A 56,937-nucleotide genomic window follows, 5' to 3' on the forward strand; every position below is an offset into this window, starting at 1 on the left:
GCGGACCTGGCGCTGCTGATCGTCGCGGCGTTGGATCAGTCCGCCCTGGAGTCCCTCATCGAGCGTGCCGAGTCCATCGGGCTCACCCCGCTCGTCGAGGTGCACGACGAGGACGAGGTCGAGCGGGCGGTGGACGCCGGTGCGAAGGTGATCGGCGTCAACGCGCGCGACCTGAAGACGCTGAAGGTCGACCGCTCGACCTTCGACCGTGTCGCCCCCGAGATCCCGGCCGGCATCGTCAAGATCGCCGAGTCCGGTGTCCGCGGGCCGCACGACCTCATCGCGTACGCCAACGCCGGCGCCGACGCGGTCCTGGTGGGCGAGTCGCTCGTCACCGGGCGCGACCCGAAGACGGCCGTCTCTGACCTCGTCGCGGCCGGCGCCCATCCCGCGCTCCGCCACGGCCGGGACTGACCCGCCGGTGCCCGCCTCGCCCCCCGCCGCCGTCACCCGTCCGGGCCTGTGCCCCGACGGGGGCCTGGCATGCGCAGGGGCGGCTGCGCCGGGCTTGGGCCGCGGGGACTCGTACGCCGGGCGCCCCTGTGTGCGGTCCGCCGCGCCGCTTCCGGGCGCTTCGGCGGCCCAGGATCCCTATGCCCGCCTTGCCCGCGGCTGCCGTCCGCGCGGCTGCCGGGCGCCCGCGCGGCGTGTGCACGGGCGTCGGGTTCGGTATGTCATCGGCGATGAGCCGGGTCAGGTCAACGGCATGCGATGGCCCGAGCACGTACGCGCGCTCGCGCTCCCTTTGGCCGAGTCCACCCTGCGGGTGAGCTGAGCCGGTCCGGCACCGCCGGTCGACGCACCCTCCTGCTGAGGGTAGGCGCGGCTCCGCCGCGGGGCTCGGGCTTCGCCCGGTTCCCCGACGTGTTTCCGGCCGGTTCGGCACCGCCGATCACCGCCGCGGGGCTGCTCGCCGTCGCGGCGGGAGAAACCACCTGCCGGTGGCCCTCCAAGCGATGGGGAACACCGCGGCGCGGTGACTCTTCCCGCCGGGAGCCTCTGCTGTGTGGCGGGGGTCGTGGGCACAAGCCGTTGTCTCTGCCGTGTGGCCGGGGCTCCGGGCGCGAGCCTTCGTCCTTGCCGCGTGGCCGAGGCCATGGGCACAAGCCGTTGCCTCTGCCATGTGGCCGAGCCCTGGGCGTGAGTCCTCGCCTCTGCTGTGTGGCCGGGGCGTCGGCGCGGGCCTTGCCCCTGTCGGGTGGCCCGTGGTCGCCGGGTGGCTCTCTGCCTCCTGCCCTTGGGTGGGACATTCGTCTTCAGCGAGGGCGGATGGGTGGGGAAGTCGGTGGTGTTGCCGGCGGGGTGGCCGGCCGGTGCTGGAGGCGTGATGTGTGCGTACGTGGCTAACGTGAACCCTGTCCGACCTGTAACCGGGGCTGTCGCCCCTGCGAGGTAACCGCATGCCCAGCGAGTTCTTCATTCCCGACCCGGAGGGTCAAGTACCCAGCACCGAGGGCTACTTCGGCGCGTTCGGCGGCAAGTTCATCCCGGAGGCCCTGGTCGCCGCCGTGGACGAGGTCGCCGTCGAGTACGACAAGGCGAAGGCGGACCCCGAGTTCGCCCGCGAGCTCGACGACCTGCTCGTCCACTACACCGGGCGCCCGAGCTCACTCACCGAGGTGCCCCGGTTCGCCGAACACGCCGGTGGCGCCCGCGTCTTCCTCAAGCGGGAAGACCTCAACCACACCGGGTCCCACAAGATCAACAACGTGCTCGGCCAGGCCCTCCTCACCAAGCGGATGGGCAAGACCCGCGTCATCGCCGAGACCGGCGCGGGCCAGCACGGCGTCGCCACCGCCACCGCCTGCGCACTCTTCGGCCTCGAATGCACCATCTACATGGGTGAGATCGACACCCAGCGGCAAGCCCTCAACGTCGCCCGCATGCGCATGCTCGGCGCCGAGGTCATCGCCGTGAAGTCCGGTTCCCGCACCCTCAAGGACGCCATCAACGAGGCGTTCCGGGACTGGGTCGCCAATGTCGATCACACTCATTACCTCTTCGGGACCGTCGCGGGGCCCCATCCCTTCCCGGCCATGGTGCGTGACTTCCACCGGGTCATCGGGGTCGAGGCCCGGCGGCAGATCCTGGAGCGCGCCGGACGGCTCCCCGACGCCGCCATCGCCTGCGTCGGCGGCGGCTCGAACGCCATCGGTCTCTTCCACGCCTTCATCCCGGACACCGGCGTACGCCTCATCGGCTGTGAGCCGGCCGGGCACGGTGTCGAGACCGGGGAGCACGCCGCGACCCTGACCGCCGGTGAGCCCGGCATCCTGCACGGGTCGCGGTCGTACGTCCTCCAGGACGAGGAGGGCCAGATCACCGAGCCGTACTCGATCTCGGCCGGACTCGACTACCCCGGCATCGGACCCGAGCATTCCTACCTCAAGGACAGCGGCCGCGCCGAGTACCGCGCGGTCACCGACGACGCGGCCATGCAGGCCCTGCGCCTGCTGTCGCGTACCGAGGGCATCATCCCGGCGATCGAGAGTGCCCACGCCCTCGCCGGGGCTCTGGAGGTCGGCAAGGAGCTGGGCAAGGACGGGCTGATCATCGTCAACCTGTCCGGGCGCGGCGACAAGGACATGGACACGGCCGCCCGTTACTTCGGCCTGTACGACAACGGCGCCGACGCCGTCGTCGAGGCGGACGCCGACAGTGCCACCGCCGAGATCGAGGGGGACGTCAAGTGAGCGGCAACATCCAGCTGTTGAGTGACACCCTCGCCGGTGCGAAGGCGGAGGGACGGTCCGCCCTCATCGCGTACCTGCCGGCCGGCTTCCCGACCGTCGACGGCGGCATCGCGGCCATCAAGTCCGTCTTCGAGGGCGGCGCGGACATCGTCGAGGTCGGTCTGCCGCACAGCGACCCCGTCCTCGACGGTCCCGTCATCCAAACTGCCGACGACATCGCCCTGCGGGGCGGAGTGAAGATCGCCGACGTCATGCGGACGGTCCGCGAGGTGTTCGAGGCGACCGGCAAGCCCGTCCTCGTGATGACGTACTGGAATCCGATCGACCGCTACGGCGTCGAGCGCTTCACCGCCGAGCTGGCGGAAGCGGGCGGGGCGGGCTGCATCCTGCCCGACCTGCCGGTCCAGGAGTCGGCGCTGTGGAGGGAGCACGCCGAGAAGCACGCCCTCGCGACCGTCTTCGTCGTCGCGCCGAGCAGCAAGGACGCCCGGCTCGCCGAGATCACCGCGGCGGGCAGCGGGTTCGTGTACGCGGCCTCGCTGATGGGCGTCACCGGCACCCGTGAGTCGGTCGGGGCCCAGGCCCAGGACCTGGTACGGCGCACCAAGGCCACCACCGAGCTGCCCGTCTGCGTCGGCCTCGGCGTCTCCAACGCCGCCCAGGCCGCCGAGGTGGCCGGCTTCGCCGACGGCGTGATCGTCGGCTCGGCCTTCGTGAAGCGGATGCTGGACGCGCCGGACGAGGCGGCGGGCCTGGAAGCCGTACGGGCGCTCGCGGCCGACCTGGCGAAGGGCGTGCGCGGAACGGCGTGAACGCGGAGTCCGTGCAGGCACGTAACGGACAATCCGCTCACTCGAACGGGTGGAGCTGGGACCGGGGAGGCGCGTTGCGCCTCCCCGGTTCGTTCTGCCGGATGTGAGCGAGAAGAACCGTGACGGAAAGCGCACCGCCCGCGAGCGGCTGGCGGTCGAGCGAGAGAAGCAGAGAGCCGCGGAGAAGCGCCGACGGGCGCTGATCGTGGGGGCGTCGGTGGTCTGCGTCCTCGGCCTGGCTGCGGTGGTCGGCGTGCTGGCCGCCAACTCCGGCAAGGAAAAGAAGAGCGACACGTCGGGCCCCGTCGTGTCGCCCTCGGGAGCGACCGGCAAGGACGCCCTCGCGATCCCCGTCGGCAAGGACGGCGCCAAGTCGACCCTCACGGTGTGGGAGGACTTCCGCTGCCCGGCCTGCCAGATCTTCGAGACGAAGTACCGCCCGACGATCCACGAGCTGGTCGACGCCGGTCAACTGAAGGTCGAGTACCACCTCGTCACCCTCATCGACGGGAAAATGGGCGGCAGCGGCTCCCTCCGCGCCGCCAACGCCGCGGCCTGCGCCCAGGACGCCGGAAAGTTCACCGCGTACCACGACGTGCTGTACGAGAACCAGCCCAGCGAGACCGACGACGCCTTCGCCGAGAACAGCAAGCTCATCGAGTTGGCGGGCAAGGTCGACGGCCTGGACACCCCGGCCTTCCGGAAGTGCGTCAACGACGGCACGCACAACAGCTGGGTCGTGAAGTCGAACAGCGCCTTCCAGAGCGGCGGCCTCACCGGCACGCCGACCGTGCTGTTCGGCGGCAAGAACATCTACTCGGACCCGACGATGAGCCCCGCCAAGCTGAAGCAGATGGTGGAGGCCGAGAACAAGGGCTGAGCCCCTCATCGGCCCCGGTGTCCCCCGGCCTGTCGGCAGGCCGGGGGACACCGCACGTTATGGACCCGTTGCCGGGCTGCTTGCCGTGGGCGGTGTCCGGCACGGTAGCGTCGACCCTGCCATGGAACTTGCCTACATTCCCAGCCCGTCGCGCGGTGTGCTGCACCTCGGCCCCATTCCGCTGCGCGGCTACGCGTTCTGCATCATCATCGGCGTCTTCGTAGCCGTCTGGCTCGGCAACAAGCGCTGGATCGCCCGGGGAGGGCGGACCGGCACGGTGGCCGACATCGCTGTCTGGGCCGTCCCCTTCGGCCTCATCGGCGGTCGGCTCTACCACGTGATCACGGACTACGAGCTGTACTTCAGCGAGGGCCGTGACTGGGTGGACGCCTTCAAGATCTGGGAGGGCGGACTCGGCATCTGGGGCGCGATCGCGCTCGGCGCGCTGGGTGCGTGGATCGGGTGCCGCCGCCGTGGCATCCCGCTTCCCGCGTACGCCGACGCCGTCGCTCCCGGCATCGCCTTCGCGCAGGCGATCGGCCGCTGGGGCAACTGGTTCAACCAGGAGCTGTACGGCAAGGAGACGAGCGTTCCCTGGGCGCTGCACATCACGTCCTCCACGGACGGGCGGGTGCCGGGGTACTACCACCCGACGTTCCTGTACGAGTCCCTGTGGTGCATCGGTGTCGGTGTCCTCGTCCTCTGGGCCGACCGCCGCTTCAAGCTGGGCCATGGGCGGGCGTTCGCGCTCTACGTCGCTGCGTACTGTGTGGGCCGCGGCTGGATCGAGTACATGCGCGTCGACGACGCCCACCACATCCTGGGCCTGCGCCTCAACGACTGGACCGCGATGGCGGTCTTCCTCCTCGCGGTGCTCTACTTCGTCATCTCCTCGCGCCGCCGGCCGGGGCGGGAGGAGATCGTGGAACCGGGGGCGGATGCCTCCGGCGACGGTGACGAGGCCGCGTCCAGCGAGGTCGCTTCCAGCGAAGCCGCTTCCAGTGAGGGTGAGAGTGCGGCCGACGGCGACAGCGATGCCGTCGACCTCGACAAGCCGGCTGACGCCGAGTCTGCCGAGTCCGCCGAGTCGGCGACGGAGGACGAGGCCGAGTCGGCCAAGAAGAGCTGACGGTTTTCGGTACGTCGAAGGGGGCGCCGCGTCCTGGAACGCGGCGCCCCCTTCGCGCGCCCACGCCGCTGCCGACACCCAGGTTCTTCGCCCCCTCCGCCCCTACCCATTCCCGTCCCTTGGGGGCTCCGCCCCCAAACCCCCGCCAAGGGGCTCCGCCCCCTGGACCCCCATCGGCCTTGACGGCCTCGTCCTCAAACGCCGGACGGGCTGAAGATTTCCAGCGCCGGCCCGGGGGAAATCTTTCAGCCCGTCCGGCGTTTGAGGACGAGCGCGCAGCGCGATAGCGGGGGTCTGGGGGCGGCAGCCCCCAGGTTCGGGACGGGTAGGGGCGGAGGGGGCGAAAAACCTGGGTGTTGGCGCCGGCGGGAGGGGGCGGGGCTCAGGTCAGGCGGTGGGCCAGGGCGAGGGTGCGGTGGGCGCCGGTTACTACCGCTGCGTCGATGAAGCGGCCGTCGGGGAGGGCCTGGGCGCCGGGGTCGGTGGCGGCGGCCTTGATGACGGCTTCGGCGGAGTCGATCTCCGCGGGAGTGGGGAGGTAGGCCCGCTCGATGATGGGGAGCTGGCGGGGATGGATGGCCGCGCGGCCGAGGAAGCCGAGGGAGCGGCCGTGGGCGCAGGACGCGGCGAGGCCCTCCACGTCGCGGATGTCCGGGTAGACCGACTGGACCGGTGGGGGCAGCCCCGCCGCACGGGCGGCCACGATCACCCGCGCGCGGGACCAGTCCAGGCCCGCGTCGTCGCGTACCCCCAGGTCGGCCCGTAGATCGGCCTCCCCGATGGCGATACCGCGGAGTGCGCGGTGCGACGACGCGATGGCGAAGGCGTGTTCCACGCCGAGGGCGGTTTCCAGGAGGGCGTACAGAGGGATCGCCCCGCCCTCCGCGGGGGTGGCGCCCTCCGCGACCCGTACGACGTCGGCGGGCGAGGTCACCTTGGGGAGACGGAGACCGGACAGGCCGGGGAGCGGCGAGACGGCCTTGAGGTCGGCGTCGGCGAGGGGGCCGTCGAGGGCGTTCACGCGGACGTGGACCGGAACGGGCGGCGGCTCGGCGAGCAGGTCCGCGGTGGCCGCGCGGGCGTACTCCTTGCGGTCCGGGGCGACCGCGTCCTCCAGGTCGACGAGGACGACGTCGGCACCGGAGGCGAGGGCCTTGACCACGACCTCGGGCCGGTCCCCGGGGACGTACAGCCAGGTGAGGGGGAACTCCGCGGTCATAGCGCGCCCTCCGCTCGCAGGGCGGCGATCTCGGGCCCCGTCAGGCCGAGTTCGCCGAGCACCGTCTCCGTGTCCGCGCCGTGCGGGCGCCCTGCCCAGTGGATCGCACCGGGGGTGGCGGAGAGCCGGAAGAGGATGTTCTGCATGCGCAGCGGGCCCAGCTCGGGGTCGTCGATGGTGGTGATCGTGTCCAGGGCCGCGTACTGCGGGTCGGCCATGACGTCCCGTACGTCCTGGATGGGGGCCACCGCCGCCTCCGCCTTCTCGAAGGCCTCGACAACCTCGGCGCGGGAGCGGCGGGCGATCCACGCGCCGACCGCCTCGTCCAGGATGTCCGCGTGGCGCGCCCGGTCCGCACCCGTGGCGAACCACGGCTCCGCGATCACGTCCGGGCGCCCCACCAGCCGCATCACCCGCTCGGCGATCGACTGCGCCGACGTCGAGACCGCGACCCAGGAACCGTCCGCCGTGCGGTAGGTGTTGCGGGGCGCGTTGTTCGCGGAGCGGTTGCCGGTACGGGGCTGGACGTGGCCCAGTTGGTCGTACCAGATCGGCTGCGGGCCGAGGACGGTCAGGATCGGTTCGATGATCGCCATGTCGACCACCTGGCCCTCGCCGGTGCGGCCGCGGGCCGTCAGTGCGGTCATCACCGCGTACGCCGTCGCCAGGCCCGCGATCGAGTCGGCCAGTCCGAAGGGCGGGAGGGTCGGCGGGGCGTCCGGTTCGCCGGTGATCGCCGCGAAGCCACTCATCGCCTCGGCGAGCGTGCCGAAACCGGGGCGGTGCGCGTACGGGCCGAACTGGCCGAAGCCGGTGACGCGGGCGAGGACGAGCCGCGGGTTCGCGGCCGACAGCTCCTCCCAGCCCAGGTCCCACTTCTCCAGCGTGCCGGGGCGGAAGTTCTCGATGATCACGTCGGTGCCGGCGGCGAGCCGGAGGAGGGTCTCGCGGCCGCCGGGCTTCGACAGGTCGAGCGTGATCGTGCGCTTGTTGCGGCCGAGGAGCTTCCACCACAGGCCGACGCCGTCCTTCGACGGGCCGTGGCCCCGGGACGGGTCCGGCTTGGCCGGATGCTCGACCTTGATGACCTCCGCGCCGAAGTCGCCGAGCATGGTGGCGGCGAGCGGACCGGCGAAGAGGGTCGCGAGGTCGAGCACGCGCAGCCCGGTGAGCGGGGCGGATGCCGTGCTGCCGGACGTACCGGTGCCGGGCGTGCTGGTCCCGGACGCGCTGGTGCCGGGCGTGCTCATGAGGTGCGCTGCGACGCCTGCGCGTCGATCTCGGAGCGGTACGGCATCGAGGACGACGCCCCGGGCCGCTGCACCGACAGCGCGGCCGCCGCGGACGCCCAGACGAGCGCCTCCGACATCTCCCGGCCCTCGGCGAGCGCCACCGCGAGGGTGCCGACGAAGGTGTCGCCCGCGCCGGTCGAGTCCACGGCGGTCACCCGGGGCGCGGGCACGGTGAGGGGTGCGGCGCCCCGGGCCGCGTACAGGCTGCCCGCCGCGCCAAGCGTGACGACGACTTCCGGGACCTGGTCGAGCAGGGCGGTGGCCGCCTCGTGGGGGTCGGTGATGCCGGTGAGCGCGGCGGCCTCGTGCTCGTTGGGCACCAACAGGTCGATGGAGGAGAGGAGTTGGGGTGACAGGCGTTGGGCGGGGGAGGGGGTGAGGACCGTACGGACGCCGTGGCGGCGCGCGGCCTCGGCGCCCGCGAGGACCGCGTCCAGCGGGATCTCGAGCTGGAGCAGCAGCGCGTCGGCGGTAGCGATGAGGGCCTCGTCGCCGGGGGCGAGGTGGTCGACGGTGCCGTTTGCCCCGGGGATGACGACGATCGCGTTGCCGCCCTCGTCGTCCACGACGATGTGCGCGGTGCCGGACGGGCCTTCCGTGGTGCGCAGGTGGTCGGTGTCCACGCCCGAGTGCTCCAGCGTGGAGCGGAGCTGGCTGCCGAAGGCGTCCGCGCCCACCGCGCCGATCAGCGAGACGTCCGCGCCCGCGTGGGCCGCGGCCACCGCCTGGTTGGCGCCCTTGCCGCCGGGGATCGTACGGAACTCCCGTCCCGTCACGGTCTCGCCGCGCTGCGGGGCCTTGGCGACGTACGCGACGAGGTCCATGTTCGTGCTGCCGAGTACGGCGATGTGGGTCATGGGCGGGGTGCCTCCCGGCGGGTGAGCAGGTGGGTGAGGTGGGCGAGGGCGTCGAAGCCGATGCCGTTGAAGTCGGCGATGGAAGTGGCGAGTTGGTTCTTGAGGGGGCTTGCCCAGCGGTCGGGGAGGGCGGTGGGGTCACCCGCGAGCAGGCCCGCGATGCTGCCGGCCGTCGCGCCGTTCGAGTCGGTGTCCCAACCGCCCGACACCGCACGGCAGATGGAGCCGGTGAAGTCGCCGTCCGCGTGGGTGAGGGCGGCGGCGATCAGGGCGGTGTTGGGGATGGCGTGGACCCAGTGGTAGGTGCGGTGGGTGGTGTGCAGTGTGTCCACGACGGTGTCGAAGTCGCTCGTGGTGCGGGCCAGTTGGATGGCTTCGTGGACCGCCTTGGACAGGCGGGAGTTCGGTGGGACGACGGTGAGTCCGGCGCGTAGGCACTGGTGGACGTCGCTCGCTCCGGTGGCCGCCTCGGAGATGGTGGCCGCCGTGAACATCGCCGCGTAGACGCCGTTGGCGGTGTGGGTGAGGGTGGCGTCGCGGTGGACCTGTTCCGCGGCGGCGGCCGGGTCGCCGGGGTTCGTCCAGCCGTGGACGTCGGCGCGGATGAGGGCGCCGATCCATTCGCGGAACGGGTTGCGGTGGCGGGCCGTGCGTGGGGGTTCGATGCCGGTGAGGAGGTTGCGGTAGGCGATGCGTTCCGCGGTGAAGGTGCGGCCGGCGGGGAGTTCGTCGAGCCAGAGGCGGGCCACGTCCGTGGTGGTGAAGTCTCTGCCGTGGCGTTGCAGCAACAGGAGGTTCAGGAGGGGGTAGTTGAGGTCGTCGTCCTCGGGCATGCCGTCGATGTTCTCGGCGAGGGAGGTGGGGGCGGAGCGTTTGTTCCAGGGGTAGGTGGTTTTTACGTCGTCCGGGACGCCGCGGGCGGTGAACCAGGTGTGGAGGGGCCAGTTGCCGGTGGCTCGAGCGAGCTCCCGGATGCCTTGGAGGGGGAGCTTCTCCACCGGCTTGCCCAGGAGACAGCCGGCGGCTCTGCCCAGCCAGGCGGCTTCCAGGCGGGCCTGGGTGGGGGCTGAGGGCGGGGTGGGTGCGCCGCCCGACCCTTGCGGGGTGCCGCCTTTCTTTGGGACGGGCGCCGCCCCAGCGGCGCGCATGCCCACAGCTACGTCGGCTTGGTCCCCGGGGGCACGCATGCCCACGGCCGTCGGCCAGTTCGGGCAGTGGGCCTTGATCCGTGCCAGGTCAGTGGGTTCCGAGTCTCTCAACTTGCTGGGCAGATCGGCGAGTTCGTCGAGGAGGTCCTCTGCCAGCACGCGCAAGTACGGCGAAGCCGGAGTCGTCGACGCGCCGGCGCGGAGGGGGGCCTCCGGGCCGCCCGCTGCTCGCCAGCGGGCGGCGATGGTGGTGGGCTCGCGGCCGTCCTGGGATGCCTGGTGGAGTTCGTGGCCGAGGAGGTCCTCCGGCTGGACCCAGGTCAGTCGGAGCATGGTGTCCCCGCCAGCACGGCGTACGCCGACTCGTGGGCGCGGCGGCGCCGTACGTCCCGTTCGAAGATCTCGCGGGTCACCTCCGCGAGCGTCCTCGCCGGGGCGTTCAGGTCGAGGCGGCTGGACTCCGCCACCGTCTTGGCCCAGTCGTGCGGGACCTCGGAGCCGAGGGCGCCCGCGAGGGCGCCGGACATGGTGGCGATGGAGTCGCAGTCGCGTCCGTAGTTGACCGAGCCGAGGACCGCGTGCCGGTAGTCGCCGGCCGCGACCACCAACATGCCCAGGGCGATGGGGAGTTCCTCGATGGAGTGGAGGCGGGAGGGGCGGCGGGCGCCGAGGGACGGGGCCCGGTAGTCGGGGCCCACCGTGTCGTAAGGGGCCACCGCCTCCCGTAGTGGGGCCAGCGCCGACTCGAAGTCCGCGTGGCGGGCGGCGACTTCGCAGACCGCCTGGATGGCCGACCGTGTGCCGTCCTTGGCCAGGGCCAGGCAGGCGTCCACGACGGAGTCCGGGGTCGCATCCGGTGTGCAGGCCGCCGCGACCGCCGCCGCGAAGACGCCCGCCGCCTCGCGCCCGTACGACGACTGGTGGGCGCCCGCGATGTCGAGCGCCTCGGCGTACGCGCCCGCCGGGTTCGCCGCGTTGACGAGGCCGACCGGGGCCATGTACATCGCGGCACCGCAGTTGACGATGTTGCCGGTGCCCGCCTCCCGGGGGTCCATATGGCCGTAGTGGAGGCGGGCCACCAGCCATTTCTCCGCGAGGAAGATCCGCTGGAGGGGGAGGGCCTCGGCCTCGAGTTCGGGGATCCAGCGGGGGGTGCCCATGAGGTCGGGGACGAGGTGCTCGGCGACGGCGTACGCGTCGAGGTGGTCGCGGACGCTGGCGTACACCCGTACCAGCGCATGGGTCATCAAGGTGTCGTCGGTGACGTGCCCGTCGCCCTTGTGGTACGGGGCGATGGGGCGGGCCGTACGCCAGTCGGCGCCGTTCCAGGGGCCGACGATGCCGTGGACGCGGCCGCCGTGGCGTTCGGCGATCTGCTCGGGGGAGTACCCCTCGACGGGGCCGCCGAGCGCGTCGCCGACGGCGGCTCCGACGAGGGCTCCGGTGATCCGTTCGTCGAGAGTTCCTGTTCCTTCTCCTTTGGGCATCATGCCCGAATCATCCCTCTGGGGTGGCCAGTTCCGTCGCTTCCAGCAGATCGGCGAGTCCGATGAGGTCGGTGCCGGTGAGGCGGGGCAGCGCGCAGCCGGAGAGGGTGCGGCAGGCGTCGCGCCAGGAGGCGGGGATCGCGTCGCCGCCGCCGAGCGCGCCGGTGAGCGCGCCCGCGAGCGCGGGGGCCGAGTCGGCGACCCGGGACAGGCACGCGGCGGCGGGCACCGCTTCGGCGATGCGGCCGCGCGCGGCGGTGGCGAGGGCCAGGGCCACGGGTACGGTTTCCGCCGCGGCGATGCCGTAGCTGTAGACGTGGTCGACGATCTGGTGCTCCAGGAGGGGGACGAGGGCGAAGGTGCCCTCGCTGCCGCGGGCGAGCTTGAGCGCGTACCGGGCGTTGCGGCCGATCTCCGTCGACTCGGGCAGTTCGGCGAGGGCGGCGTTCACGCAGGCGTCGACGTCGGCCCCGGCGAGGGCGAGCGCCAGCGCCGCGGCCATGGCGCGGGCGCCGTGCACGCCGTCGCCGTCCTGGGTGTAGCGGGCGTCGAACTCGGCGAGTTCCGCGGCGAGTCGGGGGTCGCCCGGGTGGGCCACGGCGAGCGCACACGCCCGTACGCAGGCCGCGTCGTCGAAGTAGTGCGGGTTGTCGTGGCCGGTGGCGGGCGGGCGCAGGCCGGTGGCGAGGTTGCCGAGTCCGGCCCGTACGGAGATCCGGGCGCGGAGGGGGAGCAGCGCGGACTCGACCTCGGGGGCGCGCTCGGCCGCGGCCGCGACCTCGCTGGCGATGGCGTTCCACGACAGGTCGATGGACGCGCGCATGCGCCGCCCCCGGCTCAGGTCCCCGAGCGCGGCGCCCTCCCCGGCCCGTAGTACGGCCTCCGCCGCGAACGCCGCCCACTCCGCGTCGTCCGACGGGCCGAGCCGCAGCGGCTCCGGCGGCTGGTTCAGCGCGATCGGCACGGGCAGCGTCGTCGTCGCGTTCTGCTCCGCGAACGTGTCCAGCTCCCGCGTCAGCCGCCGCGTCCACTCGGGCATCCGCGCCGCCCGATGCCGAGCGGCAGGCCACCCGGCGGCGTCGCCCGCGGCCAGCCCGAGCAGCAGTCCTTCGATACGCCGGGGCCGCGTGCGGGGCGCTGCCGCGCGGAGATCCAGTGGGGCGAGCTGCTGCGTGCGGGGCGCTGCCGCGGGGGCCACCGCCGCGCCGGGCTCCGCCGTGCGGCGTGTCGCTGGCACAGGGTCCGCCATGCGGCGAGTCGCCGTGCCGGGGTCCGCTGCGTGGGGAGTCGCCGTACCGGGATCCGCTGCGTAGCGGGCCGATGTGCCGGGGTCCGCTGCGTGGGGGGCCGTCGTGTCAGGGTCCACCAGGCCGCGCTCCGCCGCGTCACGGGTTGCCGTGCCGGGAATCGCCGTACTGGGTTCCTCCCTGCGGGGCGCTGCCGAGCTGGGGCTGGGTGCAGCAGCGCCGGGCTCCGGCGAGCGGGGCGTTGCCGTGCCGAGAGCCTCCGCGAGGGGCGCCTCCATGCTGGGTGCAGCCGTGCCGGGGCGTACTGAGCCGGGTGCCTCCGTGCCAGGCACCTCCGCGCCGGGTTCCGGCACGCCGGGTGCCCCCGTGCGGGGCTCCGCTGCGCGGGGCGTCGCCGTGCCGGGTTCCGTGCGGGGCGCAGCAGCGCCGGGCTTCGCCGAGCGGGTCGTCGTCGTGTCGGGCGTATTCGTGAGGAGCCCATCCGTGCTTGGTTCCGTCGTGCCGGGCGTCTTCGTGAGGAGTTCGGACGTCGCATCCGTGAGGGGCTCTTTCGTGGCGGGCGTCGTCGTGTCAGGCGTATCCGTGAGGGGCTCCTCTGTGCCTGGTTCCGTTGTGCCGGGCCTCTTCGTGAGGAGTTCGGCCGCCGCATCCGTGAGGGGCTCTTTCGTGGCGGGCGTCGTCGTGTCAGGCGTATCCGTGAGGAGCCCGTCCGTGCCTGGTTCCGTTGTGCCGGGCCTCTCCGCGAGGAGTTCGGCCGCCGCATCCGCGAGGGGTTCCCTCGTGCCGGGCTCCGCCGTGCCGGGCGCATCCGTGAGGGGCTCCTCCGTGCCTGGCTCCGCCGTGCCGGGCGTCTTCGTGAGGAGTTCGGCCGCCGCATCCGCGAGGGGTTCCTCCGTGCCGGGCGTCGTCGTGTCAGGCGTATTCGTGAGGGGCTCCTCCGTGCCTGGTTCCGTTGTGCCGGACCTGTCCGCGAGGAGTTCCGCCACCGCATCCGTGCGGGGCTCCGCCGAGTCAGGTGTTGCCGGGGCGGCCGCCTCCACCGCAGAGGTGGCCGCCACGCCGGCTCCCTCCCCAGTCCCCTCCCCGGGCTCGTCCCCCACCAGGCCGGGCCTCACGGCCGTACCTCGTCGTCATCGGCGGCGAGCAGATACGCATCCGCGACGGGAAGCGCGTTCGCGTCCGCGTCGGGAAACGTGGACGCCTGCGCGCAGGGCAGTGCGTACGCATCCCAGTCGGGCAGCACGTACGCGTCCCGGGCCGCGTGCCCGCCCGGGACGGGCATCGCCCACTCACCCCCCGGATCTCGTACGAGCCCACCGGCACCCCGACCCGCACCGCGTACGAACCCCCCAGCCCCCCACTTCCCGTCGTCCCCCGGTGTCAGCAGCTCCGCCACGTCGAGCACGTGGTGGCCCTCCATGGAGGGGAGGCAGCTGCCGCGTGCCGGGCCGATGGCTGCCGCCCAGGCGGCTGGGATCGATGAGGCGCCGTGTGTCGCGCCCGCCAGGGCGCCCGCCACGGCGGCTGTCGTGTCCGCGTCGCGGCCCATGTTCACGGCGGTGAGCACGGACTCGGTGAAGGCGCCGTCGGCGGAGGCGTACGCGCCGAAGGCGAGGGCGACGGCCTCCGGGGCGAGGTCCGTCCAGGGGTAGCCGCCGATCACGACCGCCGAGCGGACCGCCCGCTCGCCCCGATGGGCGACGGCGACCGCCCGGCGCAGCGTGCGGGCGGTCCAGGAGTCGTCCGGGATGACGGCGAGGGCGGAGGCCACGACGGCGATCGTGGGGGCGCCCGCCATCGCCGCCGCGACGCCCGCCGCGACCGCCTGGCCGCCGTAGATGCCCTCCCCTTCATGGCTCACCGAGCCGTCGATCGCCACGAGCCGGGCCGCCTCGGCCGGGCGGCCCGCCGCGAAGACGCCGAAGGGGGCCGCGCGCATGGCGAGCCCGTCGCTCCAGGCGTGCCGGTGCTGCGCCGAGATCGGTGCCGCCAGGCCCCGGCGCAGGTTCTCCAACGTGCCGCGCTCGCTGAACCCCGCGCCCCGGAACGGCCCCTCGTCCCGGTCCGCGATCCACTGATGCCAGGCCGACTCCACGTGCGCCACGGTGAGGGCGGAGCCGTGCCGGGCCAGCAGCAGCCCCGAGAAGATCGCGTACTCCGTGTCGTCCGTCCCGGCCGGGTGCTCGGCGACGTACCCCGTGATCCGGCCCCAATTCGCACGGATCTCCGACGGCTTCATGTTCTCGGCGGGCGCGCCCAGCGCGTCCCCGACGGCGAGTCCGAGCAGCGCACCGCGCGCCCGTTCGCGGAGATCGGCGGCGTCCCCGGGCGCCGGGACCGAGGGAATGCAGGCGATGGAAGCCATACGTGCCTCTCCTCTCAGGGCTCCTGTCGGGACGCGGAGCTCAATGCGCGGAACTCGGCGCGCGGAACCCTTTGCGGATCTGTCCCACATCGGCGGTTGACAGGAGCCTGGCGCGCCCCAGCGTCACCCGGTCGACATCTGTGCGGATACATCGACGGATGAGCGCAGCCGGGTAAAAGCGCAGGTAAGCCCAGCCTTTCCTTGCTGGCGAGAGGGAAATGAAACGCGTAAATTCGGTGTTGTCGAAAAGTGGAACTTGTCCAAAGTTAGCCTTACCTTAGAACCCTGGGGGGCCGCATGGCCATCATCGAGACCGAAGCGACGCTGCACGAGGCGCATCGCGACAACCACACCCACCGGGATGTGAACGGCGGATGGCTGCGCCCAGCGGTGTTCGGAGCGATGGACGGACTCGTCTCCAACCTGGCCCTGATGACCGGTGTCGCCGGTGGGTCCGTCTCCCACCAGACGATCATCATCACGGGACTCGCGGGCCTCGCCGCCGGCGCCTTCTCGATGGCCGCCGGCGAATACACCTCCGTCGCCTCGCAGCGCGAACTCGTCGAGGCGGAACTCGACGTCGAGCGCCGGGAGTTGCGCAAGCACCCCAAGGATGAGGAGCGCGAGCTGGCCGCGCTCTACGAAGCCCGTGGCGTCGATCCCGAGCTGGCGCGCGAGGTCGCCCAGCAGCTCTCCCGCGACCCCGAGCAGGCCCTTGAGATCCACGCGCGCGAGGAGCTGGGCATAGATCCCGGCGACCTGCCCTCCCCGACCGTCGCCGCCGTGTCGAGCTTCGGCTCCTTCGCGCTCGGCGCCCTGCTCCCCGTGCTGCCGTATCTGCTGGGCGCGACCGCCCTGTGGCCCGCGCTGCTGCTCGCGCTGATCGGGCTCTTCGCGTGCGGCGCGATCGTGGCCAAGGTGACCGCGCGGTCCTGGTGGTTCAGCGGGCTGCGACAGCTCGCTCTCGGTGGTGCCGCGGCGGGTGTGACGTACGTCCTGGGCAGCTTGTTCGGTACGGCCGTAGGATGATGCGTCGAGCACCTATGCAAGGGACTGCATAAGTAGCCGTTACTCGGCGGTTTCGATTCCTTAACCACTGGGCATGAGCCGTAAGCGCCGCGGGCAATGACGCCTGCTCCGCACCACTCGTAGCGGGCGACGAAGCCTGCCGCGAATCGGGCCGACGGCCACTGATCTGTCCGCTTAGGTCCCCTTAACTCCACCGCCGTGCGCGGTACCTCACCGCGACACCGCGGTGTCCGCATGTTGGAACGCGGTATCCGGTTCCCGAGAACCGCTCCATCATGTAACCTGCGTGAAATTTTGCACCCCCAGCAGAGGGCCAACGTCGTCCCTCGGCAGATGTCATATGCCACGACGACGACGGGAGAGCCGATGCGTACGCCGCGCCAGCCGTCCCAGCACTCCACGAATGGCCAGAACTGGTCTTTCATGGATGCTCGCCCTGCTGCGCAGGGTATGTACGACCCCCGCAACGAGCACGACGCCTGTGGCGTCGGCTTCGTGGCTACCCTCACCGGCGAGGCGAGCCACGCGCTGGTCGAGCAGGCGCTCACGGTTCTGCGCAACCTGGAGCACCGCGGTGCCACCGGCTCCGAGCCCGACTCCGGCGACGGCGCCGGCATTCTCTCCCAGGTTCCCGACGCCTTCTTCCGCGAGGTGGCCGGATTTGAGCTCCCGCAGGCCGGCTCGTACGCCGTAGGCATCGCCTTCCTGCCCGAGGACGGCACCGCCGACGCCGTCTCACGGATCGAGACGATCGCCGCCGACGAGGGTCTCACCGTCCTCGGCTGGCGCGAGGTCCCGGTCGCCCCCGAACTCCTCGGCGCCACCGCCCGCTCGACGATGCCCGTCTTCCGTCAGGTCTTCGTGACCGACGGTGCCTCGGAGGGCATCGAGCTCGACCGCAAGGCCTTTGTGCTGCGCAAGCGCGCCGAGCGCGAGGTCGGTGTCTACTTCCCGTCGCTCTCCGCGCGCACCATCGTCTACAAGGGCATGCTGACCACCGGCCAGCTGGAGCCCTTCTTCCCGGACCTGTCCGACCGCCGTTTCGCCTCCGCGATCGCGCTCGTGCACTCCCGGTTCTCCACGAACACCTTCCCGAGCTGGCCGCTCGCCCACCCATACCGCTTCGTCGCGCACAACGGCGAGATCAACACGGTCAAGGGCAACCGCAACTGGATGCGCGCCCGTGAGTCCCAGCTCGTCTCGGACCTCTTCGGCGACAAGGGCCTGGAGCGGATCTTCCCGGTCTGTACGCCGGACGCCTCCGACTCGGCCTCCTTCGACGAGGTGCTCGAACTCCTGCACCTGGGCGGCCGCTCCCTCCCGCACTCCGTGCTGATGATGATCCCGGAGGCGTGGGAGAACCACGACTCCATGGACCCGGCCCGGCGCGCCTTCTACCAGTTCCACTCCACGATGATGGAGCCCTGGGACGGCCCGGCCTGTGTCACCTTCACCGACGGCACCCAGGTCGGCGCGGTCCTCGACCGCAACGGCCTGCGCCCCGGCCGCTACTGGGTCACCGATGAGGGCCTCGTCGTCCTCGGCTCCGAGGTCGGCGTCCTCGACATCGACCCCGCGAAGGTCGTCCGCAAGGGCCGCCTCCAGCCCGGCAAGATGTTCCTCGTCGACACCGTCGAGCACCGCATCATCGAGGACGACGAGATCAAGGCCGGCCTCGCCGCCGACAAGCCGTATGCCGAGTGGCTGGAAGCCGGCGAGATCGAGCTCTCCGACCTTCCCGAGCGTGAGCACATCGTGCACACCCACGCCTCGGTCACCCGTCGCCAGCAGACCTTCGGCTACACCGAGGAGGAGCTGCGCGTCATCCTCGCGCCGATGGCCAAGGCCGGTGCCGAGCCGATCGGTTCGATGGGGACGGACTCGCCGATCGCCGCGCTGTCCGAGCGCCCGCGGCTGCTCTTCGACTACTTCACCCAGCTGTTCGCGCAGGTCACCAACCCGCCGCTGGACGCGATCCGCGAGGAGCTGGTCACCTCCCTGCGCTCCTCGCTGGGCCCGCAGGGCAACCTGCTCGAGCCGACCGCCGCTTCGTGCCGCTCGGTCACCCTGCCCTTCCCGGTGATCGACAACGACGAGCTGGCCAAGCTCATCCACATCAACGCCGACGGTGACATGCCCGGCATGAAGGCCGCGACCCTGTCCGGTCTCTACCGGGTCTCCGGCGGTGGCGACTCGCTGGCCGCGCGGATCGAGGAGATCTGCGCCGAGGCCGACGCCGCCATCGAGAACGGCGCCCGGCTGATCGTCCTGTCGGACCGCCACTCGGACGCCGAGCACGCGCCGATCCCCTCGCTGCTGCTCACCGCGGCCGTCCACCACCACCTCATCCGCACCAAGCAGCGCACCCAGGTGGGCCTGCTGGTCGAGGCGGGCGACGTCCGCGAGGTCCACCACGTGGCCCTCCTGATCGGCTTCGGCGCCGCGGCGGTCAACCCGTACCTGGCGATGGAGTCCGTCGAGGACCTGGTCCGCGCGGGCACCTTCCTGCAGGGCATCGAGCCCGAGCAGGCCATCCGCAACCTGATCTACGCGCTCGGCAAGGGCGTCCTCAAGGTCATGTCCAAGATGGGCATCTCGACCGTCGCCTCCTACCGCGGCGCCCAGGTCTTCGAGGCCGTCGGCCTGGACGAGGCCTTCGTCGAGAAGTACTTCAACGGCACGGCCACGAAGATCGGCGGCGCCGGTCTCGACGTCATCGCCAAGGAGGTCGCCGCCCGGCACGCCAAGGCCTACCCGGCCTCCGGCATCGCGCCCGCGCACCGCGCCCTCGACATAGGCGGCGAGTACCAGTGGCGCCGCGAGGGCGAGCCGCACCTGTTCGACCCGGAGACGGTCTTCCGCCTCCAGCACTCGACCCGCAGCAACCGTTACGACATCTTCAAGAAGTACACGGACCGCGTGAACGAGCAGTCCGAGCGGCTGATGACGCTGCGCGGCCTGTTCGGCTTCAAGTCGGACCGTCAGCCGATCTCCATCGACGAGGTCGAGCCGGCGAGCGAGATCGTGAAGCGCTTCTCCACGGGCGCCATGTCGTACGGCTCCATCTCGAAGGAAGCCCACGAGACGCTCGCCATCGCCATGAACCAGCTGGGCGGCAAGTCCAACACCGGTGAGGGCGGCGAGGACGCGGACCGGCTGTACGACCCGGCGCGCCGTTCGTCGATCAAGCAGGTCGCCTCCGGCCGCTTCGGCGTGACCTCGGAGTACCTGGTCAACGCCGACGACATCCAGATCAAGATGGCGCAGGGTGCCAAGCCCGGCGAGGGCGGCCAGCTGCCCGGCCACAAGGTGTACCCCTGGGTCGCCAAGACCCGGCACAGCACCCCGGGCGTGGGCCTCATCTCCCCGCCGCCGCACCACGACATCTACTCCATCGAGGACCTGGCTCAGCTGATCCACGACCTCAAGAACGCCAACCCGCAGGCCCGCATCCACGTGAAGCTGGTCTCCGAGGTCGGCGTCGGCACGGTCGCCGCGGGTGTCTCCAAGGCCCACGCGGACGTCGTACTGATCTCGGGTCACGACGGTGGTACGGGCGCGTCGCCGCTGACGTCGCTCAAGCACGCCGGTGGACCTTGGGAACTGGGCCTCGCCGAGACCCAGCAGACGCTGCTGCTCAACGGCCTGCGCGACCGCATCGTCGTGCAGACCGACGGCCAGCTGAAGACCGGCCGTGACGTCGTCATCGCCGCGCTGCTCGGTGCCGAGGAGTTCGGTTTCGCGACCGCGCCGCTCGTCGTCTCCGGCTGCGTCATGATGCGCGTCTGCCACCTGGACACCTGCCCGGTCGGCATCGCCACGCAGAACCCGGTGCTGCGCGACCGGTTCGCCGGCAAGGCCGAGTACGTCGTGAACTTCTTCCGGTTCATCGCCGAGGAGGTCCGCGAGATCCTCGCCGAGCTGGGCTTCCGCTCGATCGAGGAGGCCGTCGGCCACGCCGAGCACCTCGACGTGGCGCGGGCGATCGACCACTGGAAGGCGCAGGGCCTGGACCTGTCCCCGCTGTTCCACGTGCCCGAGCTGCCCGAGGGCGCGGTGCGCCACCAGGTCATCGAGCAGGACCACGGCCTGGAGAAGGCGCTCGACAACGAGCTGATCAAGCTCGCCGCCGACGCGCTGGCCGCGGACTCCGCGACCGACGCCCAGCCGGTCCGCGCCCAGGTCGCCATCCGCAACATCAACCGCACGGTCGGCACCATGCTCGGCCACGAGGTGACGAAGAAGTTCGGTGGCGCGGGCCTGCCCGACGACACCATCGACATCACCTTCACCGGCTCGGCGGGCCAGTCGTTCGGCGCCTTCCTGCCGCGTGGTGTCACGCTGCGCCTGGAGGGCGACGCCAACGACTACGTCGGCAAGGGCCTCTCCGGCGGCCGCGTGATCGTCCGTCCCGACCGGGGCGCCGACCACCTCGCCGAGTACTCGACGATCGCGGGCAACACCATCGCGTACGGCGCGACGGGCGGCGAGCTGTTCCTGCGCGGCCGCACCGGCGAGCGCTTCTGCGTCCGCAACTCCGGCGCGACGGTGATCTCCGAGGGCGTGGGCGACCACGGCTGCGAGTACATGACCGGCGGTCACGCGGTGGTCCTCGGCGAGACGGGCCGCAACTTCGCGGCCGGTATGTCCGGCGGCATCGCGTACGTCATCGACCTCAACCGCGACAACGTGAACGTCGGCAACGTGGGCGCCGTCGAGGAGCTCGACGACACCGACAAGCAGTGGCTGCACGATGTGGTGCGCCGCCACGCGGAGGAGACCGGTTCGACGGTCGCCGAGAAGCTGCTCGCCGAGTGGTCCGTGTCCGTGGAGCGCTTCAGCAAGATCATCCCCAGCACCTACAAGGCAGTGCTCGCCGCCAAGGACGCCGCCGAGCGAGCCGGACTCCCCGAGTCCGAGATCACCGAGAAGATGATGGAGGCGGCGACCAATGGCTGATCCCAAGGGCTTTCTGAACCACGGCCGCGAGGTCGCCAGGACCCGCCCGGTCGAGGAGCGCGTCAAGGACTGGAACGAGGTCTACGTTCCGGGCTCGCTGCTCCCGATCATCTCCAAGCAGGCCTCGCGCTGCATGGACTGCGGCATCCCGTTCTGCCACAACGGCTGTCCGCTGGGGAACCTGATCCCCGAGTGGAACGACTACGCGTACCGCGAGGACTGGTCCGCCGCGTCGGAGCGCCTGCACGCCACGAACAACTTCCCGGAGTTCACGGGCCGCCTGTGCCCCGCTCCCTGTGAGTCGGCGTGCGTGCTCGGCATCAACCAGCCCGCCGTGACCATCAAGAACGTCGAGGTCTCGATCATCGACAAGGCGTGGGACACGGGCGATGTCGCCCCGCAGATCCCCGAGCGCCTGAGCGGCAAGACCGTCGCGGTGATCGGCTCGGGCCCGGCGGGTCTGGCCGCCGCCCAGCAGCTCACGCGCGCCGGTCACACGGTCGCGGTGTACGAGCGCGCCGACCGCATCGGCGGCCTGCTGCGCTACGGCATCCCCGAGTTCAAGATGGAGAAGCGGCACATCAACCGCCGTATCGAGCAGATGCGCGCGGAGGGCACCCGCTTCCGTACGGGCATCGAGATCGGCCGCGACCTCAAGGCGACGGACCTGCGCAAGCGGTACGACGCCGTGGTCATCGCTGCCGGTGCGACGACCGCCCGTGACCTCCCGGTCCCCGGCCGCGAGCTCAAGGGCATCCACCAGGCGATGGAGTACCTGCCGCTGGCCAACAAGGTCCAGGAGGGCGACTACGTGGCGCCCCCGATCACGGCCGAGGGCAAGCACGTCGTGGTCATCGGCGGCGGCGACACGGGCGCGGACTGCGTGGGCACCGCCCACCGTCAGGGCGCGGCCTCGGTCACGCAGCTGGAGATCATGCCGCGGCCGGGCGAGGAGCGGAACCCGGGCCAGCCCTGGCCGACGTTCCCGATGCTCTACAAGGTCACCTCCGCGCACGAGGAGGGCGGCGACCGCGTCTACTCGGTGTCGACCACCCACTTCGAGGGCGACGAGGACGGCAACGTCCAGTGGCTGCACCTCGCCGAGGTCGAGTTCATCGACGGCAAGCTGACCCAGAAGCCGGGCACGGAGCGCAAGATCCCCGCCCAGCTGGTCACCCTCGCCATGGGGTTCACCGGCACGGACGTCGAGAACGGCCTGGTCTCCCAGTTCGGCCTGGAGCTCGACGCGCGCGGCAACATCGCCCGCGACGCCGACTTCGCGACGAACGTCCCCGGCGTGTACGTCGCCGGTGACGCCGGCCGCGGCCAGTCCCTCATCGTCTGGGCCATCGCGGAGGGCCGCTCGGCCGCCCGTGGCGTCGACCGCTTCCTCACCGGGGCGAGCGACCTCCCGGCCCCGATCCGCCCGACGGACCGCTCGCTGATGGTCTGACGGCCCAGTGACCTGACGGTCACTCAAAAACGTCCCGTACAAAGGCGTACGGAACACCAGACGGCGCCTGCCTCACTGTCCCCGACCGGACGACCTGGCAGGCGCCGCCGCTTGTCGTCAACTCACCTTCAAGTCCTGGAACTTCACCGTGGCGTCTTCCGTGTACGCGCCCACCTTGCCCTGCGGATAAGGGCGTTCGGTGTCGGTGAAGGTCACCAAGGGGTGGCCGCCCACCGACACCTTCAGTACGGCACCGCGCTGTTCGACCACGACCTCGTACCACTTGCCCACGGGGTACTTCTCCCGCCCGGTCGCCAGGAAGCGCTGGCCGCCCGGGTAGGCCGGGTCCCGTTTGCCCAATTCCCAGCCGTTCGGTTTGAGGGTGATGTAGTAGAAGTGCTCGGGGTCGGTGTACGCCCAGACCAGCCACGGCACTTCCCAGGGGTTGGGGTTCGGGTCGCGCAGCTGCCGGACCGTCCGCATCCGGGCCTCGTAGCGAAGATCCCCGTACGACGCCGTGCTCACGATCAGCCCGGCGTGCGTGGTCCCAGGGTCCTCGGCCGCCTTGGGCGAAAGGGAAAGGGCGTTGTCATCGCCGGTGTTGGTGCCGTGGCCGTTGAACACCGAGAACCACCGGCCGTGCGTCGAGCCGTCGGCCCAGGGCTCCGTCGGCGGCGCCTCGTCCCCCTGGCACTGGCTCAGCATGATCGTGAGCACCGCGGTCAGCGCGGCGGCCAGGGCCAGGAGGGCGAGGACACGTCCCCTGCGCTCCGGCGGACTCAGCGGAATCCGCCATCGGGGGCGCGGAGGCGAAGAGGTCATGCCGTCGAGTATGGCCTCGGGGCGGCGACCGTGACGGGCACATCGGCGGCGAAGTCCTCGGCCAGTTGGGCCAGTACGCGGGCCGCGGACTGTCCGTCGCCGAACGGGTTGCCCGCGCCCGCCATCCGCCGGTACTCGGCGGGGTCGTCGAGCAGCGTGGTCGCGGCACCCTCGATCACGTCCGGATCCGTGCCGATGAGCCGCGCCGCGCCGGCCTCCACCGCCTCCGGGCGCTCGGTGGTGGTGCGCAGCACCAGTGCGGGCTTGCTGAGACTGGGGGCCTCCTCCTGGATACCGCCGGAGTCCGTGAGGACGAGATCGCACTCGGCGAGCGTCGCCGCGAAGTCCAGGTAGTCCAGCGGCTCCATCAGCGAAATGCCTGCCCGGCCTTCGAGTTCGGGCAGCAGGGACTCCCGCACGGCCGGGCTCTTGTGCAGCGGCAGCACGATCTCCACGTCCCCGCGTTCGGCGAGCCGGCCGAGCGCCCGCCCCATACCGCGCATTCGCTCGCCCTGGTTCTCCCTGCGGTGCAGGGTCACCAGGATGCGCTTGGCGCCGGTGCGGAACGCGGAGGTCCCGGAGCCCTCGGCGAGCACCCACAGCAGGTTGTCGATCACCGTGTTGCCGGTGGTGAACACCTGCTCCGCCGGTACGCCCTCGTCCATGAGGTGCCGGGCCGCGCGGGGCGTCGGGGCGAAGTGCCAGCGGGCGATCCGCCCGATGAGGCAGCGGTTGAGCTCCTCGGGGAAGGGGTTGTCGAGCACGCCGGTACGCAGTCCGGCCTCGACGTGGGCGACCGGGATCTTCTCGTAGAAGGCGGCCAGGGCTCCGGTGAGCGCGGTCGTGGTGTCCCCCTGCACCACGACCAGGTCGGGCCGCTGCTGCCGCATGACCTCGCCCAGTTCCCCGACAAGGCGGGCGGTCAGGTCGGACAGCTTCTGGCGGCTGCGCATCACGTCGAGGGCGACCCTGACGTCGACCCCCAGCAGCCCGAGCATCTGGTGGAGCATCTCGCGGTGCTGCCCGGTGGTGACGACGATCGGCTCGAACTGCGTGCTGGTGGTCATGGCGCGCGCCACCGGCGCCAGTTTGATCGCTTCGGGCCGGGTGCCGAGCACCAGCATGGCGCGTACGGGCACGGCTGACGGGTGTGTGGACATGAGCCCCCCTAGGGCATGCGCGAGCGCAGTCGCGCGAGGGTGATGAGAGAGCAGGGTTGAGCGATGAGAGAAGTACGAAGGAGGTGCAGTGCGAAGGAGGTGGTGAGTGGGCACGCGGGAACCTCGGTGCGGCCCGGACTTCCTCAGGTCCTGCCGGTGCTTGGATCCCGACGGCGCTTACGTCCTGCCGGTGCTTGCTTTCTGGCGGCGCCTACGTCCTGACGGTGCTTGCCTTCTGACGGTGCCTTACGTCCTGACGGTGCTTGCCTTCTGGCGGCACTTACGTCCTGACGGCGCTCAGGTCCTGGCGGTCTTCAGCCAGCCCCGCTTGCCGGTCAGCATCCGCCAGAACCCCCACCAGCCGGCGGCGAACCAGATGTAGCCGTAGAAGATGAAGACGTGCGCGAGGAGGACCGAGCGCACCAGGCCGAGGTCGCGCTCGCGCTTGGCGTACACGAAGCCGTAGGTGTACGCGGCGGTGAACGAGAGCAGATACGGGCCGAGCAGCCACATGGGCGAGACGAGCGGGTGTCCCACCTGGAGCGAGGCCACGGTGGTGGCGCCCAGGGCGACGAGGAAGGAGAGCGGCAGTAGCGAGGTGAGCAGGATGAGTACCGGGCTGGACAGGTGGTAGAGCAGATCCAGCGCTGCCCTGGTCGGGACCTCCCGCAGGATGAGCGGGACGAGGTTCGCCGACTGCAAGTGGCCCTGGAACCAGCGGGATCGCTGGCGGACCAGCCGTCGTAGGTCGAGTACGGCCTGCTGGGACACCGCGGCGGTGGTGCAGTGCATGTTCGTCCAGCCCTTGGCGAGCAGCCGCACCCCGAGGTCGAGGTCCTCGGTGAGGCTGTCGCTCCACGGGCCGTCGCCGTCCAGCGTGTTGAGCGCCGACAGCCTCATGAACTGTCCGTTGCCGCCCATGCCGACGCTGCCGATGAAGCGGCGCGCGCTCTGGAAGACGTCGCCGTAGACGACGAACTCCATGTCCTGCATCCGGGCGAGGAGCCCCTCGCCCCGGTTGTACATACGGACGCAGACCTGAACCGCGCCCGTACGGGGATCGTCGAAGTACGGGTCCACCGACTGGACGACGTGCGGATCGAGCCGTCCGTCGGCGTCGACGACGCAGAGGACCACGTCGTCGGGGTCGCGGCCCAGGAGCAGGCCGGACTCCCTGAGGTGGCGCACCCCGTCGTTGAGCGCGGCGCCCTTGCCCCGCCGCGCGTTCGGCAGCGTGCGCCGATGCAGTCGGACCAGGGCGGGATCGGCGGCGAGCGCGATCTCCCCGGTGCGGTCGTCCGACGCGTCGTCGATGACGAGCGCCATGAAATTCCCGGCGGGCAGAGAGGTGATGCGTGCCAGGCTTTCGGAGAGCACTTTCTCTTCATTGAGGCATGCGAGCAGGAATACGTAGAAGCGCTCTCTGCGCGGGGCGCGTGCGCGGCGTATTCTGCGCCTGGAGAGGAGAAAAAGGCTGGTGTTGTAACAGCCGGCCATCACGATCAAGGTGATGCTCGACCACAGCAGCAGTTCAACGATCATCGCTGCTCCCGGCGTTGACCTGCACTTTTGGTGCATGCCGGCGCAGCCGTATCCTGGCCAGAAGTATCAGAATGGCCGTCAGGCAGTAGAGCAGGAATCCGAGTCCGGCGGTAGCCTGCAAGGCTTTGGCCAAAGGTATCCCGGGTATCGCTTCCGGCGCGGCCATGCCTCCTGCCAAGGGCAGAAGAGCCCCCAAGGCGGGTCGTCCATACATTGTCCCCCCACTTATCACCACGCGTCCCCAACGCGTGGAAGGCGAACGTAGCAGACGTGGAAGGCCATCCAGAAGCGTAATCGGAAATTGGCGACACGGGACCCTTCGCCAGGGTCTGATAGCCCCCTAGGAATTCACCGACTGGCCCATTGACACTCTTGTGCACCGTCACAAGAATCGGGGGCTTCTCGGAAGAAGAAAGCCTTTGTCAATGATTGGCAAAGTGGGGGGAAAGATCATGAGACCAGTGTGTTACCCGTCGGGGAGACGACGGGGAATCTCCAGGATCTCCATTGCCTTGATGCTCGTCGCCGCCCTGCTGGGCGGCGCTTTCATGGCCGCGTCCGCACAGGCGGCGGGGCGCGGCAGACACCCCGGAGAGGTCCGCGGCACGTCCTCCGGGATGAACCGCGTCGACCTCAAGGGCTGGGCCAAGGCCCAGGTCAAGGCCGACGAACGGCGCCACGGCACACCCCGGACGAGGACGGCCGGCCTGTCGGCCGCCACATTGTCGGCCACGTCCACCCGCTCGTCCGCCACGGCCCTGCGACAGCAGGCGGCCCTGCTCGAGCCGGCCGCGCTGGAGCCCGCCGCGTTGAAGCCGGCCGCCGATCTGGCCGCCGAGGCCGACCCGACGACGCTCGTGCTCTACGACACGGCAGGCCCCTACGGGCAGTTGGGCGAGCTGTACGCGATGGCCACGGCCAACCTCGCGGGGCACTTCGGCACCGTGACCGCCAAGCCGGTCCAGCAGTACACGGCGGGCATGCTCGACTCGTACACGGCCGTGGTCTACATCGGCTCGACCTACTACGGCGGTGACATCCCGGACGCGATCCCGGCCGCCTTCTACCAGGACGCGCTGGCCACCACCAAACCCGTGACCTGGATCGGCGCCAACATCTGGAACATGGCGAACGCCGCGGGCGTAGCCCAGTTCACCCAGAAGTACGGCTGGGACCCGACGACGTCGTACTACGAGGACGGTGGATCCATCGGCACCGTGACGCAGGTGACGTACAAGGGCCGGACGCTCACCCGGAACATCCCCGCCGGGCAGGACGGCGGCGTGCTGCGCCCCAACGTCCTGACGGGGACGGGATATCCGGCGGTCACCCGGCTCGCGGAGGGCCTGGACACCTCGAACGGGCACACCTTCGGCTGGGCGGTCAGGTCGTCCAACCTCACGTACATCGGTGAGATCCCGTTCGCCTACGTCTCCGAGAGCGACCGCGTCATCGCCTTCGAGGACCTGCTCTTCGACGCCCTCGCGCCCACCACGGCCGAACGGCACCGGGCGATCGTTCGCCTGGAGGACATCAGCCCCGACTCGGACCCCGCCGAACTGCGGTCCATGGCCGACTACTTGTACTCCCAGCGGATCCCGTACGGCATCAACGTGATCCCCGTCTACACCGACCCGAACGGCACGTACAACAACGGCGTTCCCGAGACCATCACGCTCTCGCAGCGGCCGCAGGTGGTCAGCGCACTGAAGTACATGATCAACCGGGGCGCGGTCCTGATGGACCACGGATACACCCACCAGTACGGCACCGTCGCCAACCCCTACAACGGCGTGACCGGCGACGACTTCGAGTTCTACCGAGCCCATGTGGACGCCGCGGACAACGTCGTCTACGACGGTCCGGTCGCCGAGGACTCGACGGCCTGGGCCCAGGCCCGGGTCACCGCCGCGCTCGCCGAGTTCACCACGGCGGGCCTGGCGAAGCCGACGCTGTGGACCACCCCGCACTACGCGGGCTCGGCCGCCGACTACAAGGTGTTCAGTTCGAATTTCTCGGCCCGGCTCGAACGTTCGCTGTATTTCGCGGGAACTCTGAGCGGTGCCTCATCGGACCCGAACCGATTCATCGGACAGTTCTTCCCGTATGTCGTGCGTGATGTGTACGGGACCAAAGTGATTCCGGAGAATATCGGGAATTACGAGCCGGAGGCGTACAACAATCACCCGCCGCGACTGCCAGCCGATCTCATCGCCTCGGCCAAGGCCAACCTCGCGGTCCGGGACGGATTCGCCAGCTTCTTCTACCACCCGTACTTCCCGCTCCAGCCGCTGAAGGACACGATCGCCGGGATCAAGGCCCTCGGCTACACCTTCGTCAGTCCGGCCGCCCTGTGAGGGCACAGGCCCTGAGGAGGGCCGCTGCCACCGTGGCAGCGGCCCTCCTCGCCGTGACGGGCTGCACGCAGGTGGCGGGGTCCGGCTCCGGCTCCGGCTCCGGCTCCGGCTCCGGAGGGAAGGCCGAGAAGAGCGAGAGGACTGAGGGGACTGAGGGGACCGAGAGGACCGAGAAGGCCGGGAAGGTGTCGATCATGCGGGGCATCGCGCTGCCCTCCTGGTACCGCACCGACTACGACAGCCCCGCCGCGGCCGGGTATCTGCGGGACATCAGGGCGACCGGCGCACGCTGGGTCACCTTCACCCCGACCTGGTACCAGACGCACGTGGGCGACTCGGCCCTGCACACCACGGAGGAGACCGCGAGCGACGCGAGCCTGCGCCGGATCGTGCGCCGGGCGCACCAGGCCGGCCTGAAGGTGATGATCAAGCCGCATGTGGACCTGCCGGGTGATGTGGACCGCGCGGAGATCCGTCCCCGTGACCGGGCCGCCTGGTTCACCGCGTACCGGAAGTTCATCACCCACTACGCGGACCTCGCGGCGGACACGGACACCGAGCAGTTCGCGGTCGGCACCGAACTGGCCGGCGTCTCGGGCGATCGCGCGGCCTGGAACGAGGTCATCGAGGCGGTCCGCGACCGGTACGACGGACCGCTCACGTACGCCGCCAACTACGACGAGTACAAGAAGATCCGCTTCTGGAAGGCGCTCGACCTCATCGGGATCGATGCCTACTGGCCGCTGTCCGCGGCGCCCACGGACGACACCGACCGGCTGCGCCGCGCCTGGGAGCCGATCGTGAAGAGCCTCGCCGCGTTCTCGGCGCGGCAGGGCCGGCGGATCCTGTTCACCGAGGCGGGGTACGTGAGCCAGCGCGGCACCACGACCGCCCCCTACTCGTGGACCGTCAGCAACCGCACCGGGGACGCCGAACAGGCCGCCGCCTACCGGGCGCTGCTGGAGTCCTTCGAGGGCCGGCGGTGGTGGGCGGGGGTCTGCTGGTGGATGTGGGACGACTGGCCTGACAGCGGGGAGACGCCGGTGAAGCTCGCGTACACCCCGCACGGCAAACCGGCGGAGGAGGTGCTGAAGGAGAGGTGGGGTACCTGAGAAGCGCTGAGGAGGGGTGGGGTGCTGAGAAGCGCTGAGGAGGGGTGCCGGGAAGCGTTGAGGAGAGGTGGGCGCGCCGTGAGGCGTTACGGCACGCGGTATGTCTCCCCGTACACCTTCCACTCCAACGGCGTGTGCAGATCCAGGTTCCCGTCGTACAGGAACTGTCGTTGGGCGGTGTCGATGCGGGTCGTGTCGCGGTCCGGGTTCTTGGACTTCATGGTCTTGCGGCGGATGTCGAGGAAGACGTCGAGGTAGGACTTCTCGCTGCCGCCCTCGGAGGGGAGGTCGGCCTCGCGCACGGCGCGTTCGCGGAGGCCGTAGAAGCTGTCGGCGTTGGTGCCGGGGCCGTGCAGGACCATGGCGTCGTAGTAGATGAACTGGCCGAGGGTGCCGAGGCCGTCGAGTTTGGCGAGGCGGACGGCGGGGTCGAAGTAGACGCGGTCGCGTTCGGCGTCCTGGGCCTTGCGGAAGGCCGGGACCTGGCCCTCCTTCTTCCAGGCCGCCGGGAAGCCGTCCAGGCCCTCGTGGGAGTCCGTGCCGTCGACCTTGCGCAGGGCGGGGAGGTAGCGGGCGAGGCCGTTGGACGGGTGGTCCTTGGTGTAGCGCTCGACGAGGGTGAGCAGGTCGTGGGTGCCGGTGCAGAAGCCGATGATGCCCGCGGTGTAGCCCTGACCGTCGTCGATGTCCTCGATGTAGCCGTACGCGCTGCGCCAGTCCAGGGTGGAGTTCTCGGCGCTCGCCACGATCTGCTGGGCGAGTTCCTTCTTGGCCGGGGCGGCGAGGCCGGGCGGCAGGTCCGCGATCAGCTCGTCGTCGGCCGCCTGCTCGGCCGTGCGCTCGGCGTGCGCCTTGGCGTCCTGGCGTGCCTGTTGCGCGGCGGACGTGCTGCCCTTGGCGTCCTGTGCGTCCTTGTGCTCGGGCGTGACGAAGTAGACCGCCGCCGTCACGAGGAGCGGGGTAGCGGCGAACAGGAGGCAACCGGCGCGTTTCATGGCGCACAGCGTACGGCGGGGGTGTGCTTTCCGCCGGGGGCGGTGCGCTTTCCGCCGGTGGGTGGGGCGGGGCCGTGCCGGTACATCCGCCCCGTCGCCGGTCGCAGTGCGGGGCGCTGCCACGGCTCACCCTTGCTGGCAACCACGTAAGCGACGGGGCATGTGATGTACCGGCACGGCCCCTCCCGTGCGTGGGTGGCTGCGGGTGGGTGGGGGTGTGCGGTGGCGATGGGTGTGCGTGGGCGGCTGCGGGTGGGTGGGGCGTGCGTCTACGACCGCGGGGGGCGGGCCGTGGGGTGGGTGGGATGGGTCCGACCCGCAATCTTGGGTGGGGGGCGTCCTACGCCGTGCCGTTCTTCAGCTCCATCACCTTGGCCGCCGCCGACACCAGCAGCAGGATCAGGAGCCCCGCGCAGGCCGCCGCCTGGATCGGTGTGCGGCGGTGGTCGCGGGGCGCGTACGCGTACGCCAGTGTGACCACGCCGCCCGCCAGCAGGCCGCCGAGGTGGCCCTGCCAGGAGGTGAAGGCCGCCGAGATCAGCAGCCAGAGCAGCAGGCCTCCCATGAAACCGTTGACGCTCCGCATGTCCGCGCCGAGCCGCCGCGCCATCACGTAGTACGCGGCTCCGAGGCCGAAGATCGCGCCGGACGCGCCGACGGTGTGGTCGCCCGGAGCGATCAGCAGGACGAGGACGGAGCCGCCGAGTGCCGAGAGCAGGTAGAGGGTGAGGTAGCGGACGCGGCCGAGCTGGGCCTCCACGACGCGGCCGATGTTCCACAGCGAGACCATGTTCATCACGATGTGCAGGATCCCGAACGTGCCCTCGGTGGGCGGCAGATGGAGGAAGGCGCCGGTCAGCAGCCGGTACCACTCGCCGTCGACGACCCCCATCGGGTGGAAGTCCAAGGGGTACGGGGCCTGCCACACGTAGTGCCCGCCGTCCGGGCCCACCAGCTCGGCGCCCAGCATCTCGAACCGGTCCACCACCGACGAACGCACCAACTCGGCGAGGTAGGCCAGCACATTGAGGCCGATCAGCGTGTACGTCACTACGGGCACCGTCGAGATCCGGCCGCCGAAGGCCGTGCGGGCCTGGCGGATCGAGCGCGCGCCCTCCTTCACGCACTCCACGCACTGGTGGCCGACCGCCGCCTCGCGCATGCAGTCCGGGCAGATGTAGCGGTCGCACCGGGTGCAGCGCACATGGGACTCCACCTTGGGGTGGCGATAGCAGGTGGTGACGGCGGACTCGGTCGACTCGGCGGACTCGGGCTCCACGGCCGGCTCCTCGGAATGCAACGGGATGGGGGAACGATCAGCCGGTGGGGTCGGCGGCGAACAAAATAGCGAACATCTGTGGCGGGGTGGGACGGTAGGGGCCTGGGGTGCGTGCGGTGACGTAATCTCGGCGTTTCCGTACCCCTCGCGCGATGGGAGCCCCGCATGGCCGGAATCAGCCTCACCAAGGTGGAGGAGACGGCGCCCGCGCTGGTCAGTCTGTACAAGAGCGCGGGGGTCTCTCTCACCAAGCACGGGCTGAACGGGCAGCGGGCGGCCGTGTATCTGGTGGTCGACTACTCGGGATCGATGAAGCCGTACTACCAGGACGGCAGCGTGCAGGCGCTCGCCGACCGGGTGCTCGGGATGGCGGCCCACTTCGACGACGACGGGACGGTGCCGGTCGTCTTCTTCTCGACCGACATCGACGCCGTCACCGACATCGCGCTCGACAACCACGAGGGCCGGGTTGAGCGGATCGTGGCCGGGCTCGGGCACATGGGGAAGACCAGCTATCACCTGGCCATGGACGCCGTCATCGACCACTACCTCGACAGCGGGTCCAAGGACCCCGCCCTCGTCGTCTTCCAGACCGACGGCGGACCGATCAACAAGCTCGCCGCCGAACGGTACTTGTGCAAGGCGGCGAAGCTTCCGCTGTTCTGGCAGTTCATAGGGTTCGGGGATCCGGGGAGCCGGCAGTTCGAATTCCTGCGCAAGCTGGACGAGTTGGCGGTGCCGCAGAAGCGCGTCATCGACAACGCCGGGTTCTTCCATGCCGGTTCGGACCCGAAGAAGGTCTCCGACGGGGAGCTGTACGACCGGCTGGTGCGGGAGTTCCCGCAATGGCTGGCGGCGGCGCGGGCGAGGGGGATCGTCCAGTGAGCGTACGACCGCTGCCCGCCGCGGGGCGGGTCGCCGTGCCCTGGAAGAACGGCGGCGGGGTGACGCGTGAGATCGCCGTGTGGCCCGAAGGCGGGGACATGGGCGACTTCGAGTGGCGCGTGAGCCTGGCCGACGTCGTCGCCGACGGGCCGTTCTCGGGGTTCCCCGAGGTGGACCGGATCCTCACCATGGTCGAGGGCGAGGGGATGGACCTGACCGTCGGCGGCGTATCGCGTCGTGTCGACACGCGGTTCGTGCCCCAGTGCTTCCCCGGCGATCTGCCCACCGACTGCCGCCTGCTCGGGGGGCCGGTCGTGAACCTCAACGTCATGTGGCGCAGGGGCGGCGAGACGGCCCCGACCGTCACGGTCGCGCAGTCCCGACGGCCCATCGCCGTCCCGGCGGGCCCGGTCGTGCTGGTCGTCGCGCTCGACGGGTCCGCCGAGGTGGCCGGGGTGCACCTCGGGCAGTACGACGCCGCGCTGCTGACCGGCGAGGACGCCGTACTGCACGCGACGGGCCGCACCGCCGTCATCGCCCTCACGCCACGCGACCGAGCGCTGGGACCTCCGCCGAGAGCATGAAGATCGGCGAGCTGACGGCCTGGCCCCGGGGCCGGCTGCCGCTCGACTAGTGACGCCCCGTTGGCTTCGGGAAGGCGTCATGTCACCCTGGGGGGCCGAGGGGAGCGGCATATGGGCGCGCGTGAGATCAACTCCGGGCGGACGACGGGGACTTCGGGTGCCGCCGGGGCTTCGCCTGCGGGGAAGGCGAGTGTCGGGGCTTCGGGCGTCCGGACTTCGCCTGACGGGAAGGCGAGTGTCGGGGCGTCGAGGGCCGGGCGGGCATCCGAGGCCGGCAGGGGGGAGCGGTTCGCGGACTGGGCCGACGGGCGGCTGGGCATCTACGCGCTGGCCAAGGCCAATATGCGCAAGGTCTTTCCGGACCACTGGTCGTTCATGCTCGGCGAGGTCTGCCTCTACAGCTTCCTCGTCCTGATCCTCACCGGGATCTATCTCACGCTGTTTTTCGAGCCGAGCGGTGTCGAGGTCGTCTACCACGGCTCGTACGAGCCGCTGAACGGCATCATCATGACGCGGGCGTACGAGTCCACACTCGACATCAGTTTTGACGTGCGCGGCGGACTGCTGATCCGGCAGATCCACCACTGGGCGGCGCTCGTGTTCCTCGCCGGGATGCTCGTGCACATGATGCGGGTGTTCTTCACCGGCGCGTTCCGCAAGCCGCGCGAGGTCAACTGGCTGTTCGGCTGGACCCTGTTGATGCTCGGCCTCATCACCGGACTGACCGGCTACTCGCTCCCCGACGACCTGCTCTCCGGCACCGGCGTCCGCTTCGCGCAGGGCGCCATCCTGTCGATCCCGGTCGTGGGGACGTACCTCTCCTTCTTCCTCTTCGGAGGGGAGTTCCCAGGGCACGACATCATTCCGCGCTTCTTCCCGATCCACGTACTCCTGCTGCCCGGGATCATGCTGGGTCTGGTGGTCGCCCATCTGATCCTGGTCTTCTACCACAAGCACACGCAGTACCCCGGGCCCGGGCGGGAGGAGAAGTCCGTCATCGGCATGCCGTTCATGCCGGTCTACATGGCCAAGGCGGGCGGCTTCTTCTTCCTGGTCTTCGGGGTGCTGTCGATCATGGGCGCGATCGCGACGATCAACCCCGTGTGGGCCTTCGGGCCCTACCGCCCCGACCTGGTGACCACCGGCGCGCAACCCGACTGGTATCTGGGGTTCTCCGAGGGGCTGATCCGGGTGATGCCGGGATGGGAGATCAACGCCTGGGGCCACACCCTGCAGTTGGGCGTCTTCATCCCCTTCTCCCTCTTCCCGCTCATCATGACCGCCATCGCCGTCTACCCGTTCATCGAGGCGTGGGTCACCGGCGACAAACGTGAGCACCACATCCTGGACCGGCCGCGCAACGTGCCCACCCGCACCGGGCTCGGCGTCGCCTGGCTGACGCTGTACGCCGTCCTGCTGGTCGGCGGCGGCAACGACCTGTGGGCCACCCACTTCCATCTCTCGATCAACGCGATCACCTGGTTCGTGCGGGTCGCCGTGTTCGTCGGGCCCGCGCTCGCCTTCGTCGTCACGAAACGGATCTGCCTGGGGCTGCAACGCCGCGACCGCGACAAGGTGCTGCACGGCCGCGAGTCCGGCATCATCAAGCGCCTTCCGCACGGCGAGTTCGTCGAGGTCCACGAGCCGCTCACACAGGCGCAGCGGTTCACGCTCACCCAGCATGAGCAGGCGCCGCCGTACGAGGTGGGGCCGCTCGTCGACGCGAACGGCGTGGTCCGCCGGGTCGGCGCCTCCCGCCGGCTGCGCGCCCGGCTGGCCCGGGCCCTGTACGGCTCCGGTACGCGGATTCCGAAGCCGACCGTGGAGGAGTACCGGGAGCTCACGAGCGAGGACCACCACCACTGAGACCGGCCAGGACCGACGCCCGGCACTCGGCCGGGCTGCCCCACGCGGTGCGCAGGGCGCGGGCCTTGGTGAGCCAGAGGGAGAGGTCGTACTCGGCCGTGTAGCCGATCGCGCCGTGCAGCTGCAGCGCGGTCCGGGCGGTGGCGTACGCGGCCTCGCAGGCCGTCACCTTGGCGGCGGCCACGTCGGCCGGGGCCATCGACAGGGCGGCCCCGAAGAGGAGCGGCCGCGCGAACTCCAGCGCGATCTTCGCGTCGGCGAGCCGATGCTTGACGGCCTGGAACGAGCCTATGGGCGCCCCGAACTGGGTGCGCTGCTTGACGTAGCCGACCGTGCGATCAAGGAGCGCGAGCCCGACGCCGAGGGCCTGGGCGGCGGTGGCGAGGCGGGCCCAGGTGAGGGCTTGGCCGGCGGCTCGGGTGACTCGGGGGCCGGTGGCGAGGAGTTCCCCGCCCGGGCGGGGGCGGGTGAGCCGGCGGGCCGGGTCGAGGGACGGGCGGGGGGAGGACGCGGAGTCCGCGTGTCCCGACGCGTCTGCCCCCGTTGGGCCGCTGCCGCTGCCGCTGCCGCTGCCGCTGCCGCTGCCGCTGCCGCTGCCGCTGCCGCTGCCGCTGCCGCTGCCGCTGCCGCTGCCGCTGCCGCTGCCGCTGCCGCTGCCGCTGCCGCTGCCGCTGCCGCCATTGGTGGCATTGCCCGAGTCAGTGCCAGTGCCAGTGCCGGTGTCGCTGCTCGTCGGCGGTGTGCTCGGTGCGGATGCGTGAGCCGGTGCTTGTGTCAGCCTCAGCTCCGCCGTTTCGTCGGCGCCCCGTGCCATCAGCTGTACGTCCGCCCCGTCCCCGTCGAGTACGTACGGTCCTCCGCCCGGCAGGGCCACCGTTGCCATCGCCTCCCCCGAGGCGAACGTCGGCAGAAGCCGCTTGGCGGAGCCCGACTCGCCCAGCTCGGTGAGCAGGGCGGCTGCCGCCACCGTCTCCACCAGCGGGCCCGGCACCCCATGACGGCCCAACTCGATGAAGGCCACGGCCAGTTCGACCGGCAGGGGGCCCACCCCCTCGTACGCCTCCGGTATCGCCAGGGCGAAGACGCCCGCGTCGGCGAGGCGGGACCACAGGGCGCGGCCGGGGGTGTGATCGCCTGCGGCCCAGGCACGGACGGCCGTGGGGGTGTCCGCGGAGGTCAGCATCGCGTCGAGGGAGGCGGCGAAGGCGCGCTGTTCGGTGTCGAGGAGGAAGCGCATCAGCGGCGTCCCTTCGGGAGGCCGAGCAGGCGTTCGGCGATGATGTCGCGCTGGATCTCGTTGGTGCCCGCGTAGATGGGGCCCGCCAGGGAGAAGACATACCCCTCGGACCAGTCGGCGTCGGCCGACTCGCCCTCCGGGCCCAGCAGATCGAGCGCCGTCTCGTGCAGCGCGATGTCGTACTCGGACCAGAAGACCTTGTTCAGGCTGGACTCGGGGCCGATCGCCTCTCCCTCCAGAAAGCGGGAGGCGTTGGCGTAGGTGAAGAGCTGGTAGGCGCGGGCGCCGATCACCGCGTCGGCGACGCGGTCGCGCAGCGCCGTGTCCGAGGGGTCGGCGTGGCCGCGCCAGAGGTCGACCAGGCGGTGAGCGGCGGCGAGGAAGCGGCCCGGCGAGCGCAGCGTCAGCCCGCGTTCGTTGCCCGCCGTCGACATGGCGACCCGCCAGCCCTGGCCCGGCTCGCCGATCACGTCCTCGTCCGGGACGAACACGTCGTCCAGGAAGAGCTCCGCGAAGGCCGGTTTGCCGTCCAGGCGGCCGATCGGGCGGACCGTCACGCCCGGTGCACGCAGGTCGAACATCAGATAGGTCAGGCCCTGGTGGGGTTTCGGGGTGTCCGGCTCGCTACGGAACAGGCCGAACGCGCGGTCGGCGAACGCGGCCCGCGACGACCACGTCTTCTGCCCGCTCAGCAGCCAGCCCCCGTCCGTGCGCACCGCGCGCGACGTGAGGGAGGCCAGGTCGGAGCCCGCCCCGGGTTCGGACCAGGCCTGCGCCCAGATGACCTCGCCGGTGGCCATCGACGGCAGCACGCGCGCGCGTTGCTCCTCCGTGCCGTGGTCGAAGAGCGTCGGTGCGAGGAGGCTGATGCCGTTCTGGCCGACCCGGCCCGGCGCGCCCGCCGCGTAGTACTCCTCCTCGAAGACCAGCCACCGGACGATGTCCGCGTCCCGGCCGCCGTACGCCGCGGGCCAGGACACCACCGACCAGCGGTCCGCGGCCAGTTCGGCCTCCCACGCGCGGTGCGCGGCGAAGCCCTCCTCGGTCTCCAGCGAGGGGAGGGCAACGGCCGGGACATGGGCGTCGAGCCAGGCCCGGGCCTCGGCGCGGAACGCCTCGTCGGCGGGGGAGTGGGCGAGATCCATCGGCGGCACCTTTCGGCGGTGGTCTCTGCGGCAATGTCTTCGCGAACTTCCCTAACAAGTGTTTGGTAGGTTAGCGTGGGGCCATGACAGACGTCGAGGGTCCGGAGTACGTACCCGGCCACGGGCTGCTGAAGGGGCGTACCGCCGTGATCACCGCGGCGGCGGGTGCCGGGATCGGCGGAGCCACGGCCCGCCGCTTCCTGGAGGAGGGCGCACGCGTGCTGATCAGCGACGCGCACGCGCGCCGGCTGAAGGAGTACGAGGCGCTCTTGGCCGGGGAGTTCGGAGCCGAGCGCGTCGACGCACAGCCCTGCGACGTCACCGACGAGGCACAGGTGACAGCGCTCTTCGACGCGGTGATACGGGCGCACGGCCGACTCGACATCGTGGTCAACAACGCGGGTCTGGGCGGTACTTCGGCCCTCGTCGACATGACCGACGAGCAGTGGTCCAGGGTCTTGGACGTCACGTTGAACGGGACTTTCCGGTGCACCCGGGCGGCCCTGCGCCTGCTCAAGGAGCAGGCCCGCGGCGGAGTCGTCGTCAACAACGCCTCCGTCGTCGGCTGGCGCGCCCAGGCCGGGCAGGCCCACTACGCCGCCGCGAAGGCCGGGGTCATGGCGCTCACCCGGTGCGCCGCGATCGAGGCCGCCGCGTACGGCGTACGGGTCAACGCCGTCTCGCCGAGTCTCGCCATGCATCCGCACCTCGCCAAGGTCACCACCCCCGAGCTCCTCGAGGAGCTGACCGCGCGCGAGGCCTTCGGGCGGTACGCCGAGCCCTGGGAGGTGGCCAACGTGATCGTGTTCCTGGCCAGCGACTACTCCTCGTACATGACCGGGGAAGCCGTCTCCGTCAGCAGCCAGCGTGCGTAGGACGACAATGGACCCGTGCCTACCAAGAAGAAGCCCCAGGTGACCGCCTCGCCCGAGCGGCGCCGTGAACTGCTCGGCACCGCCGCCGAGGTCTTCGCCGAGCAGGGCTACAACGCCACCACCGTGCGCAAGATCGCGGACGAGGCCGGGATGCTCGCGGGCAGCCTCTACTACCACTTCGACTCCAAGGAATCGATGCTGGAGGAGATCCTGCGGACCTTCCTCGACGAGCTCTGGAACGGGTACGACGCCGTCCTGGACGCCGAGCTCGGTCCCCGCGAGACCTTGGAGGCCCTGGTAACCGAGTCCTTCCGGGAGATCGACCGGCACCGTGCGGCCGTCGCCATCTACCAGAAGGAGTCCAAGCACCTCGCCGCGCAGCAGCGCTTCGCGTTCCTCGCCGAGTCGCAGCGCAACTTCGAGAAGGCGTGGCTGAGCACGCTGGAGCGCGGTGTCCAGGCCGAGGTCTTCCGGGCCGACCTCGACATCCGGCTCACCTACCGGTTCGTGCGCGACACCGTGTGGGTCGCCGCGTCCTGGTACCGGCCCGGCGGACAGCACAGCCCGGAGGAGATCGCCCGGCAGTACCTGTCGATGGTCCTCGACGGGATCTCCGTACGCGAATAGCCCATGTCCGCGTCACTCATGTCTGCGAGGGAGTCGTCATGGCCGAGGCCTACATCGTCGAAGCGGTCCGCACGCCCGTCGGGCGGCGCCGGGGAGGCCTGAGTGGTGTGCACCCGGCCGACCTCGGCGCGCATGTCCTGAAGGCCCTGGTCGAGCGGTCCGGCGTGGACCCGGTCGCCGTGGAGGACGTGGTCTTCGGCTGCCTGGACACGGTCGGACCGCAGGCCGGGGACATCGCCCGCACCTGCTGGCTGGCGGCCGGGCTCCCCGAGGAGGTGCCGGGCGTCACCATCGACCGGCAGTGCGGGTCCTCCCAGCAGGCGATCCACTTCGCCGCGCAGGGCGTACTGTCTGGCACCCAGGACCTGGTCGTCGCGGGCGGCGTCCAGAACATGAGCCAGATACCCATCGCCTTCGCCTCCCGCCAGGCCGCCGAACCGCTCGGCCTCACCGAGGGCCCCTTCGCGGGCAGCGAGGGCTGGCGGGCGCGCTACGGCGACCAGCCCGTCAACCAGTTCCACGGCGCCGAGCTGATCGCCGCCAAGTGGGGCATCAGCCGCCGCGACCAGGAGGAGTTCGCGCTCCGCTCGCACCAGCGGGCGATCCGGGCCATCGACGAGGGCCGCTTCGCGCGCGAAACCGTGCCCTACGGGGAGGTCACCGTCGACGAGGGTCCGCGCCGGGACACCTCGCTGGAGAAGATGGCGGGCCTGAACCCCGTCGTCGAGGGCGGCACCATTACCGCCGCCTGCTCCTCCCAGGTCTCCGACGGCGCCGCCGCGATGCTGCTCGCCTCCGAGCGGGCGGTGCGCGAACACGGGCTGACGCCTCGGGCGCGCGTGCACCACCTCTCCGTGCGCGGCGAGGACCCCATCCGGATGCTCTCGGCGCCCATCCCGGCGACCGCGTACGCCCTGAAGAAGACCGGCATGTCGATCGGCGACATCGACCTCGTCGAGATCAACGAGGCCTTTGCCCCCGTCGTCCTTGCCTGGCTGAAGGAGACCGGTACCGACCCCGACAAGGTCAACGTCAACGGGGGCGCGATCGCCCTCGGACATCCGCTCGGCGCCACGGGTGTGAAGCTGATGACGACTCTTCTCCACGAACTGGAGCGCACCGGTGGCCGGTTCGGCCTCCAGACCATGTGCGAGGGCGGCGGTCAGGCCAATGTGACGATCATCGAGCGGCTCTGACGCCCCCGGTCCCGGGTGCGTCAGAGCCTGAGCACGCGTCAGCGGCTGAGCGAGAAGCCCAGCAGCACTCCGGCGTGGACTTCCACCATCCCCGGCGCCAGGTCGCCCTCGGAGCTGCCGCCGCCACCGCCGTGCCCGCGATGGCTGCGGTACTCCCAGGACTCGGCGTCCACGTCCTGCACATGGAGCACCGTGCCCAGCGAGACGCCCGCCGCCTCCGCGTACACCTCGGCCTTGCGGCGGGCCGCGGCCACGGCCCTGCGCCGGGCCTCGTCCCGCAGCGCGGGCTTGTCGCGCACGTCGAAGGTAACGTCGTCGACACGGTTGGCGCCGGCGTCGACCGCGTCGACGATGAGCTGCTGCAGGTCGTCGATCGTCCCGGTCTCGATGACGTACGACGCCTGGCAGCGGTAACCGAGGAACTTCCGGCCCGTTCCGTAACCGTCGTACTCGGAGTTGAGCGACAGTTTGGAGCCGGAGACCGACGCGTCCGGTATCCCGTGCCGTCGCAGCGTCTCGCGCAGCCGGGAGACCGCCGTGCCCGCCTTCTGGAACGCCTTGTCGGGCGAGGGCTCCACCACATCCACCGCCAGCTTCACGCGTACCAGCTGAGGTTCCGCTCGTACGCTTCCCGCACCGAACACGCTGAGGCCCCACGGCTCTCTGATCGACTGAGTCATTCGGGCATTGAAGCACCCGGAACGGGCAGCGTGTGGAGGGTTTCCCGGGCCTCGGACATCACCCGGTCGACCAGCTCCGCGCACGACGGCAGATCCTCGATCACCCCCGCGACCTGCCCGGACGCCATCACCCCCAGGTCCGTACGCCCGTCCACCATCGAGGACTTGAGCAGCATCGGCGTGTTGGCGGCCAGCAGGACCTGGCTCCAGGAGAGGTCCTTGCCGTGCTTCATGGCGAGTCCGTCGCGGATCATCCGCGACCAGGAGAGGCCGGACATCTTCCGGAACCCGGCCGCCCGGCGGACGGCCCGCACGAGTGCCTTCGTACGGCCGGACCTCTCCAAGGAGTCGACGAGTTCGCTGCGCAGCATGCGGTGCGGTAGCCCGTCCACGGCCGTCGTGACCGTGACGTCCTTGACCGTCGCCGCCAGGTACGTCGCCTTCACCGCGGCCGGCACGGTGGAGTCCGAGGTGAGCAGGAAACGCGTACCCATGGCGATCCCCGCCGCTCCGTACGCCAGCGCCGCCACCAGCCCCCGCCCGTCGTAGAAGCCGCCCGCCGCCACGACCGGGATGTCGACCGCGTCCACCACCTGCGGCAGCAGCACGGTCGTCGCCACCTCGCCGGTGTGTCCACCGCCCTCGCCGCCTTGCACGATCACCGCGTCGGCGCCCCACGCGGCCACCTTCTCGGCGTGCCGGCGTGCCCCGATGGACGGGACGACGACCACGCCCGCCTCCTTCAGCTCGGCGATCAGCTCGCGCGAGGGGGCGAGGGCGAACGACGCGACCCGCACGCCCTCGTCGACGATGATCCGTACCCGGTCGCCCGCGTCCCCCGCGTCCGCGCGCAGATTCACGCCGAACGGCTCGTCCGTACGGGACTTGACCTCCCGTACGGCGTCCCGCAACTGGTCGAGCGTCATCGTCGCGGAGGCCAGGATCCCCAGCGCGCCCGCGTTCGCCGTCGCGGAGACCAGGCGGGGGCCCGCCACCCAGCCCATGCCGGTCTGCACGATGGGGTGGCGGACACCGACGAGCCGGGTCAGGGCGGTCTCCATCAACAACGCCCGACCCTGCCGGTCTCGGGGACCTCACGCTCCCGCGCGCCCACGGTGCCGGAGGTCTTCGGGTCGATGACCTCGCGGTCCCGAGCGGCTCTCGGGTCGATGACCTCGCGGATCAACTCCAGTTCCTGAGGGGTCGGTTCACGGGTGTACGGCACCTCGTCCGGGACGGTCAACGCGAAGCCCGTCGCCTGCCTCACCCGCTCGACCGTGACGCCCGGGTGCAGCGAGGCGAGGCGCATCGAGTGGTCGGGCGTGGCGAAGTCGAGGACGGCGAGGTCGGTCACCACGCGCGGGATGCGGTGGAAGCGCGTGGCGCTCGGCCCCGCGGCGGCGGCACGGTCGTACCCCACCCCGCACACCATGTCGACCCGCTCGACGAAGACACGCGGTGAATGCCTGGGCACCCAGTAACTGGTCGGGTTGTTGAGGGTGTTGACCGGGGCGCCGCGCACGCCCAGCAGCTGGCGTCTGGGTTTGGCCCAGTCGCCGATGCAGGAGATGTTCTGGTTGCCGAAGCGGTCGATCTGGCTCGCGCCCATCATCACGTGCCGGCGGCCGCCGGTGACCATCGTCAGATGCTGCCGGTACGGCAGCCAGCCCTCCGGTGTGCCGTCGAGGCCGACGAGCATCGCCTCGCCGTCGGTCAGCAGCAGGTCGGGCGAGAAGGTGCGCTTGGCGAGGCGGGCACCGAGGGACGGGATCAGGCCCATGGGGCTGGCGAGCACCTCGCCGTTGTCCCGCCAGGCCTCGGCACAGGCGATCACGCAGTACTCGGCGCGGGTCGCTGTCACGCCGGTCTCCGCTCGGGGCGCGCTCACTGGTCCTGCTCCTTCTGCCAGGCCTGGATGGCGCTCTGGTAGTCGCTCTCGTCGCCGCCGAGGAAGCGCTCGGCGAAGTCGGCGTACGGCGTGGTGGCGTACAGCTTCTGGAAGGCCTCCTCGCGTCCGTAGTCGGGGACGCACGACGTGAAGTGCGCGCCGTTCGGCGCCTCGACGACCCCCGTCACACTCGATCGCTTCAGCAGCAGCGTCTGCGGGGCGGCCTCCTTGGTCAGCTCCGCCGTGTCGACGATGCGCTCGCAGGACATGTACGCCGTGTCCGCCGCCTCGCAGAACAGGTCGTCGAAGTACGGATCCGGGCCCAGATACTGGCCGTTGCCGAGGCGGTCCGCGCGGTTCAGGTGGACCAGGGCCGCGTCCAGGCGCAGGGCGGGCATGGCGACGAACTCCTCCCGGATCCCCGAGGTCGCGTCCGGGTAGGGCGAAGTGACCGTCCGCAGGCCGGGGTTGACCCGCATCACGTCCGAACCGATGCCCGCCCGCACCGGCAGGAAGGGCAGACGGTTGGCGGCGGCGCGCAGCCCCCACAGGAGCATCGCCTCGTCGACCTCCATCAGCTCGAAGGCGCCGCTCTCGCGCGCCGCGCGGTAGTGCGGTTCGAGCGGGATCGAGTCGAGGGTCACGAAGGCGGTGACGAGCTTGCGTATCCGTCCGGCGGCGGCGAGCAGGCCCACGTCCGGGCCGCCGTACGAGACCACCGTGAGATCACTGATCTCGGTACGGAGCAGCGCTCTCACCAGGGCCATCGGCTTGCGGCGCGAGCCCCAGCCGCCGATGCCGACCGTCATGCCGCTCTCCAGGCGGTCGACGGCCTCCCGCGCCGTCATGGTCTTGTCGGTCACTGGGCGGCCTCCTTTCCGAAGGTGTCGCGGACGCGGTCGGCCACCCCGCTGAGGTTCGCCTCGAAGGTGAAGCCCTGCTCGAAGCGGTAGCTGCGGCGCACGTCGGCGGGATCGATGCCGTTGATCGCGGCCTTGGCGAGCCGGATCAGCCGGCCGTCCTTGGCGGCTATCTCGCGCGCCAACTCCAGGGCCGTCGCGCGCAGTTCCTCGCGCGGCACGACCCGCCACACCGAGCCGTGCGCGTGCAGCTCGGCGGCGGTCGCGGTGCGCGAGGTGTAGTACAGGGCGCGCATCAGGTGCTGTGGGACGAGGCGGGCCAGGTGGGTGGCGGCGCCGAGCGCACCCCGGTCCAGCTCGGGCAGCCCGAAGGTGGCGTCCTCGCTCGCCACGATCGCGTCCGCGTTCCCCACGAGCCCTATCCCGCCGCCAAGACAGAAGCCGTGCACCGCCGCGACGACGGGCACCTCGCACTCGTACACCGCGGCGAAGGCCTCGAAGCAGCCGCGGTTGGCGCCTATGAGCGCGCGATGCCCCTCCGTGTCGCGCTGCATCTCCTTGATGTCGACGCCCGCGTTGAAACCGCGCCCCTCGGCCGTCAGTACGACGCAGCGGATCTCGGGGTCGCGGCCCGCCGCGCGGACGGTGTCGGCCAGGTCGAACCAGCCCCGCACCGGCAGAGCGTTCACCGGCGGGAAGTCGACCGTGACGACGGAAATCCCCTTTTCCGGGGACGAGGTGGAGACACCCATGGGCGCATCAGCTACCTTTCCACCAAACGTTTGTTAGGCACAATCTCGAAGCTAGCAGCGAATGCATCCGCGCGGGAGGCCCTGTGGACAACGTGGACACCATGGATCTCGGAGGCAGGACCGTCGTCGTCACCGGCGGCGCCCGCGGGGTCGGGGCCGGGATCACGCGGGCGTTCGCGCGGGCGGGCGCGCACGTCGTGGTCTGTGCGCGAAGGCCGCCCGACGTGCGGCTGGAGGCGGCCGACTTCGTCTCCGTCGACCTGCGCGACCCGGCCGCCGTGCACGCCTTCTTCGACGCGCTGCCCCGGCTCGACGTCCTGGTCAACAACGCGGGCGGCACCCCCTACCGGCCACTCGCCGAGGCGGACGCCGTACGGCACGCGCGCGTGATCGAACTCAACCTCACCGCACCGCTCACCGCGTCCATCGCCGCGTACGAGCACCTCAAGCGGGCCAAGGGCTCGATCGTGATGATCGGCAGTGTGAGCGGGACGCGACCGTCGCCCGGCTCGGCGGCCTACGGGGCGGCCAAGGCGGGCCTGGAGAACCTGGCCCGTTCGATGGCCGTCGAATGGGCTCCCGACATCCGGGTCAACACCCTCGTCGTCGGCATGGTCCGCACCGAGCTGGCGCACCTGCACTACGGCGGCGAGGACGGCATCGCCGCCGTCGCGCGCACCGTCCCGCTGGGCCGCCTCGCCCAGCCGTCCGACATCGGCGAGGCCGCCGTCTTCCTCGCCTCGGACGCCGCCGCGTACATCAGCGGGGCCTCGCTGCTCGTCCACGGAGGCGGGGAGCGGCCCGCCTTCCTCGATGCGGCAACCGTCAACAAGGAGAAGTGAGATGAGTGCACCGCTGCTGTGCGAGGGGCGTGTCGTGATCGTCACGGGCGCGGGCCGCGGACTCGGCCGGGCGCACGCGCGCGCGTACGCCGCCGAGGGCGCGCGGCTCGTCGTGAACGACCTCGGGGTCGGCCTCGACGGCATGCCGGGCCCTGACAGCCCCGCCCGGCAGGTCGTCGACGAGATCCGCGCGGCGGGCGGCGAAGCCGTGGCCCACGGAGGCGACATCGCGACGACCGAGGGCGCAGTGTCCCTCGTCCGCACCGCGCTGGAGACGTACGGACGCCTCGACACCCTCGTCAACAACGCCGGCTTCCTGCGCGACCGGATGCTGGTCAACCTCGACGAGGACGACTGGGACGCCGTACTGCGCGTCCATCTGAAGGGCCACTTCCTGCCGCTCAAGCACGCGGCGGCGCACTGGCGCGCCGAGGTGAAGGCGGGGCGGACGCCCCAGGCCCGGGTTATCAACACCAGCAGCGGAGCTGGGCTGTTGGGCTCCGTCGGGCAGGGCAACTACAGCGCCGCGAAGGCGGGGATCGTCGCTCTGACGCTCGTCGCCGCCGCCGAGATGGGACGTTACGGCGTCCAGGTCAACGCGATCGCTCCCGCGGCCCGCACCCGGATGACCGAGCAGACCTTCGCGGAGACCATGGCGACCCCCGGCACCGGCTTCGACGCCATGGCCCCCGAGAACGTCTCGCCGCTGGTGGTCTGGCTGGGCTCGACCGCGAGCGCGGGCGTCACCGGGCGCGTCTTCGAAGCCGAGGGCGGACGCATCACCGTGATGGAGGGCTGGCGACCGGGCCCGACCGCCGACAAGGGGGCCCGCTGGACGCCGTCGGAGGCGGGCGAGACCGCGGCGAAGCTGCTGGCGGAGGCGGAGGTTCCGGGCGCGGTGTACGGGACGCGGTAGTGCGATCGGCGTGTTCTCGGCGGTAGAACGTGAAGCCCGCGGAAGCCCGGTGGGTTCGGGGGATACCGGGGGTACGGGGGCCGGAAGGCCGTTGCGTGGCTAGTGGGAGAGACGGGCGGCGGCCTTCCGCTGCTGTTCGGACATGACGGACAGGAAGCGGATCACCGTCTCCAGCTCGTCCGTGCTGAACGCCTCGCAGGCCTCGACCACATCGCGTGCCCAGTCGTCGAAGAACACGGCCAGTTCGGCGAGCTTCTCCTGGTTCAGCTCGATGACCACCCGGCGTTTGTCGGTCGGGTGCTTGACCCTGCGGACGAAGCCCTTGCCCTCCAGACGGTCGACCAGGCCGGTGACGGACGCGGGGGCCAGGCCCGTGTGTTCGGCCAGGTCCTTCGCGGTCAGCGGGCCGAAGCGCTGGAGCAGGTCGAGGGTTTTGCTCTCGGTGGCGCTCAGGCCCTGCTTGGCCGCGACCGCCGAATGGAACATCACCGTGACGCCGCTGTGCTGGCGGCCCACCGTCATGAGCTCCTCCAGCGTCTTGGCCCGCCGGTCGTCGGCGGCTCCGTCGCTCAAGCCGCCCAGGTCACCCAGGCCGTCCCTGCCGTCCTCGTCTCCGCTGCTCATGGGTTCAGGCTACCAAATATTTCGTTCGGTCGAACTAAGGACTTGCGGTCACGGCATAGTCGATGCGAGTCTTTCGTTAGGTCGAACGAAATAAATTCGAGCAACGGGAGACGTCATGTCCACGAGCCTCACGGCACCACCCCTCTCACCCCTGGCGGAGCCGCACCCGCGCCGCTGGGCCGCCGCCGTCGTGATGATGATCGCGGCGCTGATGGACCTGCTGGACGTGACGATCGTGAACGTGGCGATCCCCTCCATAGGCCGTGACCTGCACGCCTCGCAGAGCGCCCTGCAGTGGCTGGTCTCCGCGTATCTGCTGGGCTTCGCCGCGACCCTGATCATCTCCGGGCACCTCGGGGACCGGTTCGGGCGACGCTTCCTCTTCCTCGCCGGTACGGCCGGCTTCGGGCTCGCGAGTCTCGGCTGCGGGATCGCCCAGTCGCCGGGACAGCTGATCGCCGCGCGGGCCGTGCAGGGCGTGATGGCGGCGGTGCTGATGCCGCAGGTGCTCGGCTCCTTCCGCACGCTCTTCCAGGGCAAGGAGCGCGGGGCCGCCTTCGGGATGTACGGCGCCGTCGCCGGGTTCGCCTCCGCCATCGGGCTGCTGCTCGGCGGGGTGCTCACCGACGCGGATCTGTTCGGCTGGGGGTGGCGGTCCGTGTTCCTGGTCAACGTGCCGGTCGCAGTAGGGACGTTCGTGGCGGGACTCGCCCTCGTCCCGTCGACGCGTGAGCGCTCCGCCGGGCGGCCTGACGCGCTCGGCAGCGTGCTCCTCGCCGGTGGGCTCGTCGCGATCGTGCTTCCGCTGGTGCAGGGGCGCAGCAACGGCTGGCCGCTGTGGGGATGGATCTGCCTCGCCGGCGGGGTGTTCGCGGTGGGTGGACTCGGGGTGTACGAGGCCCGGCGGCGCGGGGCGGTGACGGTGCCGCTGCTGCCCTCCCGCGCCTTCCGGCTCCCCGCGTTCTCCGTGGGCGTCCTGGTCCAACTCCTCTTCTCCGTCGGGATGCAGGGCTTCTTCCTGATCTTCGCGATCTGGCTGCAGGGGAGTGAGGGCTACACGCCGACCCAGGCCGGTGTGCTGACCGTGGCCTTCTCCGTCGGCGGCTTCCTGACGGCGCCCGCGGCGGACGGGCTGGCCGTGCGGTTCGGGCGGCTCGTGCTGGGGACCGGAGCGCTGTTGATGGCGGGGGGCTTCGGGTGGATCTGGGCGGCGGTCGCGGACTCCTCCGCCGCGCACACCGGGGCGTGGCCGTTGGTGCCGGGGCTGGTGCTTGCCGGGGCGGGGCTGGGGTTCCTGGTGGTGCCGCTGGTGAACGTGGTGCTGTCCGCGGTGCCCGGTGAGCTCGCGGGCGGGGCGTCCGGGATCTTTTCCACGGCTCAGCAGTTCGGTGGGGCGGTGGGGGCCGCGGTGATCGGGAGCGTGTTCTTCGGGCAGGCGGGGGGTGGGCTGACGGGGGCGCTGACCTCGGCGATGCCTTGGGTGATGGGTGGGTTCGTGCTCTGTGCGGGGTTGTGTGTGGCGCTGCCGCGGCGGGCGGTGGCTGAGCAGCAGGGGTGAGTGGGTGGGGCGGGCGGGGGTTTGGGGGCTCCGCCCCCAAACCCCGCTCCTCAAACGCCGGAGGGGCTGAATCTTTCAGCCCGTCCGGCGTTTGAGGACGAGCGCGTCAGCGCGATACGGGGGTCTGGGGGCGGAGCCCCCAGGGACGATGGGGGTCCCCCTGCTCGAGCGAAGCCGAGAGCTTGGGGGAGGGTAGGGGCGGCGGGGGCGAAAGAAATCCCTGGCGCCCCGCTCCCGTCAGGGGGCCGTGTCCAAGATCGCTTCCAGGAGCGTGGTTATCTCGGCGTGGCCCGTCTGCTGGTCGTTGCCGGCGAACGGGCGGCCCTCCGCGTCGAGGAGTTGGACCTCGACGGTGACGGTGATGCCGTCGGCGTCCGGGTAGCGGTGGGTGACGGAGGGATGGTCGGGCCCGTGGATGTGGGCCAGACCCGCACGGAGTTCGGCCTCCACGTCGAGGCCAAGCCAGCGGCGCGCCTCGGCGAGGGCCTCGGCCTCCGCCCGTGCCCCGCGCGCGAGGAGGGCCCGCACGCACCCCGGCGAACCCCGGCGCGCGGCCGCCACGAGCGGCGGCTCACCGCTCGGCCCGGGCCGGTTCGGATCCGCGCCGGCCGCGAGGAGCGCCTCCGCCACGGCGGTGTGACCCCGCTGCAGCGCCCAGGTCAGGGCCGTGAAGCCGCCCTCCTCCACCGTGTCCGGCCCGGCCCCGGCCGCGAGCAGCGCCCGGACGACCGCCGTGTGGCCGCCGCAGACCGCACCGCACAGCGGAGCGTCCGTGCCCTGGCTGAGCCGGTCGGGGTCGGCCCCGGCCGCGAGCAGCAGCCGTACGATGCCGGGCTGGTCGCTCACCGCCGCCAGATACAGCGCCGTCTGGCCGTCCTCGTCCACCGACTCCGGATTCGCGCCGGAGTGCAGCAGCCGTACGACCGCGTCCTCGTCACCCTCGTACACAGCGGTGAAGAGACGCACCGCGGGGTCGTTCGTGCTCATCCTTAGACCCTCGCTCGCGAAGGACGCGCGAGGCAAAGGGTTTTGGGGTGTTCTGTCTCACCTCTGACGCCGTATCACACCAGCCCCGTCCCCCTACGTGTCGCACTCCAGCACCGTCCGGCACAGCGCGCAGCGTGCCCGTACCCGGCCGCGCACCGGGACCCTGATCCGCTGCTGGCAGGTCGGGCAGGGGAAGGACACGCGCAGCGGGCCGCGGCTGTCCGGGGTGAAGGCGTAGGGGGCGCCGGGGTGGGATCCGGGGGCGTGGTGGTCCTGGGCGTAGCGGCGGTCCTTCGCGTACCGGCGGCGGCCCGCCCAGCCGGCCGCGGTCAGCGGGGGCTGCTGTTCGTCGCGGCGGGCCTGCGCCATGCCCTTGGTGTACGCGGTGTACGCCTGCGGGCTGGTGAACCAGATCGAGGGGTCCTCGCCGAAGACCAGCGCGCGTTTGGCGAGGACGTAGCCGAACTCCTCGGGGGTGAGGTAGCCGAGCTTCTGCGAAGAGGCCCCGTCCTCGCGGTACGCGTCGAGCAGGAGCCAGCCCGCGCCGAGGTACGTCGCCGCCGTGTCCGTGAGGATCTCGGTGTCGCGGGTGCCGGGGAAGGAGAGGTCGAGGCGGTGCAGATAGACGTGCATCACCTCGTGGGCGAGGGCGGCGCCGATGTCCCTGCGGTGGGCGCGGAAGCGGTCGTTGAGCTCGATGAAGTACTCGGGGCCCGCGGCGAGTTCGACGTTCGCCGCGTGGGTCATCTCGCGGAAGCCGATGATCATCCGGGCGTCCGGCAGCCGGTAGTGCCGCACCATCTCGCGGGCCACGCGCTGTGCGCCCAGGTGCAGGTCGTCGGTGTCGGCGAAGGCCACGTCGGCGGGGGCCACGCTGGTCGCGAACGTGTGGATGGTGTCGTACGAGAGCCGCTTGTACAGCGCGGTGATCGACGCCCGCACCGTGTCCAGATGCGGGTAGCCGTGCTCGACGGGTCCGCCGTTCGCCACGTCCGCACCCCCTGAAGACGCCAGCACTGGATTCCACTCTAAGCGGCGTTCCTCCCGGCGGCGGGGGGTGCGCGGGCGCGCGGAGCCGTGTCTGGCCGGAATGCGGTCCTTGCCCGGGGTGCGCGGCGCTCCCCATAATCCGCTCCAGCTTGACAGGGGCATGCCATGAAACGCCTTCATGCTCTTGCCTCGCGTTCAACCCCCCACGAAAGGAAGCGCGTTGAAGTCTCTCAAGAAGTTCAGCTTCATCAGAAGAGCGCTCGCCGTCGGTGCGGTCGCGCTCGCCGCGGTGTCTCTCCAGCCGCTGTCCGCACAGGCCGCGCCCGCGCCCGTCGTCGGCGGGACCCGCGCCACGCAGGGCGAGTTCCCGTTCATGGTGCGGCTGTCCATGGGCTGTGGCGGCGCCCTCTACACCAAGGACATCGTCCTGACCGCCGCGCACTGCGTGGACGGTTCGGGCACCAACACCTCCATCACCGCCACCGCAGGCGTCGTCGACCTGCAGAGCAGCCGCGCGATCAAGGTCAAGTCGACGAAGGTGCTCCAGGCGCCCGGCTACAACGGCAAGGGCAAGGACTGGGCCCTCATCAAGCTCGCCAAGCCGATCGAGCAGCCCACCCTGAAGATCGCCACCACCACCGCGTACAACAACGGGAACTTCACCGTCGCCGGCTGGGGCGCCACCCGCGAGGGCGGCGGCCAGCAGCGCTACCTGCGCAAGGCCACCGTCCCCTTCGTCGACGACGCCACCTGCCAGCAGGCGTACGGCAGTGATCTCGTCCCCGGTGACGAGATCTGCGCCGGATTCGTCGAGCAGGGCGGGGTCGACACCTGCCAGGGCGACTCCGGCGGGCCGATGTTCCGCAAGGACGACACCGGTGCCTACATCCAGGTCGGGATCGTCAGCTGGGGCGAGGGCTGCGCGCGGGCCGGATACCCCGGCGTGTACAGCGAGGTCTCGACGTTCGCGGCCGACATAGCCAGGGCGGCGTCCGGGCTGTAGGGCCGCGGTCGTCGCACAGGTCTCGGTGCGGGCGCCCGTGACCCCGGTTGCGGGCGCCCCGCTGGGCCGGCGCCATGGAGAGATCACGTGTCCGGATCCGTGTCCGGATCCGTGTCCGGATCCCGCTTCCGGAACCCGTGTCCGGATCCGTGTCCGGATCCGTGTCCGGATCCCGCTTCCGGAACCCGTGTCCGGATCCTGTTTCGGGATCGTGTGTCGGCTCCTCCCGGCCGGCTCTCCGAGTCTTGAGGACAGGTACATGGCGATCACGGTGGTCATCGCGGACGACCAGGAGATGGTCCGCACCGACTTCCGCGTGAACCTGGAGAGCCAGTCCGACATCGAGGACGTCGACGAGGTGGAGGAGGCGAGGCGGCGCTGTCGTCGACGACGCGGGGGACGGCGAGGCAGCGCTCGCGTCGGTCGCCGCCCACGATCCGGACGTCCTCGTCCTCGACATCAGGATGCCCGGCCTTGACGGCCTGGAAGTGGCCCGGCGCCTCGCGGCCACCGGCGCCGAGCGCCCCCGCATCGTCATCTGCACCACCTTCGACCTGGACGAATACGTCTTCGCCGCGCTGCACGGCGGGGCCAGCGGCTTCCTCCTCACGGGCGCCGGCCCGGCCGTGTTGGTCGAAGCGGTGCGGGCCGCGGCCGTCGGCGACTCCCGCGCCTCGCCCGCGATCACCGTAGGACTCCTCTCCCCGCCGACCTCGCGGCCCGCGCGAGGTGACGGAGGTGCCCGAGGTGCCGGAGAGACGACGGCCAAGGAACGGCATCCGGCGGTACAAAAACGTTCGGAGGCCGTCGCGCACGCTGACATACTCCGTGCCATGACCACCGAACAGCAGCCCAGCGACCGCGCACAACAGGCCCCCGTCACCGCGACGTTGCAGATCGCCGCCAAGGACAACGCCCTGGAGCGGCGGCTCGACGACGAGCTCACCGCGTTCAACGCGGAAGCCACCGGCGCCGGTGCGCCCGCGCCGCTCTCGGTCCGTGTGACCGACGCGGCCGGCGAGCTCGTCGGCGGACTCACCGCCTGGGTCTGGGGCAGCTGCTGTGCGGTCGACATGCTGTGGGTGCGTGCGGATCAGCGGCACGCGGGCTGGGGGAGCAAGCTGCTCACGGCGGCCGAGGAGGAAGCCGCCCGGCGCGGCTGCACCGAGATGATCGTCTCCTCGTTCACGTTCCAGGCCCCCGACTTCTACCGGGGCCACGGCTACCGCGAGACGGGCCGCACGGACGGCATCCCGGGCGGGCACCAGGACGTGCACTTCCACAAGGTGCTCAAGATCGTGGCCCGTTAGTCCAACTCCTCTCTCTCCTTTGTCCATGGGCACGTTCACCTCGTACGGCGCAGGGTGGCGGAACGGAACACCGCCTCGAGGAGGAGTGCCTTGCAGCCGTCAGACACGTTCGCCCCCAGCCGTAGAGCCGTCGTCGCGGCGGGAGCCGCAGCCGGGATCGGCGCCGCGCTCGGCCTGCCCGGCGCGGCCTCGGCGGCCCCCGGCTCCGACGAGACAGCCGCCCCAGGCGAGGACCTCGTCATCCGCTCCCGCGCCCTCGAAGTCCGCGTCGCCGCCGCCTTCCCGCGGATCGTCTCCTACACCGACCGCGCCACCGGCGCCGTCCTGTACGGCCAGGAGGACGAGGTCACCTCCGTCCTCATCGACAACGCCGAGCGCACCCCGACGGTCACCGCCACGGCGGGCGACGCCGTGGTCGCGTACCACCTCGCCTTCGACGGCGGCACCGTGATCGACGTCGAGATCGCGGTGACGGACCGTCAAGTGACCTGGCGCGTCGCGGAGATCGCGGACACCGCCACCCTCCCCGTCGGGACTCTCGGCATCCCCGGCCTCGCCCTGCTCTCCGTCCGTAGTGACCAGCCCGGCGCCCAACTCCTCGCCGCCCGGATCCAGTTGGACAAGTCCAAGAGTGGTGACACCCTGCTCACCCCGACCGCCGACAGCCCGGCCGACACCGCCACCGGATGCGCGTACGCCGTCGTCGCGCACCACGGACTCGCGGGCGCCGTGGAGACCAACACGGTCTACGACAAGCCCGACAGCGCGGCCGGTACCACCTGGGAGAACGGCCGACTCTGGCGCCAGACCGTCCGCAGAGACGGCTACGTCAAGGCGCAGCTCACCCCCGGCCAGTGGACCCATCGCGCGGCCACCGCGACCGACACCGAGCCCCTCCCGTACGCCACCGTGATCGTCACCGGCGACCGCAACGGCGACGGCGTGATCGACTGGCAGGACGCCGCGATCGCCTTCCGCGACATCATGGTCACCCCGCTCGGCGCCGACGAGACGTATCTGCGCGTCGTCCCGCACATCCCCTTCAACTTCGCCTCGCAGGCCACCCATCCATTCCTCGCCACCCTCGACAACGTCAAGCGGATCTCCCTGGCGACCGACGGACTGCGACAGTTCACCCTCCTGAAGGGCTACCAGTCCGAAGGACACGACTCCGCGCACCCCGACTACGCGGGCAACCACAACAAGCGCGCGGGCGGCCTCGACGACCTCAACACCCTGGTCGCAGAGGGAAAGAAGTGGAACAGCGACTTCGCCGTCCACGTCAACGCCACCGAGTCCTACCCGGTCGCCCACGCCTTCTCCGAGACCCTCGTCGACAAGACCAACGAGCAGTGGGACTGGCTGGACCAGTCCTACCGGATCGACCAGCGCCGCGATCTCGTCTCCGGGGACATCGTGCGGCGCTTCGCCGACCTCCGCGCCGAGACCGACCCCGCCCTCAACTCCCTCTACATCGACGTCTTCCGCGAGTCCGGCTGGATCTCCGACCGCCTCCAGCGCGCCCTGCGCGACCAGGGCTGGCACGTCACCTCCGAGTGGGGCCACGGCCTGGAGCGCTCCTCGCTGTGGTCGCACTGGGCGACCGAGACGGACTACGGACCCGACACCTCCCGCGGCATCAACTCACAGCTCATCCGCTTCATCCGCCACCACCAGAAGGACGTCTTCGCCGACAAGTGGCCCACCTTGCTGGGCATCGCCCGCATGGGCAACTTCGAGGGCTGGACCGGCAAGACCGACTGGACCTCTTTCTACGACCTGATCTGGACCCACTCGCTGCCCGCCAAGTACCTCCAGGCGTATCCGATCAGGACATGGGGCGAGCACGAGATCACCTTCTTCGGTCAGACGGGCACGTCCGTCTCCGACGCCGACGGCACCCGCCGCATCACCACCGACGGACGGCTCGTCTACGACGGCGGCACCTACCTCCTGCCCTGGGACCCGAAGAAGCCCACGAAGCTCTATCACTACAACCCTCAGGGAGGCAGCAGCATTTGGCGGCTCCCGCAGGCGTGGGAGGGCCTGTCCCGGCTCGCCCTGTACCGGCTCACCGACCAGGGCCGGGTGTTCCTGAAGTACGTCCCCGTACGCGACGGCAAGGTCACCCTCGACGCCGCGCCCAAGCAGCCGTACGTCGTCTACCGCACCCGCGTCTCCGACGCCTGCGACCCCTCCTGGGGCCAGGCCACTCCGCTCCACGATCCCGCCTTCAACTCCGGCTCCCTGAAGGGCTGGACGGTCAGCGGACCCGCCTCCGTCGAGCGCAGCGACCTCGGCGACTACGAGCTGGTGATCGCCTCCGGCGGTGCCGCCACCGTCTCCCAGCGGCTCACCCGCCTCAAGCCCGGCCCGTACGCCGCCTCCGTCCAGGTCGAGGTCGGCGAGAGCGCGGGCGACACGCGCAAGGCGTCTCTCCAGGTCCGTACCGCCGACGGTGTCACCGCCGTCAACTGGACCGAGACGTCCACCGCGGGCAACTATGTCGCCGCCGACCGCAAGCACGGCACCCGCTTCCAGCGGATGTTCACGTACTTCACCGTGCCCGAGGGCGGCGGCCCGGTCGACCTCTCCCTGCGTGCCGACGCCGGGCACGCGCGCGTGCGGTTCGACAACGTACGGGTCGTGGCGGCACGACGTACGACGAAGCAGGGCACCCTCGTCTTCGAGGACTTCGAGAACGTCCCCCAGGGCTGGGGCCCCTTCGTCAAGGGCGACGCGGGCGGCTCCACCGACCCGCGCACCCACATCGCCCAGCGGCACGCGCCGTTCACCCAGCGCGGCTGGAACGGCAAGGCGATCGACGACGTCATCGACGGCTCCGAATCGCTCAAGTCGCGCGGCGAGAACGACGGTCTGGTCTACCGGACGGTGCCGTGCACGGTCCGGTTCCGGCCGGGGCTGCGCTATCGGGTCTCCTTCCGCTACGAGAACGAGAAGGCCGGGCAGTACGCCTGGATCACCGCCGTCGACCGAGGGGCGGCGACGCGTGAGCTCGCCCGCACCGACCTCCCCGTCGCCACCGAACCGACCGAGCTGACCTATGAGTTCACCGCGCCGGGCCAGGGCGAGGCCTGGGTCGGACTGCGCAAGACCGGGGACGACGGCACGGCGGAGTTCGCGCTGGACTCCTTCGAGGTGACCGAGGTGACCGAGGTGACCGAGGTGACCGAGGTCGTCTGAGGCACCGGAGCGCCGTGGAACTCCGGGGCTTCCTGAAGCTCCAGCACCCACACGTCGTTGACGCCCGCCCGCCCGCCCGCGCCGCCCGCCACGGCAACCCCCTCCTGGAGGCCGAGACGGGCGCCGCCGTCCACGAACTCCTCGTCGCCCTGCGCCGCGCCCGCGCCGACCTCGCCCCCGACGGCGACGAGGTCCTGCAAGCCCTCGCCCGCGACGCGTTCCAGCCACTGTCCGTCGCCGAACACGCGGCCCGGCACGGCATGACCCCCGCCGAACTGCGCACCGCCGTCCGCCGCGGCGCCGGCTGCAGCCCCAAGGACCACCTCCTCGGCATCCGCCTGGGCCGCGCCAAGGAACTCCCCGTCGCCGCCGTCGCCCGCCGCGTCGGCTACGACGCCCCCGCCTACTTCTCCCGCCTGTTCACCCGCCGTGTCGGCATGGCACCCGTCCGCTTCCGCGAACAGCAGGGCCGGACCGTCCCCGGCGGCTGGAGCAACCAGATCCCGGACCCCGATGATCCACCTATGATCGAGCCGCTGCAGGCCAGATAAGGGCCGCGATCCGGCTCTCGCACGCCACGTGGGCGTCCACGATCCAGCCCTCGTACGCCACGTAGGGTGGGATGTCATGACCACCAGCAAGCCCCAGGAAGTCGATCCTGCCGTCAGCGCGGAGCTCGCCCGGCTGCGCGACAGCATCGACAACATCGACGCCGCCGTCGTTCACATGCTCGCCGAGCGCTTCAAGTGCACCCAGCAGGTCGGCCACCTCAAGGCCGCCCACCAGCTGCCGCCCGCCGACCCGTCCCGCGAGGCCCACCAGATCGCCCGGCTGCGCCGGCTCGCCGAGAGCGCCAAGCTGGATCCGGCCTTCGCCGAGAAATTGCTGAATTTCATCATTGCCGAGGTCATCCGCCACCACGAGCGCATCGCGGACGACGCGGGCAACGGTATGGACGACACGGGGGAGTGACACCGGGCGCTCGGAGCGGGCATCCTGCCTGAGCACTCTTCGCCGGGCACGCGCCGCCGGCACTTCCCGCCACAACCACGGGCGGACGTCGTGAGTCGG

General features: G+C 71.0%; 47 protein-coding genes and 2 pseudogenes (1 of these 49 cut by a window edge). 26 read left to right on the plus strand and 23 right to left on the minus strand.

The window, feature by feature from the left end; all coding sequences use genetic code 11:
* From trpC to lgt, 6 genes are all read left to right on the plus strand, one after another.
* Window positions 1–414 carry the 3' portion of an indole-3-glycerol phosphate synthase TrpC gene (trpC, locus tag ACFY0T_RS34985; protein ID WP_388879929.1) on the plus strand. Its footprint begins 396 nt before the window's first position, so the window shows 414 of its 810 coding nt (coding positions 397–810); the start codon falls outside the window, past its left edge; its stop codon occupies window positions 412–414.
* Window positions 415–544: 130 nt separating this feature from the next.
* On the plus strand, window positions 545–775 hold the full coding sequence (gene trpM / locus ACFY0T_RS34990) for a tryptophan biosynthesis modulator TrpM (RefSeq protein ID WP_388880068.1): 231 nt from the start codon (window positions 545–547) through the stop codon (window positions 773–775).
* Between the two features lie 625 nt (window positions 776–1,400).
* Entirely contained in the window at window positions 1,401–2,693 is a 1,293-nt protein-coding gene (gene trpB, locus ACFY0T_RS34995; RefSeq protein ID WP_388879932.1) for a tryptophan synthase subunit beta, read from the plus strand.
* Window positions 2,690–3,505 (plus strand): tryptophan synthase subunit alpha, encoded by an 816-nt coding sequence (gene trpA, locus ACFY0T_RS35000; RefSeq protein WP_388879935.1) that lies wholly within the window; start codon window positions 2,690–2,692, stop codon window positions 3,503–3,505. The genes trpB and trpA overlap by 4 nt, the downstream gene beginning before the upstream one ends.
* Window positions 3,506–3,608: 103 nt before the next feature.
* Window positions 3,609–4,385, plus strand: coding sequence for a DsbA family protein (locus tag ACFY0T_RS35005; protein WP_388879938.1), 777 nt, complete (start codon window positions 3,609–3,611; stop codon window positions 4,383–4,385).
* Window positions 4,386–4,506: 121 nt separating this feature from the next.
* Window positions 4,507–5,514, plus strand: coding sequence for a prolipoprotein diacylglyceryl transferase (gene lgt / locus ACFY0T_RS35010; RefSeq protein WP_388879941.1), 1,008 nt, complete (start codon window positions 4,507–4,509; stop codon window positions 5,512–5,514).
* A 382-nt stretch (window positions 5,515–5,896) separates the two neighbouring features.
* On the opposite strand, the gene ACFY0T_RS35015 is transcribed toward lgt, so the two are convergent.
* From ACFY0T_RS35015 to ACFY0T_RS35045, 7 genes are all read right to left on the minus strand, one after another.
* A complete protein-coding gene (locus ACFY0T_RS35015; protein WP_388879944.1) occupies window positions 5,897–6,733 on the minus strand; it encodes an HpcH/HpaI aldolase/citrate lyase family protein in 837 nt (278 codons plus the stop codon).
* Complete coding sequence (locus ACFY0T_RS35020; RefSeq protein ID WP_388879947.1) at window positions 6,730–7,983, minus strand: CaiB/BaiF CoA transferase family protein; 1,254 nt, start codon at window positions 7,981–7,983, stop codon at window positions 6,730–6,732. Before ACFY0T_RS35020 ends, ACFY0T_RS35015 begins: the two co-directional genes overlap by 4 nt.
* Entirely contained in the window at window positions 7,980–8,882 is a 903-nt protein-coding gene (gene rbsK / locus ACFY0T_RS35025) for a ribokinase (protein ID WP_388879950.1), read from the minus strand. Before rbsK ends, ACFY0T_RS35020 begins: the two co-directional genes overlap by 4 nt.
* Window positions 8,879–10,363, minus strand: a complete 1,485-nt coding sequence (locus tag ACFY0T_RS35030; protein ID WP_388879952.1) for an ADP-ribosylglycohydrolase family protein — start codon at window positions 10,361–10,363, stop codon at window positions 8,879–8,881. Before ACFY0T_RS35030 ends, rbsK begins: the two co-directional genes overlap by 4 nt.
* Window positions 10,351–11,520, minus strand: coding sequence for an ADP-ribosylglycohydrolase family protein (locus ACFY0T_RS35035; RefSeq protein WP_388879955.1), 1,170 nt, complete (start codon window positions 11,518–11,520; stop codon window positions 10,351–10,353). Before ACFY0T_RS35035 ends, ACFY0T_RS35030 begins: the two co-directional genes overlap by 13 nt.
* A gap of 7 nt (window positions 11,521–11,527) precedes the next feature.
* The gene (locus ACFY0T_RS35040) at window positions 11,528–12,766 is read right to left on the minus strand and encodes an ADP-ribosylglycohydrolase family protein (RefSeq protein WP_388880071.1); all 1,239 of its coding nucleotides are present in this window, start codon (window positions 12,764–12,766) and stop codon (window positions 11,528–11,530) included.
* 1,109 nt (window positions 12,767–13,875) lie between these two features.
* A complete protein-coding gene (locus ACFY0T_RS35045) occupies window positions 13,876–15,129 on the minus strand; it encodes an ADP-ribosylglycohydrolase family protein (RefSeq protein ID WP_388879958.1) in 1,254 nt (417 codons plus the stop codon).
* 297 nt (window positions 15,130–15,426) lie between these two features.
* Here ACFY0T_RS35045 and ACFY0T_RS35050 point away from each other — a divergent pair, with 297 nt between their 5' ends.
* The 3 genes from ACFY0T_RS35050 to ACFY0T_RS35060 all read left to right on the plus strand — a co-directional run bounded on the left by ACFY0T_RS35050 (window position 15,427) and on the right by ACFY0T_RS35060 (window position 22,570).
* The gene (locus ACFY0T_RS35050) at window positions 15,427–16,158 is read left to right on the plus strand and encodes a VIT1/CCC1 transporter family protein (RefSeq protein ID WP_388879960.1); all 732 of its coding nucleotides are present in this window, start codon (window positions 15,427–15,429) and stop codon (window positions 16,156–16,158) included.
* 366 nt (window positions 16,159–16,524) lie between these two features.
* On the plus strand, window positions 16,525–21,117 hold the full coding sequence (gene gltB / locus ACFY0T_RS35055) for a glutamate synthase large subunit (protein ID WP_388879963.1): 4,593 nt from the start codon (window positions 16,525–16,527) through the stop codon (window positions 21,115–21,117).
* Window positions 21,110–22,570, plus strand: coding sequence for a glutamate synthase subunit beta (locus ACFY0T_RS35060; protein ID WP_388879966.1), 1,461 nt, complete (start codon window positions 21,110–21,112; stop codon window positions 22,568–22,570). The genes gltB and ACFY0T_RS35060 overlap by 8 nt, the downstream gene beginning before the upstream one ends.
* Before the next feature lie 117 nt (window positions 22,571–22,687).
* Here ACFY0T_RS35060 and ACFY0T_RS35065 read toward each other — a convergent pair whose 3' ends face one another.
* From ACFY0T_RS35065 to ACFY0T_RS35080, 4 genes are all read right to left on the minus strand, one after another.
* A complete protein-coding gene (locus ACFY0T_RS35065; protein WP_388879969.1) occupies window positions 22,688–23,392 on the minus strand; it encodes a family 16 glycoside hydrolase in 705 nt (234 codons plus the stop codon).
* Entirely contained in the window at window positions 23,389–24,552 is a 1,164-nt protein-coding gene (gene wecB / locus ACFY0T_RS35070; RefSeq protein WP_388879972.1) for a non-hydrolyzing UDP-N-acetylglucosamine 2-epimerase, read from the minus strand. Before wecB ends, ACFY0T_RS35065 begins: the two co-directional genes overlap by 4 nt.
* A 297-nt stretch (window positions 24,553–24,849) precedes the next feature.
* Window positions 24,850–26,094, minus strand: a complete 1,245-nt coding sequence (locus ACFY0T_RS35075) for a glycosyltransferase (RefSeq protein ID WP_388879975.1) — start codon at window positions 26,092–26,094, stop codon at window positions 24,850–24,852.
* Window positions 26,084–26,260, minus strand: coding sequence for a hypothetical protein (locus ACFY0T_RS35080; protein WP_388879977.1), 177 nt, complete (start codon window positions 26,258–26,260; stop codon window positions 26,084–26,086). The genes ACFY0T_RS35075 and ACFY0T_RS35080 overlap by 11 nt, the downstream gene beginning before the upstream one ends.
* Window positions 26,261–26,609: 349 nt before the next feature.
* On the opposite strand from ACFY0T_RS35080, the gene ACFY0T_RS35085 reads away from it, so the two are divergent.
* Together ACFY0T_RS35085 and ACFY0T_RS35090 are read left to right on the plus strand one after the other, a co-directional pair.
* The gene (locus ACFY0T_RS35085; protein ID WP_388879980.1) at window positions 26,610–28,451 is read left to right on the plus strand and encodes a DUF2334 domain-containing protein; all 1,842 of its coding nucleotides are present in this window, start codon (window positions 26,610–26,612) and stop codon (window positions 28,449–28,451) included.
* A 32-nt stretch (window positions 28,452–28,483) separates the two neighbouring features.
* Window positions 28,484–29,563: a glycoside hydrolase family 113 gene (locus tag ACFY0T_RS35090; protein ID WP_388879983.1), complete on the plus strand. Its 1,080-nt coding sequence runs from the start codon at window positions 28,484–28,486 to the stop codon at window positions 29,561–29,563.
* Between the two features lie 86 nt (window positions 29,564–29,649).
* Here ACFY0T_RS35090 and ACFY0T_RS35095 read toward each other — a convergent pair whose 3' ends face one another.
* On the minus strand, window positions 29,650–30,558 hold the full coding sequence (locus ACFY0T_RS35095; RefSeq protein ID WP_388879986.1) for a chitosanase: 909 nt from the start codon (window positions 30,556–30,558) through the stop codon (window positions 29,650–29,652).
* Between the two features lie 340 nt (window positions 30,559–30,898).
* On the minus strand, window positions 30,899–31,837 hold the full coding sequence (locus ACFY0T_RS35100; protein WP_388879989.1) for a rhomboid family intramembrane serine protease: 939 nt from the start codon (window positions 31,835–31,837) through the stop codon (window positions 30,899–30,901).
* A 165-nt stretch (window positions 31,838–32,002) separates the two neighbouring features.
* Between ACFY0T_RS35100 and ACFY0T_RS35105 the strand changes: the two genes are divergently transcribed.
* The 3 genes from ACFY0T_RS35105 (at window position 32,003) to ACFY0T_RS35115 (ending at window position 35,172) form a co-directional block, all read left to right on the plus strand.
* On the plus strand, window positions 32,003–32,722 hold the full coding sequence (locus ACFY0T_RS35105) for a vWA domain-containing protein (RefSeq protein WP_388879992.1): 720 nt from the start codon (window positions 32,003–32,005) through the stop codon (window positions 32,720–32,722).
* Window positions 32,683–33,306, plus strand: a complete 624-nt coding sequence (locus tag ACFY0T_RS35110; protein ID WP_388879995.1) for a HutD family protein — start codon at window positions 32,683–32,685, stop codon at window positions 33,304–33,306. The genes ACFY0T_RS35105 and ACFY0T_RS35110 overlap by 40 nt, the downstream gene beginning before the upstream one ends.
* Window positions 33,307–33,417: 111 nt before the next feature.
* Window positions 33,418–35,172, plus strand: a complete 1,755-nt coding sequence (locus ACFY0T_RS35115) for a cytochrome bc complex cytochrome b subunit (RefSeq protein WP_388879998.1) — start codon at window positions 33,418–33,420, stop codon at window positions 35,170–35,172.
* Here the strand turns inward: ACFY0T_RS35115 and ACFY0T_RS35120 are convergent.
* Both ACFY0T_RS35120 and ACFY0T_RS35125 read right to left on the minus strand, forming a co-directional pair.
* Complete coding sequence (locus ACFY0T_RS35120; RefSeq protein WP_388880001.1) at window positions 35,147–36,409, minus strand: acyl-CoA dehydrogenase family protein; 1,263 nt, start codon at window positions 36,407–36,409, stop codon at window positions 35,147–35,149. The genes ACFY0T_RS35115 and ACFY0T_RS35120 overlap by 26 nt on opposite strands.
* Complete coding sequence (locus tag ACFY0T_RS35125; protein ID WP_388880005.1) at window positions 36,409–37,554, minus strand: acyl-CoA dehydrogenase family protein; 1,146 nt, start codon at window positions 37,552–37,554, stop codon at window positions 36,409–36,411. Before ACFY0T_RS35125 ends, ACFY0T_RS35120 begins: the two co-directional genes overlap by 1 nt.
* 83 nt (window positions 37,555–37,637) lie before the next feature.
* Between ACFY0T_RS35125 and ACFY0T_RS35130 the strand changes: the two genes are divergently transcribed.
* The 3 genes from ACFY0T_RS35130 to ACFY0T_RS35140 are packed head-to-tail and all read left to right on the plus strand — an operon-like array spanning window position 37,638 to window position 40,252.
* On the plus strand, window positions 37,638–38,429 hold the full coding sequence (locus tag ACFY0T_RS35130) for an SDR family oxidoreductase (protein WP_388880007.1): 792 nt from the start codon (window positions 37,638–37,640) through the stop codon (window positions 38,427–38,429).
* A gap of 15 nt (window positions 38,430–38,444) precedes the next feature.
* Window positions 38,445–39,056: a TetR/AcrR family transcriptional regulator gene (locus ACFY0T_RS35135; RefSeq protein WP_388880010.1), complete on the plus strand. Its 612-nt coding sequence runs from the start codon at window positions 38,445–38,447 to the stop codon at window positions 39,054–39,056.
* 38 nt (window positions 39,057–39,094) lie between these two features.
* The gene (locus ACFY0T_RS35140) at window positions 39,095–40,252 is read left to right on the plus strand and encodes an acetyl-CoA C-acetyltransferase (RefSeq protein ID WP_388880013.1); all 1,158 of its coding nucleotides are present in this window, start codon (window positions 39,095–39,097) and stop codon (window positions 40,250–40,252) included.
* Window positions 40,253–40,290: 38 nt separating this feature from the next.
* On the opposite strand, the gene ACFY0T_RS35145 is transcribed toward ACFY0T_RS35140, so the two are convergent.
* From ACFY0T_RS35145 to ACFY0T_RS35165, 5 genes are read right to left on the minus strand one after another with little or no spacing between them, the layout of a single operon-like run.
* The gene (locus ACFY0T_RS35145) at window positions 40,291–40,932 is read right to left on the minus strand and encodes an SIMPL domain-containing protein (RefSeq protein WP_388880016.1); all 642 of its coding nucleotides are present in this window, start codon (window positions 40,930–40,932) and stop codon (window positions 40,291–40,293) included.
* On the minus strand, window positions 40,929–41,993 hold the full coding sequence (locus ACFY0T_RS35150; RefSeq protein WP_388880074.1) for an NAD(P)H-dependent flavin oxidoreductase: 1,065 nt from the start codon (window positions 41,991–41,993) through the stop codon (window positions 40,929–40,931). Before ACFY0T_RS35150 ends, ACFY0T_RS35145 begins: the two co-directional genes overlap by 4 nt.
* A complete protein-coding gene (locus tag ACFY0T_RS35155; protein ID WP_388880019.1) occupies window positions 41,993–42,820 on the minus strand; it encodes a CoA-transferase subunit beta in 828 nt (275 codons plus the stop codon). Before ACFY0T_RS35155 ends, ACFY0T_RS35150 begins: the two co-directional genes overlap by 1 nt.
* Window positions 42,817–43,683 carry a CoA transferase subunit A gene (locus ACFY0T_RS35160; protein WP_388880022.1) on the minus strand — a complete coding sequence of 289 codons (867 nt, stop codon included), beginning with the start codon at window positions 43,681–43,683 and terminating at the stop codon, window positions 42,817–42,819. The genes ACFY0T_RS35155 and ACFY0T_RS35160 overlap by 4 nt, the downstream gene beginning before the upstream one ends.
* Complete coding sequence (locus tag ACFY0T_RS35165; protein WP_388880025.1) at window positions 43,680–44,432, minus strand: enoyl-CoA hydratase family protein; 753 nt, start codon at window positions 44,430–44,432, stop codon at window positions 43,680–43,682. Before ACFY0T_RS35165 ends, ACFY0T_RS35160 begins: the two co-directional genes overlap by 4 nt.
* A 101-nt stretch (window positions 44,433–44,533) precedes the next feature.
* Here ACFY0T_RS35165 and ACFY0T_RS35170 point away from each other — a divergent pair, with 101 nt between their 5' ends.
* Both ACFY0T_RS35170 and ACFY0T_RS35175 read left to right on the plus strand, forming a co-directional pair.
* On the plus strand, window positions 44,534–45,274 hold the full coding sequence (locus tag ACFY0T_RS35170; protein WP_388880077.1) for an SDR family oxidoreductase: 741 nt from the start codon (window positions 44,534–44,536) through the stop codon (window positions 45,272–45,274).
* Window position 45,275: 1 nt separating this feature from the next.
* On the plus strand, window positions 45,276–46,190 hold the full coding sequence (locus tag ACFY0T_RS35175; RefSeq protein ID WP_388880029.1) for an SDR family oxidoreductase: 915 nt from the start codon (window positions 45,276–45,278) through the stop codon (window positions 46,188–46,190).
* Window positions 46,191–46,289: 99 nt separating this feature from the next.
* Here ACFY0T_RS35175 and ACFY0T_RS35180 read toward each other — a convergent pair whose 3' ends face one another.
* Entirely contained in the window at window positions 46,290–46,814 is a 525-nt protein-coding gene (locus tag ACFY0T_RS35180; protein WP_388880032.1) for a MarR family winged helix-turn-helix transcriptional regulator, read from the minus strand.
* A 115-nt stretch (window positions 46,815–46,929) separates the two neighbouring features.
* On the opposite strand from ACFY0T_RS35180, the gene ACFY0T_RS35185 reads away from it, so the two are divergent.
* The gene (locus ACFY0T_RS35185) at window positions 46,930–48,372 is read left to right on the plus strand and encodes an MFS transporter (protein ID WP_388880035.1); all 1,443 of its coding nucleotides are present in this window, start codon (window positions 46,930–46,932) and stop codon (window positions 48,370–48,372) included.
* 237 nt (window positions 48,373–48,609) lie between these two features.
* Here ACFY0T_RS35185 and ACFY0T_RS35190 read toward each other — a convergent pair whose 3' ends face one another.
* Together ACFY0T_RS35190 and ACFY0T_RS35195 are read right to left on the minus strand one after the other, a co-directional pair.
* Complete coding sequence (locus tag ACFY0T_RS35190) at window positions 48,610–49,359, minus strand: ankyrin repeat domain-containing protein (protein WP_388880038.1); 750 nt, start codon at window positions 49,357–49,359, stop codon at window positions 48,610–48,612.
* Window positions 49,360–49,452: 93 nt separating this feature from the next.
* A complete protein-coding gene (locus ACFY0T_RS35195; RefSeq protein WP_388880040.1) occupies window positions 49,453–50,349 on the minus strand; it encodes a hypothetical protein in 897 nt (298 codons plus the stop codon).
* A gap of 220 nt (window positions 50,350–50,569) precedes the next feature.
* Here ACFY0T_RS35195 and ACFY0T_RS35200 point away from each other — a divergent pair, with 220 nt between their 5' ends.
* The 6 genes and pseudogenes from ACFY0T_RS35200 (at window position 50,570) to ACFY0T_RS35225 (ending at window position 56,838) form a co-directional block, all read left to right on the plus strand.
* Window positions 50,570–51,352, plus strand: a complete 783-nt coding sequence (locus tag ACFY0T_RS35200; protein WP_388880043.1) for a S1 family peptidase — start codon at window positions 50,570–50,572, stop codon at window positions 51,350–51,352.
* A 431-nt stretch (window positions 51,353–51,783) separates the two neighbouring features.
* Window positions 51,784–51,936, plus strand: a pseudogene (locus tag ACFY0T_RS35205) (response regulator); the annotation flags it as partial.
* A gap of 57 nt (window positions 51,937–51,993) precedes the next feature.
* On the plus strand, window positions 51,994–52,662 hold the full coding sequence (locus ACFY0T_RS35210) for a GNAT family N-acetyltransferase (protein WP_388880080.1): 669 nt from the start codon (window positions 51,994–51,996) through the stop codon (window positions 52,660–52,662).
* A gap of 90 nt (window positions 52,663–52,752) precedes the next feature.
* Window positions 52,753–55,866: an endo-alpha-N-acetylgalactosaminidase family protein gene (locus ACFY0T_RS35215; RefSeq protein ID WP_388880045.1), complete on the plus strand. Its 3,114-nt coding sequence runs from the start codon at window positions 52,753–52,755 to the stop codon at window positions 55,864–55,866.
* 77 nt (window positions 55,867–55,943) lie between these two features.
* Window positions 55,944–56,417, plus strand: a pseudogene (locus ACFY0T_RS35220) (helix-turn-helix transcriptional regulator); the annotation flags it as partial.
* Between the two features lie 76 nt (window positions 56,418–56,493).
* Window positions 56,494–56,838 carry a chorismate mutase gene (locus tag ACFY0T_RS35225; RefSeq protein WP_388880048.1) on the plus strand — a complete coding sequence of 115 codons (345 nt, stop codon included), beginning with the start codon at window positions 56,494–56,496 and terminating at the stop codon, window positions 56,836–56,838.
* Window positions 56,839–56,937 lie beyond the last annotated feature (99 nt).

Source organism: Streptomyces sp. NPDC001530, from assembly GCF_042894545.1.
GTDB lineage: Bacteria > Actinomycetota > Actinomycetes > Streptomycetales > Streptomycetaceae > Streptomyces.

Excerpts from the sequence above, each read along its gene's own strand:
- ACFY0T_RS35075 (WP_388879975.1), bottom strand. The coding sequence starts at position 26,094 with ATGATCGTTGAACTGCTGCTGTGGTCGAGCATCACCTTGATCGTGATG.
- ACFY0T_RS35140 (WP_388880013.1), top strand. The coding sequence starts at position 39,095 with ATGGCCGAGGCCTACATCGTCGAAGCGGTCCGCACGCCCGTCGGGCGG.
- ACFY0T_RS35060 (WP_388879966.1), top strand. The coding sequence starts at position 21,110 with ATGGCTGATCCCAAGGGCTTTCTGAACCACGGCCGCGAGGTCGCCAGG.
- ACFY0T_RS35115 (WP_388879998.1), top strand. The coding sequence starts at position 33,418 with ATGGGCGCGCGTGAGATCAACTCCGGGCGGACGACGGGGACTTCGGGT.
- ACFY0T_RS35120 (WP_388880001.1), bottom strand. The coding sequence starts at position 36,409 with ATGCGCTTCCTCCTCGACACCGAACAGCGCGCCTTCGCCGCCTCCCTC.
- ACFY0T_RS35110 (WP_388879995.1), top strand. The coding sequence starts at position 32,683 with ATGGCTGGCGGCGGCGCGGGCGAGGGGGATCGTCCAGTGAGCGTACGA.
- ACFY0T_RS35015 (WP_388879944.1), bottom strand. The coding sequence starts at position 6,733 with ATGACCGCGGAGTTCCCCCTCACCTGGCTGTACGTCCCCGGGGACCGG.
- ACFY0T_RS35080 (WP_388879977.1), bottom strand. The coding sequence starts at position 26,260 with ATGGCCGCGCCGGAAGCGATACCCGGGATACCTTTGGCCAAAGCCTTG.
- ACFY0T_RS35095 (WP_388879986.1), bottom strand. The coding sequence starts at position 30,558 with ATGAAACGCGCCGGTTGCCTCCTGTTCGCCGCTACCCCGCTCCTCGTG.
- ACFY0T_RS35150 (WP_388880074.1), bottom strand. The coding sequence starts at position 41,993 with ATGGAGACCGCCCTGACCCGGCTCGTCGGTGTCCGCCACCCCATCGTG.
- ACFY0T_RS35065 (WP_388879969.1), bottom strand. The coding sequence starts at position 23,392 with ATGACCTCTTCGCCTCCGCGCCCCCGATGGCGGATTCCGCTGAGTCCG.
- ACFY0T_RS35085 (WP_388879980.1), top strand. The coding sequence starts at position 26,610 with ATGCTCGTCGCCGCCCTGCTGGGCGGCGCTTTCATGGCCGCGTCCGCA.
- trpB (WP_388879932.1), top strand. The coding sequence starts at position 1,401 with ATGCCCAGCGAGTTCTTCATTCCCGACCCGGAGGGTCAAGTACCCAGC.
- ACFY0T_RS35035 (WP_388879955.1), bottom strand. The coding sequence starts at position 11,520 with ATGATGCCCAAAGGAGAAGGAACAGGAACTCTCGACGAACGGATCACC.
- ACFY0T_RS35030 (WP_388879952.1), bottom strand. The coding sequence starts at position 10,363 with ATGCTCCGACTGACCTGGGTCCAGCCGGAGGACCTCCTCGGCCACGAA.
- ACFY0T_RS35020 (WP_388879947.1), bottom strand. The coding sequence starts at position 7,983 with ATGAGCACGCCCGGCACCAGCGCGTCCGGGACCAGCACGCCCGGCACC.
- ACFY0T_RS35045 (WP_388879958.1), bottom strand. The coding sequence starts at position 15,129 with ATGGCTTCCATCGCCTGCATTCCCTCGGTCCCGGCGCCCGGGGACGCC.
- ACFY0T_RS35125 (WP_388880005.1), bottom strand. The coding sequence starts at position 37,554 with ATGGATCTCGCCCACTCCCCCGCCGACGAGGCGTTCCGCGCCGAGGCC.
- ACFY0T_RS35165 (WP_388880025.1), bottom strand. The coding sequence starts at position 44,432 with ATGGGTGTCTCCACCTCGTCCCCGGAAAAGGGGATTTCCGTCGTCACG.
- ACFY0T_RS35175 (WP_388880029.1), top strand. The coding sequence starts at position 45,276 with ATGAGTGCACCGCTGCTGTGCGAGGGGCGTGTCGTGATCGTCACGGGC.
- ACFY0T_RS35190 (WP_388880038.1), bottom strand. The coding sequence starts at position 49,359 with ATGAGCACGAACGACCCCGCGGTGCGTCTCTTCACCGCTGTGTACGAG.
- ACFY0T_RS35185 (WP_388880035.1), top strand. The coding sequence starts at position 46,930 with ATGTCCACGAGCCTCACGGCACCACCCCTCTCACCCCTGGCGGAGCCG.
- rbsK (WP_388879950.1), bottom strand. The coding sequence starts at position 8,882 with ATGACCCACATCGCCGTACTCGGCAGCACGAACATGGACCTCGTCGCG.
- lgt (WP_388879941.1), top strand. The coding sequence starts at position 4,507 with ATGGAACTTGCCTACATTCCCAGCCCGTCGCGCGGTGTGCTGCACCTC.
- ACFY0T_RS35180 (WP_388880032.1), bottom strand. The coding sequence starts at position 46,814 with ATGAGCAGCGGAGACGAGGACGGCAGGGACGGCCTGGGTGACCTGGGC.
- ACFY0T_RS35040 (WP_388880071.1), bottom strand. The coding sequence starts at position 12,766 with ATGGCGGACCCTGTGCCAGCGACACGCCGCACGGCGGAGCCCGGCGCG.
- wecB (WP_388879972.1), bottom strand. The coding sequence starts at position 24,552 with ATGTCCACACACCCGTCAGCCGTGCCCGTACGCGCCATGCTGGTGCTC.
- ACFY0T_RS35050 (WP_388879960.1), top strand. The coding sequence starts at position 15,427 with ATGGCCATCATCGAGACCGAAGCGACGCTGCACGAGGCGCATCGCGAC.
- ACFY0T_RS35130 (WP_388880007.1), top strand. The coding sequence starts at position 37,638 with ATGACAGACGTCGAGGGTCCGGAGTACGTACCCGGCCACGGGCTGCTG.
- ACFY0T_RS35145 (WP_388880016.1), bottom strand. The coding sequence starts at position 40,932 with ATGACTCAGTCGATCAGAGAGCCGTGGGGCCTCAGCGTGTTCGGTGCG.
- ACFY0T_RS35225 (WP_388880048.1), top strand. The coding sequence starts at position 56,494 with ATGACCACCAGCAAGCCCCAGGAAGTCGATCCTGCCGTCAGCGCGGAG.
- ACFY0T_RS35105 (WP_388879992.1), top strand. The coding sequence starts at position 32,003 with ATGGCCGGAATCAGCCTCACCAAGGTGGAGGAGACGGCGCCCGCGCTG.
- ACFY0T_RS35170 (WP_388880077.1), top strand. The coding sequence starts at position 44,534 with ATGGATCTCGGAGGCAGGACCGTCGTCGTCACCGGCGGCGCCCGCGGG.
- gltB (WP_388879963.1), top strand. The coding sequence starts at position 16,525 with ATGCGTACGCCGCGCCAGCCGTCCCAGCACTCCACGAATGGCCAGAAC.